The following is a 48,074-nucleotide window of genomic DNA, read 5'->3' as shown; positions in this document are numbered from 1 at the left end:
ACTCGCTAAGAAAACCCTGTTTGACGACCAGCGGGAGGAGTTGGTTTTCGGGGAGTGACTGATCCGTAGTTTTCCTTCAAAAGCATCGTCAGCCTTGATTTTTTCGTTCTTTTGGATTAAGCCAAAAGGACAAGTTGGTTTAGCGAGCATAGAAAAAACGAAGACCGTAAACGGGATGGGCAGATTGCGTCACTTCGTTCGCAATGACGAGACTTTCTTTCCTCAGCTCACTAACCCGTCAACTGCACCTTTCACAAGAATCGCCCCACTTTAAAAGTATGCTAATGTACTGACATATAGAGCTCCCCATTGGCCGCTGGCAAGCTTTCGTTCGCCAACAATTTGTTGCCAGCCATCGTCGGCAAGCTTTTGTTCGCCAACAATTTGTTGCCGGGCACCACTGGCAAGCTTTTGTTTGTGAACATTTTGTTGCCGGGCACCGCTGGCAAGCTTTTGTTTGCCAACATTTTGTTGCCGGGCACCGCTGGCAAGCTTTTGTTCGTCAACATTTTGTTGCCGGGCATCACTGGCAAGCTTTCGAACCGAAACAGAGGCATGCCATGCGTCGCGGGGAAGCTATTGTTTGGAAACATTTTGTTGCCAGTCATCGCCGGCAAGCCTCCGAACTTCAAGCTTGTGGTGCCGTGCGCCTAGGGGGCACTTTCGATGAGCAACCGGCTTTTCCCCTGATTAAGGAGCGAGTGCTTGTATTGAATTCATTTTATGTTCTACAAAAGTTTTCTGGTCTTGACTTGAAAATCAGATTGTTGTAATTTTAACTGAACAAAACAAATAAGCTTGTTTTATTCGTGCCCCAAATAGCCTTAAAAACATTCTAATTAACATTTAAAACAACACAGACCATGGAATTCATTCAAACAATCAAGCTCGCGCGGATGCGCAACAACGAACATTATCAATTTATGAGTGAGGTGGATAAAGCCATCAACAAGGCCACACCGGCTGCTTTGCAGCTCGAAGGTGTTTATCCCGACTTTGCAGGTGGGCTGGCTCGCTTAAACGGCAGTCTACTGATTGACCCCGGGAGTGTGAAAACCGAAGAAATTGCCACGGTGGATGTCGGCCGCGACCGCACCTGGAGCGCTCTGAACGAACGTGTCAAGTCGTCGTTGTTAAGCCCCATTGAAGCTGAAGTAGCAAGTGCCAAAGCGATCAAACGTATTTTCGATTTGTATGGCAATGTTCGTAGTTTGTCGTATAACGAAGAGAGTGCGGCCATTAGTAACCTGGTTGAGGATTTGGAAAAAAGCAAAAATGAAGCACATTGTAACACCTTAGGCATCACCAGTTGGGTGGCGGCATTGAAGCAGCAGAACCTCGATTTTCAGTCACTCATCGATTCGCGTAACCTTGAACTGGCGAACAAAGACAGTGGCGATGTAAAAGTGCTACGCGATGAGCTCGATCCGATCTATCAAAATATAGTCAAGCGGATTAATGCACAGGTAACACTTGAAATAGCCACACCAGCTACTGAAGCCTTTATTCGTGAACTGAATCAGCGCATTAAATACTACAACGAAACAATAACTGCCCGGGACGGACGTGCCAGTGCGGCTGAGGAGGACAGCCCGGTGGAACCCCTGGTAGAGTAACAACCACGGGCATTTTGTACAAGGCATCTGAAAAAGGTGCCTTTTTTCATGCGCAGGAGAATGGGCTTGGAAATGGCAGGGAGAGATCCTGAACCAAGTTCAGGAAGACGCGTTCTAGCGGGGGCGAACTTCAGAGATTTAAGAAAGGTCTGATGCCCTTTTGCAGACAAAAATAATTTTACTGATCTGCGATAAAGTTGGCGTTTGGGTTTCCTTCCCTTTCTCAAGGGAAGGTGGTTCCGATCATCGGACCCGGAAGAGTTAAGGACGAATTGAATCTTACACTTCGATGAAAATAAAGCAAACCACCTCGACACCGATCAATCGGTGTCACTCCTCCTCGAATAGGAGGAGAAATGGGTGAGTGGTTGAGAAATAAGGATTGAAAAGAGTGATGGGAAACAGATCCTGAACCAAGTTCAGGAAGACGCTAAATCCGATGAAGGTACGAATTCGAGTTCAAATTATCGGTAACAGGATTGACCTACGTAGTTTTCATTCAAAAGTATCGTCAGTCTTGATCTTTTCGTTCTTTTGGATTAAGCCAAAAGGACAACAGAAACCGGGACCCCAATTTTATTTCAATTAAACTCAACCTGCGCCGTTTTAGCGAAGCGGTAATGAGGGGAGTTAGGTCCCTGTTTTATTTGGTAACGATGGATTTATAGAAATTATGGATGCTGCTTGAAATATATTTTCCGGGCATAAAGAGAACTTTTAAAACAACCAAAAAGCGGTTGAAATCATCTGAGATACGAAAAGGATTGTCGATTAAAAAGGGAACCCACCCTAGATTATCCGAGTTCGATCTTATCTTGATTTTAAATGAGATGAGAAGGTAGATTAATAGAAACGCATTTACCTTCAGGATGTAGACAAAGTCATTGTAGTGTTTTGGATAACGAAGGAATAGATACTCTAAAAGTCCTAAAAGCAGCAATGAGATCACCAATCGAATGATGATGAACTTTCGGTGATACGTTTCCCTACGGTCGTTAAAGTCAATTTCTCCTACTTGTCCAGGATTAAATAGTTCTCCAATTAGTTCAAATATGCTCATCTGGGTAGTTGTTTTGAATGATCGAATCGCGGTTTGTTTTAGGTGAGGTTGGAGGCTGCAGTGGAGATATGCGGTTGGAGTGATTTCCAATAGGAATCCTGTAAGACCCTCTAAAACTCCCGCCTGCTATAAAAAAATGTTAGGCTTAGTCTTTCCTTTCAATTTGTAAATCATATTGAACACTACCAACATTTTTTTCTCTCCACATTTTTAAATTCTCTCCATCAAACGTGTAAAAGTGTTCTCCACTGATAACATAAGATGGTCCGTATGTTGCTGGAATTGGGAGAAATAACGTGTCAATGAAGTTTATCTTAGTTTCTTTAATTTCCAACTTTCCAGCCCCGTGTCCAAAAGGCAGATTGGTTAAGCATTCGTAATATCCATTTGAAATATTCAAAATTACCGTACCAGAAATATTTTCTGAGTTTATGGTTTTAAACGTGCCACTATATGACGAATCTTCATAGAGATATAAATCTGCTTGTAGCTTTTCTTTTTTACAACTGTAAAAACTGATAGCGATGAACAATGTCAAAAGAAATATAAGTTTTCTCATAGCTGATTTTTTATAATAGATTAATCTTGAGCTATAAAGGTTGCTTTTATTTAAAATTATGAACACCTTCTTCTGATAACATTTGATATTCTTCCTGTTTGCTCCTGGTGTTCTTTGTCACTCCGAATATATAAAATATGTTTATCAAAATAAATAGATTAACTGACAAATTAATGAATTCGCTTCTTCATGAAGAAAGCAAAAGGGCATAGGGCAGAGAGCGAAGATGAAAATGGAAAAAGGGAGATCGGAAACGGGATTATCAGATCTCGTTTCAAATAAAACCGTAGCTCGGTGTTGACAGATCCTAAACCAAGTTCAGGGAGACGCTCAGCCCGATGAAGTCACTAATTCAACGACTAGTGATCACAGAAAGGATTGGCCTACGAGGGTTTTGAACCAGAAAACAAGGGAAGGAATTCGCGTAGGTACTCGCTAAGAAAAACCTGTTTGACGACCAGCGGGAGGAGTTGGTTTTCGGGGAGTGACTGATCCGTGGTTTTCATTCAAAAGCATCGTCAGCCTTGATCTTTTCGTTCTTTTGGATCAAGCCAAAAGGACAAGTTGGTTTAGCGAGTATAGAAAAGCGAATTTCGTAAACGAGATGGGCAGATTGCGTCACTTCGTTCGCAATGACGGGATTTTTGAGCAGTTGGTGTCTTCAAGATTAAATAAGGATTGAAAAGAGCGATGGGAAACAGATCCTGAAACAAGTTCAGGAAGACGCTAAACCCCGATGAAGGCATGAATTCGAATCCAGCCCTGCATCGGTTCCAAAGGTTACACCATGGTTATTACTATAGCAGTCCTTCAGGATGAAGTAATATCTGAAGGGCTGCATTCTCTTTTAGTATGAATAGGCCATGCTATTTAATCATCCGTAAGTTGCGGGCTTCAAGCTGCATGCTGATGTCGGATTTGTGCCTAATATAAAGGTTTTAGCTAATAGTTATAAGCCGAAAGCCAGCAACTCCCACTAAAAACCGTTTAGCTCCATGGTTACTGTTGGTATCAATAACAGAAAGCCAATCACTATCATCAGAATAATCAGTGGAGCGATCCACTTTACCCATTTGGAATAGGGTATTTTAGCAACGCCCAGCACACCTATTAAAACAGGTGACGTTGGCGTAATCATATTGGTGAAGCCATCGCCAAACTGAAATGCCATAACCGTTGCTTGGCGCGACAGGCCAATCAGGTCGCTAAAAGGCGCCATGATAGGCATGGTTAAAGCGGCCTTGGCCGAACCACTTGGAATAAAGATATTGATCAGCGTTTGAATCATATACATGATGCCCACCGATGCTATATTGCCCAAATCGCTCATGGACTGAGCCAGCGAGTGCAGGATGGTGTGTACAATTTTACCATCTTCGAGGATGACGATGATACCGCCTGCCAGACCAACCACCAGCGCCGCCGACATAATATCTTTGGCGCCATCGATAAACAGCTTGGTGATTTTATTGGCATCATAGCTCATTGATGCTCCTGACAGTAGGCCCATGGCCAGGAACAAAGCGGCAATCTCAGTGATGTACCATTCGTAGCCCATCACCCCAATAATCAGAAATAAGATGGTGAATCCTAATAGGTTCAGGATAAAGAAATGCACCTTGTTGCGCAAAGAAAGAAAACCTGCAATGGCAAAACAGCCAGCCATCACCGGCATCACAGGCCAGGTAACACCTTCGCCACCTCCCATTTTCAGCGTTGTATATGGATGCTTAATGGCAAATAATACCAGTACAATAGTTGTTAGTGCATACACCCACCAGGCAGCTGTTGTGCCAGGCTCTTCAATATTATTCGCCTGCCCTTCGGCTCGCTTCCGCCAATACTCGTCCTCTTTATAAACAGTCGATAGCTCGGGGTTCTTTTTTACCTTACGGGCATACCAAAGGATGTAGGTGAAGCCAATAAGGTTAATCACCAGCCAGCACACCAATCGGTATTCGAAGCCGGAAAACAGCGGTAGTCCGGCCAGCCCCTGTGCAATACCAATGGTAAAGGGGTTGAGCACGGCTCCTGCAAAGCCTAAACCAGCGGCCACAAACACAATGCCTACGCCCGTGATGCTGTCGTAGCCCATGGAGATCGCCAGCGGAATAAGCACCACCATAAAGGCGATGGTTTCTTCACTCATGCCAAAAACGGCCCCAAAAACGGAAAACATCAACATGATGAGGATCAGAATCAGGTTATTGGCCCCAACGGCGCGTATCAGTTTGTATCTATCGAGCTTTTTGACAAAACCTAAGAAAGACAGAATGCCGACATCAATAGCACGAGAAGCATTCATAATCCAAAAAGCACCACCAATCATCAGGATGAAAACAATGATGCCCGCCCCCTTTTCGAAGCCATGCACCATGGCAGCAAACACCTCCCAGGTTTGTGGCTGACTTTCGATGGATTTATACACCATTTGTGATTGCTCAACACCATTAACCACGGTGGTTTCTTTAACATACTCGCCGCCGGGAATAAACCAGGTAGCTATAGCAGCAAATACAATCAGGAGAAAGACAATAACGTAGGTGTGGGGGACTTTTTTAAACATGCTTTTTTAGGTTTAAGACATAAGTATCAAGACTCAAGACATAAGATACGAGACATACGCTGCCAATATCATGATGCCTTAATGGGGCGTAAAAATAGGAAATTAGTTGGATTTAGGCATGACCTTTACTGCATAGTGTATTGTGCCGGGAAGGATAAAAACAGAGGCGCAAAGGCACAGAGTTTTTTTTTGCAAGACCGAAGACCGAGGACGGAAGAACGGTGACTGGAGTTGTGAGTTTGGGGTTGCGGGTTCAGGGCTCTGTGTTCCAGTGATAGGGATCGCATCTTTATTATTAGCTTGCAAATAGAGATGCGATCCGATTTTACGTAGAATTAGTTAGTGGCAAAATAGACAGTTAATTAAAACACAGAGGCACAAAGGCGCAGAGTTTTTTTGCAAGACCGAGGACGGAGGACGAAAGACAGATTATTGAGATTCAGGGTTGGGGGGCTGGATTCCAGTGATAGGGATCGCATCTATACTATTAGCTGGCAAATAGAGATGCGATCCTTTTTAGTTGGTTTATCCAATATTTTGCGATTGACATAGTTCCTGTAGTTTCAAAACGGTTTTCCAATTTCTTGTTGTAGCTCCAACCTTTAGGCTTTTCTCAAAAAAGGTATTAGTCAGTTTTGATTGATGGTATTTTCCGGCACAGAAAATAAATACGGCTTTATTATCGATTTCGAATTTGTCTGGTTCGTAGTTATAGCTTAGTGTTTTGTCTGTATTTTCCGCAGTCGGGCTTTCCTTTAAGAAGGTTAGATGCAATTGATTAACATCAGCATCATGGTTATAAAATGGATTATTATCGATTAACGCTTGTAGCTCATTTAAACGCCGAACAACAACCGGAACTTCAAAGCCAAACTTTTCCTTGATAGCATTCTCGAGCACATTTTCCAGTTCAGTGTTTTGTTGGCTTGATTCAAAAATCAAATTTCCACTTTGTATGTAAGTGACCACATTTTTCCATCCCAATTTTTGACACATGGCTTTCAGGTCGGCCATAAGGATTTTCCGTTTTCCTCCGACATTAATCCCTCTTAATATTGCTACTTTTTTGTTCATTGTAGTTTCGTTCTAATTATCACTACCCCATCCATTACAGCACTTTATCCTGTCATTCCATATGCGAAGTCTGCAACTCCGGTTGTGCAACTGACAGTTTCAAACTTACTTATATTTCGACGCGATGCCGATATGCGCCTGCACCTTGTTAGGTAACAGGTTCCGTTTATTTGAGTAAGTTGGTTAATTTCTCTTTGGCATTGTGATTTTCAGGGTTCATTTCCAAACTTTTGCGATAATTTACTATCGCCTTATCGCTTTGTCCATCCTTCATATAGGCCTCGGCTAAAGAATCATATGCATCATATGATTCAGGGAAAAATAGTACCTCAAGCATAAATAGATCGATCGCTTTTTTATAGAAACCTCTCTTTATCATCTCATAGCCTTTGGCATTCAGGTTAAGCTCAGATAGTTCGAAACTGGATGCACTGATCACCATTTTAGCTTGCTCAATCCCCTTATCTAAACAAGTATCGATTACTTTTTGGGTGAAAAAGTAGTTATCCAACTTAGGTGTAGTACCTGCAATGGTTTTTTCGATAAAAAAACGAGCATCAAAAAAACCTTGGTCTAAATCCTTATTGGTTAAAAGCACCACGATGTAATTTTGCTTTTCAAACACTCTCCATTCAGCTCCTACACCATAATGCCCGCCACTGTGCCCATAAATGCCCGAACCTTTTGCACCGGCAAATTGCATTCCGTATCCATACCAGCCACTTTCCGGCTCCTTTTTCATGCTATTTGTTAAGCGAGGGCTTAAAAGCTGATTGCTCTTAAAAGCACTTGCGAATTTATACAAATCATCGATGGTTGAATACCCACCTCCGGCCGGACCACCTTTCGCAGCCCCCATAAAGATTGTTTTTTGAAGCTCGTTAGGATAAACATCTGACAATGTATAGTTTTCAGCGGCATTGTCAATATTAAGGTCAATATCAAAATCGCCTGTATTTTGCATGGCTGCAACCGAGAAAATATGTGTTTGGATATAGTCTTCATAAGTCATTTCACTCACCACCTTTATAATTCGTCCAAGCACAATATAGTTGGTATTTCTATAAGCAAATTGCGCATTAGGTTTAAATTCTAAAGGTTCGTCCTCGTATAGTTTTTCAAGGCTCTCGATGCTTCTAAATAGATGTTTTGACGTATTGAGGTAGTTCTCTGAATGGAAATAATTAGGTAATCCGCTTCTGTGTTTAAGCAAGAGCTCAATGGTTATCGAATCCCTTGCTGTTTTATTAGCATAGTCCGGAAGAAATTTTCCGATGGGATCTTGCAAGGTTAACTTACCGTTTTGAATGAGCTGAAATATTGCAACGGCTGTGAATGATTTGCCAATAGAAGCATAAGAAAACTTAGTGTCTGTATTATTTTTAACGCGATGCCCCAAATGAGCAAAACCATATGCTTTTTTAAACAGGATACTATCATCTTTAGCGATTAAAACGGCACCACTAAAACCATTCAGCGCATTTAAATAGTTTGCTATTTCAGTTATTTTAGGGTCCTGATACGAAACTGTTTTCATATTTGTGCAGGCATGGAGTGCTACAAATGCTGTTAGCAGGTAAATTAGTTTCTTCATTTTTAAGGGTTTGAAATTTTTATTCTTAGAGCTCTGTTTGCGTGTATTTTCTAATCCGTTTTCTTTTTGATTGCTATAACGCCTGCTTTTATAAGCTTTAGCGCCGTTACTATTCCGCTACTATTGCGTACAAACTCAATTGTCAGATGACGATTATCGGAACGAAAAAATTGCTCATTGGATGCTGGTAATAATTCAGAATCATAACTCGAATAGTAGAGCTTTTCATTCTTCTTCAGAATCGTGATATCTTCATATTGCCCGATATAAGCCTCATATACTTTGGTATCTATCTTAACCTGCACATGCTTGTATGGAAGTTCTACCGGTTTGTCAAAAACAATTGCGGCAAGAGCGTAAGCAATTAAATAGGATGGAGATTGATTATTGGATAGTACAGTAATAAAGATATCATCATCGGTGAATTTATTAAACGAGCTCATCGCACCAAAGAAGCCTCCATCGTGGGCCATCAGTTGATGATTCTGATTATAGAACGGGTTGATTAATAAGCCAAATCCAAATTTCTCGTCATTATAAGACGTAAACATTTTCTTTTTAGAAGCCGCATTAAGCAGAATAGTACTGTCAAACAATGCTTTATTCCATAAATACAAATCTCCGACGGTAGAATAGACCCCATCGTGCCCGATGTTGTAGTTCCAGTTGATGTATGGGTTTTTAATCAATACATTGTCTTTTCTGTAATAGGTTTTTGCATATCTAGCAACAATTGAATCGTTATTACTGATTCCCGTGTTGTACATTTGGGCTACATCAAACAAGTTCAGTTTCAAATAGGTGGCATAGGCTTGATGGGAAACTTTTTCGATGATGCGGGCCAGCAGATAGTAGCCAATATTGCTATAAGCCGTTTTAGAACCCGGTTCAAACAATAATGGTTTTTGCATAATGTAGCTTGCCACCGAGTCTTTTTCTAATGCTGTTTTTGCCAGATATAGTTCGTCATAGTCCATCTGAAACCCTGCATTATGGGTCAGCATCATCTGAATTGTAATCTGGTCTCCATGCGGAAACTGCGGGTAATACTTCACTAGCTTATCGTCAAGCGACATTTGACCTTTTTCAACTAACTGTAAAATGGCAACGGCCGTAAATTGTTTTGAAACAGAGGCCAAGCTAAATTTGGTATCAATAGTATTTGGAGTTTTCCATTCATAATCGGCCAATCCATACGCTCTTTTGAGCATGACCGAATCGCTTTTTGTAATCAATACCGTTCCTGAAAAACCATTGATATTTGCCTGAGCATCCATATAACTTTCCAGCTTGGACTTATTTTGGGAATGAGCTAATGTAGTTATTAGCAAAATTATCAACGAGAAGAATTTCATTTCCGGGCGATTTGACAGTTTTGGGTTATTTTATTGAGCGTCTTATACATCTGTTCCAGCTCTTCATCCGACACATTGTTTAATGCAACAGCCCTGTTCTTTTGAATCACAGGCTTTAATTGTTCTATAATGCTTTTCCCATTTGTTGTGATTTTCAGTTTTGTCTTTCGTCTGTCTGCTTCATCAATCATCTTGGTTAAATACTTTTTTTCTATCATCAACTTTATAATTCGGGTCATTGATGCATAATCCTTAAAAATTAGATCTGCAATTTCAGATTGAGTTTTATCCTCACGGTCAATGATAATTAGAATTAGAGCCTGATCCACAGTGATCTTGGGAACTACTGCAGATATATTTTGTTGACTTAGTCTTCGATAAGCTTTTATTGTTTCTTCAATTGCGTAAAGTGCAGTACTTGTAGGTGTGTTGAATTTCATAGTTGTTTGATATATCAAGTAAATATATGTAATTATTTGATATATCAAATAAAAGTTGAGGGAAATTCTTTTGCTGTTCCAGGGTGAGAACTTCAGAGATTTGAGGAAAGTCGGATAGCCCCCTGCTGGCAAAAATAGTTTTACAGATCTGCGATAAAGTTGGCGTTTGGGCTTCCTTCCTCTTTTCAAGGGAAGGTTGTTCCGATGCTCGGAACCGGAAGGGGTAAGAATTAAGCGATCTTTCTGTTCGGTTGACAGGAAAGCGAACCACCTCGCCATCAGTGAACTGATGCCACTCCTCAGATAAAAGGCAGAGGGCATGGGGCAGAGAGCAAAGAGTGAAGTGGAACCCGGAGACCAGAAAAGGCAGGCTACTTTTGATAGCATACCGGTTGTTGGTCAAAAAAAAGCCTGCTTTCGAAGGAATGAAAAGCAGGCTTCTTAGGATTAATTTCTTAGACAGCAACTATTTCGCTGGTGTAATAACGATGTTTCGGTATTCGACTGCAGTGTGGTCACCTTGCAACATAATTGGGCCCGGTTCGCCTTCATGACTGTCGATGGCGCCTCCGGTAATTCCCGGAATGATTTGGTCGCAAATCACTGTTTTGCCGTTGGCAACAATGGTTATCCGACGTCCGATCAAGGTGATGTCGTAGGTTTGCCACTCACCAGGATTTTTAGCTACAATTTCGTTTGGAGTAAGAAATCCGTAAACACCACCGAGGTAGATGGATGATGGTTCTTTTCCCTTACTGTCCTCAATTTGGACTTCGTAGCGGCCTCTTAGGTAGATCCCAGAGTTCCCGTTTTCAGGGTATTTGAATTCAACATGCAATTTGAAATCATCAAACTTCTGGTTACTGATCAGGTTGGTTCCTGGCTTGGGATTGGTCAAAATACCATCTTTCACCACCCATTGGTTTTCCCCTTTTTGTGCATGCCAGTTGTCCAGGTTCTTGCCATCGAAAAGGGTAATGGCTTTTCCCCACTTGGGCTCCATATTGCGCTTTAGTTCGGGGGCACGAACACCAACAAACGAGCGCTTTTCGCCTGAGGCCGTGGTAATCACACCACTCAATTCATCGTTTTCCAGTGTTCCTTCAAAAAGCAGATCATTGTCGCCGCTTTCCCACTGTGGTGGAATATGGAACGATACTTTTCCATCTTTAAAAACGATTTCAGAAACCGGGCGTGCACTACCAATATCGGCTACAAAATAACCGACATAGGTTTTAAAACCCGACAGCTTTACGCCAAGCCAAGAGGGGAGTGACTGGCCATTGTGTTGAACGGTAAGGTCCCAGTGTCCGGTAATGGGATGCTCCTGAGCGCTTAATGAAAGAGACAGGCTTGCAAAAATAAGGCTCAAGGCAACTAAGCCCATGGCTTTACGAACACCAGCAATTGATTTCAGTAGATTCTTCATGATTTAATATTTTTAGGATAAGCCAAAATTACCGTTTTAACAAAAATATCAAACAGCTTAATGCAATTATTCCCCTCTTTGATGCCAAAAGATTAACTTTTTCGCTCCAACACAAATACGCCGCAAACAGCTTCGCTGTCGAACGTTGATCCAACCATTTGGTTTTCGCTTATGCGTTGTATTTCGAAGGTGTTGGGTAAATAGCTGATTGGACTGCCGTTTTGCAAGGCCGTTACTTCAAGGCTTTCCAGCAACAGTTGATCCTCGGTAATGGTGCCTTTTACCTTTTCGGTTACCTCGATGCGGTAATTATTTTCAACTTCTTCGGTAAACGAAAAAACGCCATTCACTTCGTTACCGGTTTGGGTAAATTCTACTTGGCCTGTCGATTGGCCGTATTCAAAATCTTCGTGATAGGTCCAGCTTCCGCTAATATCCATAGTTCCTTTATTTTGAAGGCAAACTTAGTGAATATTTTGGCATTGGAATAGGCCGTAATTACGCGCAAGGCTGCTCCGGCCTTAAATGTTTGGGCCTGCAGGGGCGGTAGTAAAAATAATAAAAGACTAAAAAGCAAGAAGAACTGTCTCATCTTTCAGGAATTAAAAATTAACTCCCAACACCATCGAACTGCAGGCGCTGGGAGTTTTAGAAAACTATTGACCTCGCTGGAGTAAAAGTGCTTTGTTATCGGTTACAAACATGCGCGTGCTTTGGGTATAGCTTCCCCCATAGGGCGCTTTGTATTTCAGATCGACATAAAAGGCTTTGTAACCCGTCTCGGGGAAAGGAATGTCGAGTTGAATTTCTGATTTGGCTTTTTGCCCGAGGCTACTGCTGCTCCATTGCTCATCACGAAAATCGCGGTCGCTGGAGGAGGTCGTCCAAAGAATGACTTCTTCCAATAAATCCGCATTGGCCAGTACTTTCAGCGAAGCTCCCTGTGCGGTGGTTGAAATGCTGTAGTCGTTTATCGGATAAGGCTGATTGCGGGCCGCCATCCCAAAGAAAGCGCTGAGCGTGGTCAAGGCTGTCTTTTTGTCGCCCAGCCCATGCCCGGCATTGGGGGTGTAGCAAATCATATTTTGCCCGGGAATACTGTCGATGTAGTTTTTAACTGCATCAACCGGCCAGTATTCGTCGTTGGTACCAATAAACAGCATTTTCGGAATGCTCAGGTTTTTCCGGTAGGCGTAAGGATCAATCATATTAACCAGGTCTGAACCTCTCGGTGTGTTAACCTGCTGAGCGATGCCCAGGCGGACGTAGTCCTCAATTTGGATGCTGTAGTCGCCCCAGGCAACCTTGTGGTAATCGACATTGACCGGCATATTCAGCACATCAATAACCATGGGACCAATGGCCTTGACGCGTTGGTCGCTGGCTCCGGTAAGCCAAGTGGTCCATCCGCGCTTGGAGGCACCGGAAACAACAAATTGTTTGACCCCAAAACTCAGTTGTTGCCTGGAAAACTCTTGAATGGCATCCATTGCCTTGATGGCACTTTTGGTCATTGGAAACAGAAGGGGCCAGGTAAAATCCTGGTCGTTCTGGTAATTATGCAAGGTAAAGGAAATTAAGGCGTCCTCCGTTAAATCGTCGTACAGCGGCTGGTTGGGAACCTGCCAAATAATGGCGACAATGGCTTGATTGGTGGTTGCCATTTGCCCCATCGACTGGATAAGCTTGTCGTCCCATTTGTGCAGGTTGGGATAGCCTTCTTTAACACTTCCCCCGGTAATAAAAAGCAGGGCATCGTGGTAATTGAGCTCCTTTGGAACAAGGACAATGAGCTCGTGTTGCCACGGAATGTTGCGCCAGGTTTGCGAAGTGAGAATTAGCCGGTAAGCAGTCAGCCCTTCTGCTTGAGTTTGGTCGTGAACTTCCCATTTGAAAGAAGTATCATCGTTATTCAGGTAGGCATTTAACGCCGTTTCCGGAGTAACTGCTCCATTGTTCCCGGCATACAGGGAAACGGTCATTGTCAGGCTAAAAAGTAGCGAGAAGAAGATTTGTTTTAGCTGTTTACATTTCATGGTGGTTGTTTTTATTGAAGTCTAAAATCAGAATTAATAGGGTTTGTTGGTGCCTTGCAAAAGCCAGGTTTTCGACCAGGCACTGTTGTTGCTCACATCATTTCCTTTGTATTGTGTTGGTTCCAGCTTGGAGATGGCTGCCTCTGCATTGGTTGTATTTTTCGAAATTTCATCATCAAAATGATAGTAAAAGCGCAGGGGCAAGGCGGCTCGTTTAGCTGATTCCCCGGTTTGCAGGTCAGGATAACCTGTTCTTCGGTAATCGAACCACGCTTCGGCAGCAGCAGTCCAGCTGGCAATCCATTTTTGCTGAATGATGCTTTCCAGTCCATCAAAGTTCAGCGCTTCAATGTAGGTGTCAGATTCAGCTCCAACACCCCAGGTATTGAATGATTGCTGGATGCCTGTGGTAAAGTGTCCTTCGGCAGTTCCGGGAGCCCAACCATGCAAACTGGCCTCGGCCAAAAGGAAGTGAACCTCGGCAGCAGATAGTAGACGCATCTGAAGTAGATCACCGTGGGTTTCCATATACCGGTCGTTGAGCTGTGAAGCATGCGGATTGAACACCCCTTGGTCCAGATTGGGATTCAAATTGTATTGTGAGGCCGCAAAAACAGAGGGCGGGATGCCCACAAAATCCTGGTCAAAATCAACACCTACCTGCCAGGCTGCTTCATAGGCATCAACAATGTCTTGCGAAATTTGGCGTTTGCCATCCACGATCTGATCCACTCCTTCGCCTTCAACAAGTTCAAGCGGAATGGCGACCTTATTGGCCCAAACTCCCAAGCGAGGGTCATTGAGTTCCTGCATTGCGTCAACAAGCGTGGCGCATAACTTCACCCGCATATAGTCTCCACTGGGATCGGGATCAAACACCATGTTACTGGGCCACGAGTCGGCGGGAGATTGTCCAATGTAGCCTACGGTGGCATCATTTTCAGCTTGTAAAATTAGAGGATAGCTTGATGGATCGGAAGTAATGCGTTTAATGCCTTCTTCCGCAATACTGGGTTCCTTGGCTGACAGACGCATGTAGTAGCGTAAAGCCAGCGAATTGGCTAGCTGACGCCATTTGCTGGCATCGCCTTCATACAAAATATCCTGTGTGGCATTGACATTGAAGTATGCCTCATTGTCCTTGGAAAGTAAGCTGTTGGCAGTTTCCAAATCAGCCAATAGCCCGAGGTAAATATCCCGTTGATCATCGAATATGGGTTTAAAGTATTCAGTTCCGGATTCAGCTTGGAGCGCTTCGGTGTATGGAGCATCTCCCCACAGGTCGGCAATTAAGCCAAAGGTGTACGCTTTTATCACGAGAGCTACGCCTTGGTGGAACTCGTAGTTCCCGGCTTCAGCTTTTTTCTGAAACTCGTCGGTATTGCGCAAAATGCCATAGTAGCCGGACCAGCTGTGGCTGGCGTTATCCCAATCGTAGTCGTTGTGTCCGCTCGACCAGCCATCGTGCTGGGTGTGTTGCATGACGCCTGCTATATGACCAAATCCTAGGCTGACAACCGTTTTTCCAACTCCGGTGATCATGGTTGGAAGCAAGAGGTTCAGATCGGCATTCTCCGGATCAACACCGTTGGGATTGACGTTGAGTTCTCCTAAATCTTTACAGGAAATGGCCAGCAAAAAGATGAATGCGGTGAGTGCTATGAAGCATTTATTGATGGTATATCTAATTTTCATTGTTGATTGATTTTATAAGGTGAAACTCAATTTGAAACCAATAGGAACAATCCATGGATCAGCATTGTAACGTTCAACGCCCTGCGAGAATCGCCCGTTTCCTTCGGCTTGATAGGCGCGTTCCGGATCAACTCCAAGTTTTGAGTCTTTGGTCCACAAAATGATGTTGCGGCTATACAAGCTTAGGTTGACATCCTGCATGCCCAGCTTTCGGCTAAGCTGGTCAGGCACCTGATAGTTCAGGGAGATTTCGCGAAGTTTCACATAGTCGGCATCAAACAAGTTGGCTTGCCCAATGTCCCACGGATAGCTAACCACGTATGGGAGAAAGACTGTTCCTTCATTCCCCAGGTTTTCCTGCTCCAAAACGAACTTGCCATTTTCATCGTAATGGCCCATAACTCCAGGGGCAAAGGTGGCATCGTACACGGTTACGCCACTAAAGTTCTCGGGAAATCCTCCGTATTCCGGGGTGGGACCTCCAACAGGGCGCAAACGGTCGCTTAGTAAAAGTTCATCTTTATGCTCCAAAACCCAGGCTTTAAGTTCCTCGCTGGCAGCTCCGCCCAATTCTCCCGGGTGAACTAGCTCGTCGAGCCAGGTTTGTGTGATCACATTCTCGGAGAGGTAGCGGTAGGTTTGCGATACATATTGCCCGCCGGAACGCCAATCGAAGGTCATGTTTAGTGAGAGGTTCTTGTAGCGAAGACTGGTTTGCAAGCCCATAATGAAATCGGGGTTGTAATTTCCCACTTTCGAGTAGGCCTCTTCTCCCATCCATTCAGCATCCAATCCACTTCCCAGAATTGGAAAGCCGTAGTAAGGCGAGCTTTCATCGGTTACTCGTTGCACTTTGCGCGAATAGAGGTTTCCGACCAAACCATCGTGTCCCAAGGCATCATTTTTTACGTAGCCAATGTTCTTTACGCGTGCATTATCCCAAAATTCAACAAAGTCCAAATCTTCGGCTAACTCTAGAATACGCGTTTCATTGGTTGTGAAGTTGAGGTTTAAGTCCCAGGTCCAGTCATTGTTCTGAATAGGAGTTCCTCCGATTAAGAGCTCCCAGCCTTTGCTTTGTAGTAAGCCAGCATTGATACGGATGCTGCTTGCCCCGGTGGATGCTGCCAAGGGAATACCCAAAATCTGGTTTTCGTTATCAACGGTATAGTAAGTTCCTTCAAGGCGCAGGCGGTTGGAGAAGAGCCTGATATCGGTTCCAAATTCCAGAGAGGTGGCCAGTTCCGGGAGTAGTTGAGGACTTAGTAGCCCGCTTGGCTTGGCTAAGGCGATGGCATCACCCCATTGCCCTTGATTGGAATAAGTGGCGTATAAGCTGTAAGGAGAGGTGTCGTTTCCAACTTGTGCCCATCCGCCTCTTAGTTTCAAGAGATTGACATTAGGACCCAAGTCAACCAATTCGTTAAGCATAATGCTCATTGAGGCAGAAGGGTAGAAGTAGGATCTGTTTTCACCGGGTAAGGTGCTTGACCAGTCGTTTCGTGCTGTCAGGTCAATAAAGATGCGATCTTTCCATCCCAGGTTAGCCATGGCATAAACACTGTTAATGGCTTTTTCTGCCCGGCTGTTTGAATAGTTTAGTGCTCCTGAATTGATGTTATTGACGGTGTAAAGATTGGGAACATTCAAACCAGAACCTGGCTTGGATGAGTTGGAAATGACCGATGATTTTGAATACAGGACATTGCCTCCGGCAGAAGCTGTCAATGAAAAGTCTTCCCAGTCATCTTTGTAAGTTGCCAACACATCGGTGTTGCGCTCCAGGCTATTTCCATTGCCAATTCCATAAGCTCCATTATTGGGTTCCTTCAAATAACCCGGTGCTATTTTGGACTCCCGAACCTCATCGGTTTTGTTGAGGGTGTAGCGTGCCATGAAGCTCAGTTTCGAGTTGATTTCCCAAGTGGCTATTAGGTTGCCATAAATCCGGTAGCGGTTGAAGCTATTGTTGACTTCATGAGCCAAAAAATAAGGATTTTCATGGTTGCCGGAAACCCGTTTGACATTCTCTCCCGATCCATAATCTTTCAACTTATGAATGTCAATATTGGCTGGGTGCATGTAGGCCCATTGCATGGGGTTGGCTCCACGGTTTGAAGCAGGCCGGTTGTCTGCCCAACTGTTGGTGAAGTTGATGTCGGTGCTGACCGTAAAATTATCACGAACTTTGGAGGAGGCCGCTAAACTGATGCTGTTTTTATTCAGGTCTGAGTTCGGAACCAGCCCACTGTGTGTCATATTGGTAATTCCCAACCGGTAGTTTGATGCCCCGCTACTGTTGGAAATTGCGGCACTATTGGTTGTTGTGAAGGCATAATCGTTAATGAAATCACGAACATTATTGGGGTAAGAAATGACTTCGGTAGGGATGGGGACGCCGTTGGCATCTAGGGGAGCATCCCATTGCACAGCCCAGTAGCCTTTGTCATTTTCTGGTCCGGAGGCAGTTGCATCACCAGCTGTTATCTCTGGTAAAATTCCTCCACCAACATCTTCAGGTCGAAAGGAGAAAAAACCTGTTGAGAATTGAGATTGCACATTGAGAAAGCGGGAAGGAATATCAAAAACGGTATTGGACGTAACCTGGACAGTCATGCCTTGGTCGGCTTTGGCTTTTTTGGTCGTTATGAGCACTACGCCGTTTCCGGCTCTTGTACCGTATAGTGCTGCCGCACTGGGGCCTTTCAGTATGGATACGTTTTCAATGCTTTCCGGATCAAGGTCGGCAATGGCATTTCCATAATCGACCCGGTTATCAGATCCAAAGCCACCCACATTGTTAACGGTGCTGGCCATAGGAACGCCATCAACAACAAACAGAGGTTGGTTATCGGTACTCATCGAGCTGGCTCCGCGAATAACCATACTGACAGTTGAACCGGCGCCTCCGGTAGAGCTGATGGTGACTCCGGACACTTTCCCGGCCATGGAGTTTAAAACGTTTTCCTGGGCAACGCGAGTCAAGTCATCTCCTTCAACTTGTCCGACGCTAAAGCCTAGCGATTTTTCAGCACGTTTTATTCCTAAAGCAGTAACCACAACTTCTTCCAAGGCTTCAATGTTTTCTTCTAAACTTAGGTTGATCTGGTTTTGTCCATTAACTTCAACTTCTTTTGGGGTGAAGCCGATGAACGAAAAGTTGAGTGTTGCGTTGGGCTGTGGCAATACGAGGGAATAATGCCCATCAAGATTCGTGACTGTTCCAATGGCAGTGCCTTTTACTGCAACGGTTACTCCGGGTAGTGCCTGACCATCGTTGGCTGAAGTAACGGTTCCCGACACGATGTGCTCCGTCGCAGTTTGTGCATGTAGCTCGAAGGTTAAAAGAATGGGTATGATGAGCCAGAGGAATTGCAAGGTCTTTGGAATGCTATGCGATAAAGAATATGTATTATTCATAGTTTTTCAATTGAATGTGTTCTGATTTTGGAAACAATGATGAAGAGAGTCATTAATTGACCACAACAAAAGTGAGCACCAGGGCATGCGTATTCATCGGCAGATGATCAGGAGAGGCAGCCATAAACATGACAAGTTGCATGGAGTTGTCGCTGATCTTGTTAAGAATGACTTTTCGTTGGAAGTCCATAAAACCAACAAATTCGGTCCCCGAGAAGTCCAGCGTGCTCACATCCTCAAAGGTGATTGTTCCATCAGCACCATAAACAGAGGGAACGACAAAGTTTTCGCTTTCAACATAGGTGAATGTAGCATCAGTCTCTGGGGTGTATTTCCCGGTGCATAGTCCGAAGTCGGCGCCGCCCGCATTAACGATTCCTTCGCCTCCGGTGGTCACGTATTGAAAGACCAAGCCGCTAAAAGCCGCTCCATCACTTTTTACATCGTGGGCATAGCTGCCATCAAAAAAGAAGGTATAGGTGTCGTCGTAAACTTCTCCCATGTTTAAATACAAATCGAAAGCCCCTTGTGGAAGGGTTTCCGGTGCACCGGAAGCGACGGAGAAAGATTCATCGGCATTGGCCAGTCGATCTTCGGCAGGGTGGGCTGCCGTTAGTTTCCATGTTTTTCCGTTGGAAGCTGTTGGGCCACTGGTTAGCAATACGTAAGGCGTTAAAGCAACGGCCAGGTTCACCTCCGAAATGGCTGTTTGGCCGTCGGAGTCAGTTGCGGTAAGGGTCGCGGTGTAATAGCCACCATTCTCATAAATATAAACCGGATTTTGCTCGGTACTTGTGTTCCCGTCACCAAAATCCCAAAGCCAGTTTGTGGCGCTGTGAGTTAGGCCTGTGAAAGCTACCTGCTTCCCATCAATACTGTAAAAGATGTCGGCTGAAACAGGAAAGGTAGGACGTGATTCATCTTCTTTACAAGATGAAAGAAATAGAAATCCAATCGTGCTAAAAAAGAACAGAAAGAGGAATAATTTTTTCATAGTTAAGAAAGCTAAGATTAATATTCAGGTAAGTAAGTCTTCATTCTGTTGGTTATCAGTTAATTTTAGGTCGGTTGGTCTGTTGTCAAAGAACTAGAAAGATATTCGTGATCAAAGGATCTTTCTTTATGGACGGATGGCTTGAGGTCTTTCCTTTAATCAGTCAATAGCTTATCAAAGCAGCTATTTTGTTATTTAAGATACAACTCTTAAACTAAAGTATTTCAATCTGTTTAGTAAATTTAAGGAGGACCTGAATGAAAAACATATGGAAATTTGTTCTCCTTGCATTAAATATTGTTCGATCCAAGTTGATTTTTGCTAATACGTTGATTGAGTTAATATTTAATGTGAATTGAATAAGATTAAGGAATTTTGATTCAGGTAAATCAACTTATTTTGATAGACGAGTTTTTCCTTTTGTTGCGATTGATAAGCAGATTCTTAACAAGTTGAAGGTCTGTTGGAGCTTTACTTGTAGCCTAAAGCATTGGAAGGATCTGCTTTAACCAAAACTTGGAGACCTATGAATTATTTACTTTCTGCTATGAGAAAGCATATTCGACTTCTCATCAATCTTAGTTTGGCCGGCATGATTGGAATCCTGGGAGCCTGCAAGTCTGAGGCCTTGGATGCTGGGAACAACACGGATGATAGCCGGGGAATTCAAAAGTTGGCGTATCGACACTCTGGCTTATTGGTGGATTTGGATGTTGGTTTTAAGTCGGTGCCTATGCCCATGGATTTTGATGGTGATGGAGACTTAGACTTGTTAGTATCAGCGTCTGGTAGTTACGTTGAGGTTGGGGTGTTTTATTTTGAAAACATTAGCGGAAACGTTGATTATCCTGTGTTTCGGGCTGGTGAACAGGTTTCTTCCGAGCGATTTCGTTTAGGCTACGATGGTAAATTCTTCGAAGTGTCAGAGGTGAATGGGCATGTCCATGTGTTAACGCCGGATCGGGTCAATGATCAGTTGTTGATTTATGAAGATGTCCCACAAAATGTATTCTGGAAGAAAAGGGATATGCCGTTGAAAGCACGGGGCTATATGCCTGGCACAAATTACAATACCTGGAAGATGATCGATTTCGATCATGACTCTTTGTTCGATTTGGTTTGTGGTTTGTCAAGCAAACAAGGCGATTTTTTACTTTTCTTTAAAAATACAGGGAGCAATCAAGATCCTACTTATGAGGAGCCGGAGCAACTAAAGACGTCATTGGGCAAACCCCTCGGAAATGATTTGTACCTGGAAGTTCCTTTGGCAGACTATGATAATGATGGTGATTTGGATTACCTGGCCATCAGCCCTTTTGCCAATATTGTCTATTTTCAGAATGCGGGCACTCCGCAAGTACATGAATTCCATGAAGGGCAGAAATTGCGCTATCAGGGAGAGCTCATTCAATTTGTCTCTCATTATGGGAATGCAACTAAACTGAAAGCAGTTGATTTTAATCGGGATGGTTTTGTCGATATTTTAGCAGGCGATGAAGATGGGAAAGTCTCTTTTCTGAAAAATACTGGGAAGGTGAACCATGGAATTCCTGAGTTTTTGCCTCCGGTCTTTTTGCAGCAGGAAGCTTTGTTCGTTGATTTAGGGGCTTTGGCTGCTCCTCGTGTTTTTGATTGGGATGGCGATGGATTGGATGATATTTTGAGCGGAAATGGAGTTGGAAACATCTATTTTGTGAAAAATCTTGGGGGAGATATTCCTGTTTGGGATGCTCCTAAAATCCTCGAAATTGATGGAGTTCCTATTCGGATTATTCCGACGGAAGTGTTGCCCAATACAGAGAATCCGCATTGGGGATATACAACCATTGATGTTGGGGATTGGGATCACGATGGGTTGCCCGATATCTTGGTGAATGAACACAATGGCAATTTGGTTTGGCTGAAAAATAAAGGTACCAGGGAAAAGCCGGAGCTGTCAAAACCACAGCCGCTCTATGTTGAATGGGAAGGAGAGCCTCAAAAGCCAGCTTGGACACCAGGAGTTTCTGAAGGGAATGAACTGCTGGCTCCTTGGCGGACATCTCCTTTTATCATGGATTTTAATCAAGATGGCCTTAATGATTTGGTGATGTTGGATTACGAAGGTTATTTGGTGGTTTATCCGCGTCAAAAAGTGGGAGATGAATTACGCTTGGGGCATCCTCAGCGGAATTTTGTTTTCTCGGATGGATCGCCAATCTTGTTAAATCAGCGAACAGGATCTAGTCATGGCCGGTTAAAAATAACTTTTGCTGATTGGGATGGTGATGGATTGGAAGATCTGGTCTTTTCATCAAAACCAGCAGTAGACTGGATGAAGAACCTGGGAATGAAAAATGGGAAAATGGTTTTGCAATACATGGGGCGGGTGATTTCGCGTACCTTGATGGGCCATACGGATGGTCCTGTGGTCACTGACTTTAATCGCGATGGAGTTCCCGATTTGTTGGTGGGCACCGAAACTGGTGTTTTATATTATTGGCAAAGGCCTAGTGTAACGATAACCACAACAATGACCACCACCGGAAAACAGAAACCTGCCGCTTATCCTTACTTCAAACGATGATGATGTTTTGTACTTAGCCTGCCTGGTGCAAAGGTTATTTTTATTTCGTTACCAGAAGGAAATTATTGAGTTAATATTCCATTTGTTTTGCCAAAAATTCGTGAAGTGGCAGCAGGGTATTTGATTTATTTTTAAGGTGTTTGCTTGTTTGGCGAGGTGTTGGATATTTTGTAGCAAAGATTCTAAAAAGTGATGTGTAAGGGAAGAACTTCTAGTTGATTTGAGGAATAAAACCAAAATAAGGATGCTCATGAATTCATTCGTTAAAAGTACAATGTGTTTAGTCGCTGGACTTTTATGTATTGGAAGTAACTATTTGATGGCGCAATCAAATGCTGCATCTTCAAGTCCTGATCGAATTATTCTGAATTTGACGGCAGCGGGAACAAATTCGGTTGCTGTTAGCTGGCGAACAGATACCTTGGTTGAAAAAGGTTTTTGTGAATGGCAGCTGTCACCGCAGGGACCTGTGGCCTCGGAGAATACCCGTCAAGTCGTGGCCAACACGCAACAGCTTGTTTATACTTATTCGAATGAACCAGCTATTCATGCCAAACAGCATAGTTGTACGCTGAAGGACTTAGCTCCAGGGAAAAGCTATATTTACCGGGTTGGCGATGGAACAAATTATAGTGAATGGTTGGAGTTTTCTTTTCCTGCTGAAGATCAGGAAGCCTTCTCTTTCCTGTATTTTGGGGATCCGCAAACAAGCCTGAAATCGCAATGGTCGCGGGTGGTAAGAAAAGCTTATCAGCAAGTACCCGAGTCTGCTTTTATGCTTTATGCCGGCGACTTGATAAATCGTGCAGGCAAAGATCGGGAGTGGCAGGAGTGGTTTGAGGCTGGGCGGTTCATCTTCTCAAGTACGCCCCAATTAATGACTCCGGGAAACCATGATTATGATGATCGGACTTTGGATCCACATTGGAGAGCACAGTTTGAGTTACCGAAAAATGGCCCCAAAGGGTTGGAAGAAACGTGTTTTTTCATCGATTATAAAAATCTACGTTTAATCTCAATTGATTCAGCTGCAGGCGACGAACTGGACGATGAGAACGGTTGGGAGATGCAGTCGCAAGTTGCTTGGCTGGATTCTGTTCTGGGCAATACGGAAAGCGAATGGATTATTCTGACGACCCATTTGCCGTTTTATTCTCCGAAAGCATCGCGCGACAATGCTTCTTTAAGAAAACACTTTCAGCCTTTGATTGAAAAGTATGGGGTTGATTTGGTCCTTTCCGGACATGATCATTCGTATGGCAGAGGGATGGCCTCGGATAGCTCAAATCCTCTTCATCAGCCGGTTTACGTCGTGTCGGTAAGTGGCCCGAAGATGTATGAGGCAGGAGATAAGGACTGGATGAAACGAAAAGGAAGTAAAGTACAGTTGTTTCAGAAAATTACGATTGCACCCGGAAAACTCAATTTTGAAGCTCATACCGCTAATGGCGAATTGTTCGATCATTTTCAACTTAGGAAAGTGGATGGTCAAACGGAGTTGCTCGACTAGTGATTTTAATGGAATGAAATTTTCTCTGAGACGTAGTAAAAGATGAATAAACAACTCATTATGGTTATTCCGGTGATTGTTTTTCGTGAATCGATTCAACCTGAACAGTTAGTTGCTCGGTTACAGTTGGAAGAGCGTAACGAGTCATTTGCTTGGTGGAGCTCTGGTATTGTAGCCGCAAGTTTATTTATCGTTGCCTTGGTCGCTGGTAAATATGCTTTTGGAAGTCCTGATTGTTTCACACAGGGTAAAAGCCAGCTGATTTTTACGATATTCTTTCTACTTTATATGTTGTGCAGCTTTTTAGTATCCGGATTGCTCACGGGTACATTTCCTTTTAATCAGTGGCTCTATCTGGTTAACTTGCTTATCATTTGGGTTTTACTGTCAAGAAGCAAAGAGCCATTTAACATTTCCGTAAGGTTTGATCGCTTAAGCTATGCTCGAATACATAAAATGTATTTCAGTATCTTAATCTTCTTAATTCTTTTAATGGCGTGGTTTTCGGTTTTTTTGCATGATGGATTACCGGGAGCTCACGATTGATTTTCATTTTCTTAGTTTATCTAAATGTTAATGCATCATTGATGGGAGATGATGTAGTTTTAATTTAAAGGTGAAATTATTTTAACCTGCAGTAATTGGTTTTTACACTGTTGTAAAACATGCGGGTTAATATTTAATGTATTTAGAGTAAAATTCCAGAAGCAATTGCCTGATCGTTTATAAAACTTTGTAAGAGTGGATGATGAGATTATGATCCATGATTTTAATTAAATCAAAAAAACTATCTATGAAAAAAAGAATTTTGCAGACACTTCTGGTTGCACTATTTGCTCTGTTTTGTGTTGCTGCTACAGCCCAAAATCGGGTAAGCGGTACCGTAACGGGTGATGATGGTGAGCCTTTGCCTGGAGTATCTATCGTGATTGAGGGTACAAACAACGGGGTAGTGACCAATTTCAATGGAAGCTACAACCTACAACTGCCAAACTCCAATGTAACATTGGTATTCTCTTTTGTTGGTATGGAAACGCAAAATGTTCCAGTCAATGGACGATCTGTGGTAGACGTTATTTTGCAGTCATCAACAATTGGAGTTGATGAAGTGGTGGTAACGGCACTCGGTATTTCTCGTGAAAAAAAGTCATTGGGATATTCAGTTGCTGAAGTTGATGGGGAGTCTTTACAAAAGGTGGCTCAGGAAAATGTCTTGAATTCACTCTCCGGAAAAGTTTCCGGAGTAGCCATTAATTCTACTGGTGGAGCTGGGTCATCAGTAAGTATGGTTATTCGGGGGGCTTCGTCATTAACAAGTGATAACCAGCCGCTTTTTGTGGTTGATGGAGTGCCCATGAATAATACGTTGAACAACATTACTTCTGTTGGTCGTGAAAATAATCCGGACTATGGTAATGCCATTTCTGATTTAAGCTCTGAAAACATCGAAAGTGTTTCGGTATTGAAGGGCCCAAGTGCTGCTGCCTTGTACGGTTCACGCGCTGGTAATGGGGTGGTGATTATCACGACAAAATCCGGAAAGAAATCGAAAGGACTCGGTGTGACGGTTACATCAAATACCGTTGTCGAAACGCCTTACAAGTATTTGGAAAAACATACTCGTTTTGCGAATGGGCAACGGCCATACACACAAGATAATCGCCCCAATAATGGCTTGCCTTATTACGTAGTTCCTGTGGGAGACTCTTATTGGGTTGGCCCGGAGATGGACAAGGGAATGATGGTATATCAATGGCCTTATTTCAATGCGAATGGAGAAGTAGAAGCGACTGAGTTGGTTTCTCACCCGGATAATTTTAAAGACTTTTTCAGAACCGGGATTACATCTACCAATGGGGTTTCGGTTACCGATGCAACAGATCGGTTAAATTACCGGGTGTCATTTGAAAGCATGCAGAATCAGGGAATTATCCCCAATAGTGATTTACACCGAAACTCAATTAGCCTAAACTCTTCATTGAAAGTAGTCGATAACCTTACGGTTAGTTCGAGCATTAATTTTACAAACTCAGGAGCAGATAACCGACCATCTATTGGAAACCGAGGAGCAAACCCGCTCCAAGCTCTGTATGATATCAATTCGCATATTGACATTAACGATTTGAAAAACTATTGGGAGCCTGGCTTGGAAGGAATTCAACAGAACGGTCCCTATACGCTGGATCTGAAACCAGATGGATCGTATGAAAAAGTGGATCGAATCAATAACCCCTATTTCTTAGCGAATGAAGTGAATAACGGTTTCAGCCGAGACCGGGTATTTGGAAATGCAAAAATCGACTGGCAAATCACGCCTGAGTTATCATTAATGGGACGCTATACGCATGATCAGTTTCATGAAAGACGCGAGAGTAAAATTGCCCTCAGTTATACGCGGGATGCAAATGGGGCCTATGGTATTTTCAATATGGCTCGGAGAGAACAAAATGGAGACTTTTTGCTAGCCTACAACAAGACCTTTGAAGATTTTAGCCTTTCAGCCTCGGCTGGTGGTAACTACATGTATCAATATGCCGAAAACAATATGGCCAGAACGAAAGCGAGAGGTAGCGGTTTAATTGTTCCCGGGCTGTATTCGTTGAGTAACATTGCTCCCGACAATATTGAATATGGTTCAAGTTGGAGTGAAAAGGCTATTTATAGTTTGTATGCGCTTGCATCGCTTGGATATAAAGATGCAGTCTATTTGGATCTAACAGCACGGAATGATTGGTCAAGTACCCTCCCTGCTGATAACCGATCTTATTTTTATCCTTCAGCATCTTTAAGCCTGTTGTTGAATAATGTATTCGACATGGGAAGCAAGGTGTCCTTGGCTAAACTGCGTGGAGGTTGGGCTATGGTTGGTAACGACACAGACCCATATCGCTTGATGGCTACCATGCAAAACATGGGGGCCTGGGATAATCAACCTCGCCTGGGGACTTCGGGTACTTTATTATTGCCAGATCTAAAACCGGAGATTCAAACCAGTTGGGAAATTGGTGCTGATTTGGCATTCTTCAACAGCCGATTAAGAATGGATGGTACCTATTATGAATCGGAAAATGAAAACCAAATTTTGAGTATTGCACTGCCTCCATCATCAGGCTATACCGGCAAGCAAATTAATGCGGGCTTAATCTCCAGCAAGGGGATTGAACTTTCATTAGGAGGGGTGCCAATAGCTACTGAAAATTGGAACTGGGATGTGAATTTCGTGTTCTCTAAAAACCGGACAAGAATTGAAGAATTGGCGGAAGGCTTTGACTACATCAGGCTTTGGAGCGATGCCAAAGGAGGAGCCTACACTTGGGTAGGTGATGAAATCGGACAAATTATTGACCGTGCGATGACTCGTGTTGATGATCCGAATTCTCCGTACCATGGCTGGCCAGTCATTGATGATGAAGGCTGGGATGATAGTGACCGAACGCTACAAGGTGCTGATGGTAACCGTGTAGCTCCTGTAATTGGAAACTTTAACCCGGATTTTACTTTGGGGATGCAAACTTCGGTTTCCTATAAAAAATGGACGTTGAGTGCAAGTTTGGACTGGCGTAAAGGAGGTCAGTTTGTTTCGCAAACCTTTCGTTATGGGGAGTCAGATTTACACACGCAACGCTGGATGGATCGTACTCTTAAGTTGAATGATATGAGTGGCCCTGAAATCGCTCAATACCTGAAAGATCATGCTGATGAGTACTTATCGCCCGACGGAATGTTTTTTGTGATTGTTGGAGGGCCAACTGCAGACACCGGAGGTTTGCCACATACCGAAAATGGGATCACCTTAAACGATGGTGTGTTTATGCCGGGTGTTGAAGGCTATTATGATGACAATGGTAATTTCGTGATGGTTAAAGAGCATTTGGGAGACGACGGTACGCCTCTGATCCGTTATCAGGATTACTATGGTTGGGATTATACCCGCAATGCGACATTCGATGCAGACTTCGTAAAACTTCGCGAGATTTCACTGACCTACCAGCTTCCTCCTTTGAAGTCGCTTGGGATTCAGAATGCTTCGGTTTCTGTTTACAGCCGGAACCTAATTTTATGGACGAAAGCTGGAATCAATGTTGATCCGGAAACAGCTTTCCAGGCTGAGTCAGGAGTACAAGGGAGTGGTATTCAATTTAAACAAGGAATTGAGCGATACAATGTTAGTCCTTGGACAATTCCTGTTGGTCTTAAGTTGAACGTGAGTTTTTAACGGATAAAACAGAAAAACATGAAAAGAATAAATTCATTTCACAAGATATTGTTGGTATTTGCAATCCTTGCTTTGGCATCGTGCGAAGACCATCTGACAGAGCTGAATATTGACCCGAATGGGGTTGACCCGGATCTTGTCCAACCCAACTTGGTTGTTCCAACAGTTATTTCTCAAACGGCCCATCCTTACTTGCAGGATAATTATGAAGGCTGGGTGGCTGGAACCATGCAGTATGTGCAAAAGAGTGGTTGGGGAAGCGAGCTTAACAAGTATGATTGGAACAAAGAACGAGGTTGGGATACTTGGTATGCGAACTTGCGTAATGCGAAGCACCTGTATCAACGCTCGATGGAAGAAGGGATGGAGTTTCAGCAAGGAGTTGCTTTGGTGATGCGTGCTTTTAATTATGGTTATATTGTTGATTCCTGGGGCGATGCTCCCTATGCCAATGCCTTGAATGCCCCGGACGGTGGTCAGGGGGATTTGTTTCCGACTTTCGATTCGCAGGAAACAATTTACAAAGGAATCATTGAAGAACTAAAAGAAGCCAATACGCTTTTGTCGAAGCCGGCTGGGGCCTACAAAGGAATTCAGGCGAATGCCGATATTCTTTACAGTGGGAATCCTGGATTATGGCGGAAGTTTGCCAATTCGTTGATGTTGAGGTATTATATGCGACTTTCTGAAAAACTTCCTGACTATGCCAAGCAAGGAATTGAGGAGATCATGAGTAATGCTTCCAGCTATCCGGTTTTTGCTTCATTCGAAGAGGATGCCATGATGAGCTATGTTGGTTCTTCCAACTCCGATTCATGGCCCGCAAATGTCACCTACGATGCTTCGGCCAGTAACTTTAATCGGATTCAGCTTTGTGCTGGTTTCCGCGATGTCTTGGTAGGGCTGGAAGATCCGCGTTTGGATGTTTGGTTCAACCCAGTGAAGATGCAGATAAAGGTTTCAGAGGACTACGAAGACGATGTTGTTATGGATGGAGTTAGGTATTTAAATCCTACTTATATGGCAGAAAACAACATGGTTTTGTATGCCCCGGATACCTGGGTTGATGATGCCGAAGCTGGTAAGGTATTGGTTGATACGATGGTTTATGTTGGTTTGCCTATTGCTTCGACAACCGGAGATGGCTCGGGCTGGAACTTAAATCCAAATCCTATTCAGGGAGGTCCGAATGTGCACAACTCTGCTCTGGATGATATTTATATGGAGGCCGAAGGTGACTTGCTAAAAGCCCGCTTGATGTCCTATGCTGAAGTCTGTTTCATTTTAGCTGAAGCTGCTCAAAAAGGTTGGAACGTTGGCGATCAGCAAAGTTGGTATGAAAAAGGTATAAAAGCTTCGCTGAATACATGGGAAGTGGGGGATGCTTACGATGATTATGTGGCGGTTGCAGGTGTTGCTTTTGACGGTTCAATAGAGCAAATTATGGAGCAAAAATGGATCGCCAACTGGACCGTTGCTCATGAAGCATGGTGCGACTGGCGCCGGACAGGATTGCCCCAGCTAACAGTTGGCAAGAAGGGGGTTCGTGAGGCCATGCCATTGCGGTTTCAGTATGGTGCAAGCGAAAAAGACCGGAATAATGTGAACTACAATGCTGCCATTCAAAACCTTCAGGAAACGGATTACACCGCGACCGATGGTGAAGATAGTGCATGGTCAAAATTCTGGCTGCTACAAGGAACTAACAAACCTTATTAAGGTTCTACAACCAACTATAAGTGATCAGCGGGGGCGCCATGCACCTCCGCTGATTCAATGTATAATGACAAAAGTCTCCGGAACTTAGTCAAGCTGCTCAGTTTCAGGGGCTGTTAAAACGAATCAATGATAATTCGAAGTATACTAATCTTGGGATGCTTGCTGGCGAGTTTACTGGGGATTGCACAGGCAAAATCATTTTCGGATGGATTTGTCTATCTCGATCAAAACAAGAATGGCCAATTGGATTCCGGAGAACCTGGCGTGAATGGTGTTTCTGTCTCCAATGGTTTGGAAGTCATTCAAACCGATGCTGATGGTTATTGGAAGCTGCCTGTTCGAAACGGAGAAGCAATCTTTGTGGTCAAACCAGCTGACTATCAGGTTGGGTTTAAAAGCAATCAACTACCCAAAAATTATTTCTTATTTGATGATCTTGTGCTGGCTGCAAAAAACAAAAGCAAGCTGAACTTTCCTTTGCAACGGAATGATGAACCGCAGCAGTTTGACGTGCTTTTCTGGGGCGATCCGCAGGCTCGTGGCATGAAGGAGGTGGAGTACATTGCCCATGATGTGGTGGAGGAGTGCCTGGCAACGGAGGCTCGCTTTGGAGTTAGCCTTGGAGACTTGGTTGCCGATGATCCGCTTTTGATGGATAGCATCAGTCAATACATTGGTCATATCGGGATTCCGTGGTACAACATTTTTGGTAATCATGACAACGACCGTCAGGCCAAATCAAATCAAGAGCGGGATGATACATTTGAGCGCTTCTTTGGGCCAAGTACTTATGCTTTCGAATACGGGCAGGTGGTTTTTATTGCCTTGAACAATATTTTTTATGGCGGTGATGGCCGTTATTCTCCGCACTTTACAAGCGAGCAGATTGCTTTTGTCAAAAGCTATTTGCAAGCTGTTCCCGCAGATAAACTGGTGGTTTTAATGATGCATGCTCCCATCATTGAATGCGATAATAAGGAGGCTATTCTGGAACTAGTTCAGGATCGAAAGCATAGCTTTTCCATTTCGGGGCATGCGCATGAACAAGCTCATTTATTTTTGGATGCTGGCCAGGGATGGCAGGGGGATGAAGCCCATCATCACTTGGTGAATGCGACGGTTTGTGGTAGTTGGTGGTGTGGTTTGAAGGACGAACTCGGAATACCTCATGCAACGATGAATGACGGAGCCCCCAATGGGTATTCGATTGTGAGCTTCGATGAAAATAGCTACAAAATTCGATTTAAAGCAGCAAGGCGTCCGGCGGATTACCAGATGAATATCTACTTGCCAGAGCAAATTGATGAAGCCAACGCTGGCGAGCAAGTGGTTGTGGTGAATGTATTTGCCGGATCGGAAAAATCAGTTGTCGAAATGCAAGTGAATGGACAAGGATCGTGGTTCAACTTAGAAAAAAAGGATCAAATTGACCCGCAAAGCTTACAAGTACATCTGTTAAACCCTTACCTGGAACTGGAGAAAGGGGATCGTAAATTAGAAGATGTTCTTGGCTATCCGATGGATTATCCGAGCGTTTCAACGCATATGTGGGAAGGAAAGCTTCCCGATAATTTGACCTCGGGAGTGCATAAACTTACCGTTCGAACCAAGGATATGTTTGGACAGGAGTGGGAAGCCCATCGCTTATTCCGAGTAAATTAAGCTATAAAAGAATTGGTGTAAACACATTGATGAATGCCGCAAATCTGAAATATCGCCCCCTTGTTTTTTGCCTACTCTTTGTGCTGGCAGTCTCCGTGATTGGCTGTACTTCAAAAACTTCAACCCAACCAAATAAGAATCGACGACTCATGAGCGAACAGCAACTTTCCTTCTCCGAAAAAAATCATGCTTTGGACAACAACGATAATTTCTCTCCGGATGATCGTTTCTTATGCTACGATACGCGCGGAACGGTCTTCAATAGTGACTTAGCTAATTGTCAATCCATCGAAAAAATTGAGCTGGCAACTGGCCGAGAAACGGTGCTTTGGATGCCGGAATCAGTTACTGGAGTGCAGGCTGCTCCGGGAGTTGCGGCGGTATCATGGCACCCCAGCGAAAATAAGGTGGCTTTCATTCATGGACCGATGTTGAATGAGGTTGAGGAGCGCGGTTATTACGGCATTCGTAATCGGAATGGAGCCGAGGTCAGTGCTGATGGAGCGGGCCACTTTCAATGGCTCGACAAGCGTGCTGTTGCTACCGATCGGCCAACAATCTCCGGAGCCCATCGGGGAGGAACGCATCGGCATGAGTATTCGAAGGATGGCTTGCGAATTGGATTTACCTACGACGATTTTCTGTGCCCGGAGTATGATCGGACCATTGCCTACATGGAGCCAAACTTGAAGGCTCCCGAAGGGGCTTCGCATTACTTTGCGGTGTTGCTAAAACCTGCACAAAAAGGGAAATCAAAGGCTGGTGAAATTGAACGGGCTTTTGGGGATTCCTGGCTTGATCGAAAAGGAACCATGCGGGCTTTTGTGGGGAAGGTAAGAGCCGAAAATGGTCGTGATTATCAGCAGGATTTATTTGTGGCTGATGTCCCCGAAAATGTTGTGATTACAACGGCCTATTCCGGTGATGCAACCCATTTCCCGGAACCGCCTGGAGGTGTTTCCATTCGTCGGTTGACACATGCCGGTGGGGTCTCAGGTATTGTGCGCGGATCGGCAGATGGCCGCTACATTGCATACTTGGCAAAAGATAAATCGGGAATTAATCAATTGTGGATTATCCCTGCAGAGGAGAGTGATCAAGCCAACCAGAAAGAATTGCTACCCCAGCAGGTTAGCAGCTTCCGGTCGGATGCGTCGGATTTACGCTGGCATCCTTCCGGCAATTGGATTTTTTGTCTGGTTGATGGGAATCTACTTGCCTCTTATGTCCAACAAGGGCCATACTTTGGGAAAGCCTTTTGGCTTACGGACGATTCCAAACAACGCAGCCAGTTGGTGGTGTCCAACAATGGGCAGCTGGCTGCTTATAATGTGGAAGTAGACAATGGTGAATCAGATACCTCAACCAGTTTTTTACAAATATTTACGCTACAGTTAGACCTGGAAAAGCTTGATGCAGCCCTGAGTGAAATCTAAAAACGGATAGAATTAGTAATAAATATAGTGTAACTTAAACAGAACTTAAACCAATAGAAATGAACAGTAAACGACTTCTCCAATCGGGTATCTTTATCTTGGGGCTAATGCTTTCCTTGTCTTCCATAGGACAGCGAAAGAGCAATCAAGCTCAAATTCAGGATACCCCTTTTATTCAAGAATACAGTATCAAATACAATTTTAACAACGACCGGGTTGAGCTTCGGCGGGTGGCTGCTGATCGCAATGGCTATGTGCAGGTGCTTTCGTCGCATGGTTTGTTGCGACCAAAAGCCGGCCAATTTCTTTTTCCCGGCGAACTGGTAAAAGATGTGCAGTATTTGCCAACATCAGATAAAGGACTGAAGGATTTGATGAGCCATCAAAAACAGCTGGTCTATTTGGATGATAAGGCTGTGTTGAGTAACGCTTGGGCTGGGAAATTATACAGTCGCCATCAGCTACCTGAAGCGCGTTACTTTGCAGTTGATGATGATTTTACTTTCCTGATCTCAGATGGGAAGAACTTGCAGTTGCTGGACTGGGACCAGGTGCGATGGTCGGGCGTTGCCGAAGATGAAGTGCGCGCCATTCGCTACGATGCATTGAATAAGCTGTATTGGATTTTAGGACAGCATACGGTGTCAACTTTTAATCCAGCTCAAAAAAGGTTGACGACCATTCTGGATGATGCTTCGATAACCTGTATTGAAGTGGCCGGAGATCAGTTGTTCGTTGGAACCAATGATGGTTATTACGAAGTGGATACCAAAACAGGAAAGCCGGGTGCCATTAAACGAAAACTTCCCTGGAATGAAATTACGACCATTGCCAAGCTGGAGGATGGCTTGTGGTTTGGATCAACACGCGGTGCATTTAAGCGTAAGGACGATGGCAGTTATCGATACTACTCGTCCAAACGCTGGCTGCCATCTGATGAAGTGATTGACTTGGCTGATGGGTCGGAGAATTCAATCTTGATTTTGACCAACAAAGGCTTGGGGAAAATCTGTCGCAAGGAAATGACCTTGCACGATAAAGCGATGTATTACGACAAGCAGGTTCGGGAACGTCACATTCGTCATGGCTTTAACGGAACGGTGAGCAACATGACGGATGGAGATGTTACAAGTGGTAGCCTCCAAACTTCTGACAATGATGGTTTGTGGACGACCATGTACCTGGCCGGTGAAGTGTTTCGCTATGCGGTAACCGGTTCTTCCGAAGCTTTGCAAAATGTGCGCGAATCGTTGGATGCCATGGAGCGGCTTTACTCCATTAATCCTGTTCCCGGTTTTCCGTCGCGGTCTTTCGAGCGCCGGGGCTATAAATACCACGATAAACCTTGGCGTAGGGCTGAGGATCCGGAATGGGACTGGAAATCGACAACCAGCAGCGATGAAGCTATTGGTCACATCTTTGCCTTTGGGGCCATTGCAGAGTTGATTGCTGAACCGGACTTGAAAAATAAAGCCATTACTTTGATCGATACCTTGATGTCGCATGCTTTGAAGCACGACCATTATTTGGTGGACTGGAATGGTGAGCCTACGGTGTGGGGCCGCTGGAACCCTGAATATGTGAATGCCCGCCCAGTCATGGTTGGCGACCGGAAGATTAACTCCAGCAACTACATTGGGATGTTGCAAACTGCTTATCATTTCACCCAAAAAGAAAAGTACAAGAAAGCCGCCTTTCAACTAATGGAGGAGCATGGTTATTACGAGAACCTGATGCGCCCGATGAAAGAGATTGGCCCTGCACCGGAGGATTCCGACGATTGGAGCAAGATGCTATCCAGTGGCTGGAACCATTCGGACGATGAAATGTACTACTGTGGTTATTGGGGACTTTATCGTTACGCTTTCAACGATACGCTGAAGGCGAATTACAAAAAGGCGATTGTGGACCACTGGGAACATGAGCGTCCGGAGAAAGAAGGGCTTTGGAATATCATGACGGCTTTGGTTGGAAAAGATAACTACGATTTTGAAGAGGCGATTTGGTACCTGAGAGAATACCCTCTGGACTTGATTGATTGGGGCATTCAAAATAGCCATCGCAAGGATATTGAGTTTGTGGAGCCCAACTTCAGAAAGCAGACCATCCGGGAAGTGTTGCCGGCAGGAGAGTTACGGGTGTCCCGTCACAATGCCAATCGGTTTGACCTGGACAGCAATGGCCGCGGACATGCCGAATACAGTGCGGGCGATATTTGGCTGCTTCCATACTGGATTGGCCGTTACTTGGGAGTCATCAGTGAGCCTCAAAAGTAAGTTTGATTTTCAAACGAAATAAAGACACTAACGAGATCGGCGCTGAAGCCGGTTCAATAAAAAATAAGGTTGTTTTGGTTTAGTTTGATAAGATGGCGTACTTAAACTGCTCAGCGATTTGGGTACGCCACTTACTTTCTTTTCGAACAACTGCAAATTACAAACTTTTGAAAAGAACAAACGATGGATTTACTAGCTGTTTTTCGAAATTGGTTTATTGCTTGCTTGTTGGTATTTGGAGTGACTGGAAGCGTGCTTGCACAGCCGCTCTACCAAGTGGATCAGCAACTTTGGAAGCCTCAGAAAGATGAAGTTTTCCTGCAAGAATCGGTGCAGAAAATTACAACCGACGAGCCGGTAACGGCTGTGGCTGCAACGCAGGGAACTTGCTATGCCTTGATTGGCAAGCAGCTCTTTCAGGTGGACGATGGAAAACTAGTTCCTGCCTCTCAGGCCCCCGAGCAGGTTGTTCGGTTGAAGGCTGCTGGTGGGGCCGTTTGGGCGCTGACTTCCCACGGAATTTATCGCAACCAGGGGAATGCCTGGAAGTTAATCGACAATCAAATTTTTGTTGATGTGTGTATGCATGCCGGTGCTTTGCATGCTGCAACTTCGGAAGAGATTTTTCGATTGGAAAATGATCGCTTTGTAAGTACCAAACCCGAAGGAGGTTATTACACCAGCAACATGACCATGTTAATGGAAGATGGCACGCAGCTTCATGCTGATCCGGTGCGTTTAGGACCCATTGACCATATCGAATCGTACAGTGGAACTTTATATATTTTGCGCCCGGGCCGAATCGTTTTGTTTGATGGCAAAACAGTGAATGATGACTTTGTTGACTGGGGCGTTCTTCCTTCACGAAATACGCGTGACTTTCTGAGTTATGGCAGTCGTTTGTTTATTGCGACTGACCGTGGTTTGGGTGTGTTGCAGGGAGCGGCGCTGAAAACCATTCGGGGAGAAGATGGCTTGCCGGTTGAAAATACGACCTGCCTGGAGCGAGGCTTCGATCAGGATATTTGGATTGGCACCGAGCGTGGAGCGGTGCGTATGTTGAATGACGAGTGGCATTATTTCGGAGCGGACATCTGGCTTCCGGATAATCGGGTGAATGCCCTGGCTGTTGACAATCAGCAAGTGTTTATTGCAACAAATGGAGGGCTGTCGATTCTGTCTTATGAGCCATATACTTTGCAGAAGAAAGCGGCCTATTATGAGCATCACCTGGAAGCGTGGGGGCATAAACGAATGGGCTTCATCCATACACTTGATTTGAAAAATGGGGAGTGGGTGCGTGAGATCAGCGATAACGACGGTTCGCATACGGCTTCTTACCTGGCTGCTATGTGCTACAAATATGCGGTTACGGGAGATAAACAGGCCCGGGAGGAAGCGGTGGAGTCGTTTAAAGCCATGCTTTGGTTGGAGCAAGTAACTCCTATTGATGGATTTTTTGCCCGTTCCATTTGGTCAATAACAGGCGATAAGGGTGAGATGGGAAAACATGGATCAGGTGGCTTGCCTGCCAAGTGGTACCCAACTCCCGATGGCAAGTGGTACTGGAAAGGGGATACCTCCAGCGATGAGGCCATTGCCCATTTTTATTCGGTGTCCTTGTTTCACGATCTAGTGGCCGATGGAAAAGAAAAAGAAATGGCGCGGGAGCATCTGGCAAAAATCTCCAACTACATCATCGACTGTGGATGGACCTTGCACGATATGGACGGAAAACCAACCCGCTGGGGCCGGTGGAATCCGGAATACTTGTTAAGGCCTTATGGATACGTTGACCGCGGCGTAAACGGATTGGAGGCCCTGACTTTTATGCAAACGGCCTTGGCGCTCACCGGAAATCAGAAGTTTGCTGATGGTTACCAGCAATTGATTGATTGGGGCTATCCGGCCAATACCATTCGTCAAAAGAATGTGTTTCCACCCGAGAACCTTGCGCCTTGGGACGATGAACTGGCCTTTTACAGCTACTACACTTTGTTGCGTTATGAGAAAGATCCGGTTTTGCGCTCGGTGTACCTGCGCAGCCTGGAACGTACCTGGGAGGTGAAACGTATGGAGCACATTCCCTGGTTCAACTTTGCTTATGGCGTGATTACCGGCAACGACTGCGATGTGCAGGCATCAGTGGAGCACTTGAGGGCATGGACGCTTGATCCAACCGAGCATACTTTCCGGAATTCGCATCGCGATGATTTGCATGTTGAAGCAGGCTACACGTCGTACGAAGGGGGGCTGAAAGCGATTTCTCCCCGCGAAAAGAATGTGGTTCGGGGAAGCCGCAATGCTGTTGTTTTGGACGGAGGACGCCATGGGCATCGGATTATGGAGCCCACCGGCTTTGTTCGGGACTACTGGATGGGACGTTACCATGGCTTTATTGAAGCGCCGGAAACCAACGATCCGAAGCTGTTGGACGTGGAAGTTGGAGAACCCCAGGGGGCTGCACCTTATCAGGGACCATCACGTCCGAAAGTATATTAATTGAATTATTCAAACAAAATTAGAGCTAATACCCAAGAGATTGACTTATGGAAATAATGAAAAAATTAAAGTTGAAGAGTTGTTTGGTGATGCTGGCTGGGCTGTTGATTTGGGGCGGTTGTGCCGGGCCGAATCCGGAGATACCATCTGTTGCAGAAGTGATTGATGCCAAGGTAACCGAGCTCTATCAAACGAAGAGCGAGGAAGAATTGGCGGCGATTACCTACGAGCAGGCCTTTCAGTTATTCAACGAGCAAGAGTTGCAGGTTTTAAGTAGCAAGTATTGGATGTTTGATGTGAATGTGCCGGTAGTTGTTTCGGTGCTGCGAAGTGTCAAGCAGAAGGTGGTCCCGTTTTGGTTGGAAGAGCAGGGATTTCAGAAGACAGCTATGAAGCTAAAAAATGAAATTACAGGCTATGAGGTGTGGCAAAAGAATTTTGATGCCGGACACGTCGGCTTGGGGATTAATGGCTTTGAGAACTTTGGAATGCACTACTTGGTGAGCGTGGGACCACAAAATCCTGCCGACGAATTGGAGCTGAGTAACTTTTTTCCGAAGCATCAGTATGTGGGAACGATGGCTGATGGGGCATTTACCTATCACGATTGGACTGAGTTGGTTTTAGAGGAGGTGCCGGAAGCTTTGCAAGGACAAAAACTGCTGACCACCATTCGCGGGCGGGGAACCGAGTCGCACTTTGTTGGTGCTTTTCGGGCAACCGAGCATCCGTCTTCGGCTAAACCGGATCAACTGTTGCTCAGCTGGAGTAATGATCCGGCAACGACCATGGATATTCAATGGCGAACAGCCAATTCGGTACAAACAGGTCAGGTGGAGTATCGGGAAAAGGGAGGCGACGAGGTGAAAACCGTTGATGCTACTTCTTTTCTGATGGAAGATTTGATGCTGATGAACGATCGTTATTGTCATCGCTTTACCGCACAATTACGAAACCTGAAGCCCGGAACAACCTACGAATACCGCCTTGCGACCGATGCCGCATGGAGTCCTGAAAACGCATTTACCACTCAGGCGAAGGATGATTCTTTCTCCTTCATTTGGTTTGGAGATACACACTTTTCCAAGGAGTGGGGCAAACTGCTGAACGTGGCTTTTGAGAAACATCCGGATGCTGCGTTTTACTCCATCGTTGGCGATCTGGTGAGCGATGGTCTGCACCGCGACCAATGGGACGCTTTGTGGAGCTATACCGATGGCATTATGAGTCAGCGGCCCATGATGTCCACCCTTGGCAATCACGATAACCGGAGCGGTTTGGGGGCATGGATGTATCGCGAAATGTTTAGCTACCCCGAGGAAGGTCCTTCCGGAATTATTCCGGAGCATACTTACGCCTTTCAATACAAAAATACCTTGTTTTTAATGCTGGATGCCACATCGCCGGTCGAGTTGCAGACCGAATGGATTGAGCAGCAGCTAAAAAATACAACGGCAAGCTGGAAAATTGCCATGTTTCACTTTCCGCCTTACAATTGGGAAGAACCTTATTACGACATCCAGGAAGCTTGGGTTCCTGTGTTTGATCAATACCATGTCGATCTGGTGTTCGGAGGGCATATTCACTACTACATGCGCTCTAAGCCAATGAAGCAGGGCGAAGTGGTGTCTTCCTACAAGGATGGTACGGCCTATATTATTTCCATTGGTATTCCCTCCCGAACCCGCGATATTGGAGAAGAACCGTATGCGGCAGTACAGAAATCGCGAGGGCAGTTTTACCAGTACCTAAAGATTGATGGCGATGTGCTTTCGTACCAGGCGATTGATTCGGAAGGGCAGTTGGCCGATGAATTCAAATTAAAAAAATAAGAAATGAAACGATTGGTGTATACCCTTTTGCTGCTTGTATTCTGGACTTTGAGTGGGACTGCTCAACAGAAAAGATCGCTTGATTTTACTTCAGATGGAGATTTTAAAGTGGTGCAGTTTACCGATACGCACATCAACCTGGAAGAAGGGAAAAACGTGCAGGTGTTTGATGTCATCAGTTCGGTGTTGGCGGCAGAGAGGCCGCAGCTGGCTGTACTCACCGGCGACATTGCCAGTCAGCATGCACCTCGGGAAATTTACCGAAAGCTGGCTGCCATCTTCGAGGCAGAAGATGTTCCTTGGGTGGTGGTGTTTGGGAACCATGATGCCCGGGATGCTAAGGCACGAAAGGAACTGGCCAACTTTGTGGAGCAGTTTCCGGGCTGCTTAAACCACGATGTAGGCACGCTGACGGGAAGCACCAATTTTGTGTTAACCGTGAAGGGACACAACCAAAAGACGGCAGCCTTGCTTTATTGCATGGACTCGAATGCCTACAGCACCTTGAAACCGAAGGTGGATGGTTACGGCTGGTTCGATTTTTCACAGGTCAACTGGTACTTGCAAAAGAGTCGCGACTATACGGCGGCTAATGCTGGGCAACCCTTGCCGGCCCTTGCTTTCTTTCATATTCCCTTGCCGGAATACACTCAAGCGTGGAACAACCAACTGGCGCCTCCTGTCGGGGTAAAAAACGAAGACGAATGCAGCCCGGATATCAATACAGGCATGTTTGCTGCTATGCTTCATGGGGGAGATGTGATGGGGACTTTCACCGGACATGATCATATCAACGATTACATTGGTGTTTTCCATGGCATTGCCTTGGCTTATGGGCGAGTAACCAAAGTGATGCGAAATGAGGAAGACCCGAAAGCGGGTGGTCGGGTGATTGTGCTGCAAGAAAACCAGCGCCAGTTTAAAACGTGGATTCGGGAGTGGAGTGGCAAGAAGGTTTTGGAATGCTCGTTTCCCGGTTCGTTTCAGGAAAAAGAACAGGCCGCCCGTTAAAAGCAGCTAAATCTTATCTTTAACTAAAAATTGACAAGGATGATAAAACAAGCGATCATATTTTTCTTGCTGCTGATGGCAGGAGTGGCAAGCCTGCAGGCACAGGATTCGTATGAAGCGGTAATTAGCGAGGAGCTTATTTTCCTGGAACAGTCAGAACACGTGCACAGCAGCAGCTTGGTGGCTTTGCCCAATGGCGATCTTCTTATCTGTTGGTTTCAGGGCAGTGGTGAACGCAAATCCGACGATGTGCGAATCATGGGAGCGCGGCTAGAGCAAGGGAAGAAGCAGTGGAGCATGCCTTTTCTGATGGCAGACACGCCGGACATCCCCGATTGCAACCCGGTACTGTTTTTGAATGGCCAAAACAAGTTGTTTTTGGTTTGGATTGCGGTGAATGGTAACCGCTGGGAAGGATCGATTTTGCGGACACGCACAAGCGCCAACTACGATAAGCCGGGAGCTCCGGTGTGGGAGTGGCAGGATAATATTTTGCTGAAGCCGGGCGAGGAGTTTGTTGAGGAAATCGCAGCGCAATTTGAGCAAATGCCGGAACTGCATCATGGCTGGGCCGGTTACGCGCCCTTGTACGATGAGCAGATCAAAAAAGCAAGCCACGACCCGGTTTTGCGAAGCATTGGCTGGATGAGCCGCATCAAACCCCTGATTTTGCCCAGTGGACGAATGGTGCTACCCTTGTATTCGGATGGGTTTAACCTGTCGATTTGTGCGCTCTCTGATGATGATGGCGAAACCTGGCAGCCCTCCAAACCCATTGTTGGGCGGGGACCTATTCAGCCGGCTTTGGCGCTTTGCACCAATGGCGATTTGGTGGCCTACATGCGCGATAGCGGAGATGCTCCGGCCCGCGTACACCGAAGTGTCTCGAAAGACAATGGCTATAGCTGGTCGTACACCCAAAAGCTGGATATCCCCAATACGGCCAGCGTGGAGCTGCTTAACCTGCAGGATGGGCGTTGGGCCTTTGTGGGCAATGATGTTTCGGACGGGCGCTACCAGGTGGTGCTGATGCTATCGGACGATGAAGGCCAAAGCTGGAAGTGGAAAACCTACCTGGAAAAGGATAAGCCACACAGCAAGTCGAGTGGCAGCTATTCTTATCCGTCCTTGATTCAGACACCGGACGGGCGATTGCACATTTCGTACTCATCGCGCACCGGCGACCATGGCAAATCCATCAAGCATTTGGTGGTGGATCCGGATAAAATCAGGTAGTGCTAAATTCGAATCAGTTTACCTATGGATTGAGCTTCTGCCAGGTTTCGTAGGTCATTTCAAACTTGATTTCACCTTTTCCATGTGTGCCGATGACAGTCCATCCGGATTGTCGGTAGAATTTTTCAGCTCTTGTGTTTGGCGCAGTTCCTAACCAGACACTGGCTTTGGTCTGCTTAAAATACCAATCAAGCATGAGCTTTTGAAGTTTACGCCCGATGCCCCGTTGCTCAAATTGCGGCTTTAAGAATAAGGCCCAAACATTCTGCTCTTTCAAATCAACGATTGAAAAACCAACAAGCTGATTTTCGATTTCGCAAACCCAGCCTTTCCCTCGTTGGCTGATGAATTCCAGGCAATCTTCATCCGTTATTAACCCCGGATTTGACAGCGTATTTTCAGTAACCGAGTTTCGTACAATTTGAATCTGTTCAATATCAGCTGCTTTGGCTTCTCTAAATATCATTTTTTCTTTGATCATGACTAAAGAATTTGCTAATCGATTGAAATCCAAGATTTACTCTTGCCGCCAAACGTTTTGGTTTGATTGTAGAATTTTGAAATCGAATTTGCAGTACTTTTTTCTGCAAAAATCTCCAAGTCTTTTATGGTTTGTTTGTCTAAATCAAATTCAATCATTTGTCGGTTTCTCAGGCTTGTAGCCAACTAGTGTACATCAACTAGAATTGTTATTCCTCTAAATTCAGGGGGACAACAATACCTATTCTATTGAGTTATTGGGAGGGTTTTAAATTTTTTTCAATATCGTTTTTACGTATAGATGTCTAAATTCATCAAAGACCTGTTCGCTTATTGCATTCTTTACCACTTCGAATATATAAAATATGTTTATCAAAAGGAATAGCTCGGTTAGTCTATTTGGTTGATTGACTTCTTTTAAGAATGGGACAGACTGTATTGCTTTGTTCGACTGACGAGATTCTTGATCAGTTGGACTCTTCAAGATCAAACAACGATAGAAATAGAAGAGTAGGCAGGTTATTGACCGATTCCGAACCAAGTTTGGAAAGACGCGTTTATCCCGTTCTGCTTCGGTTTCTTATCTCCGGAGAAGAGGACCTGAACAGAGTGACGCCAGCGATAAAAAGCAAACGGTGGAGATCTATCCGTAAGCAGTTTTTCAATCAAAAAAAACGCTTGTATCATGATTTGGCAAGGGCCGATTTGATTAGATTTTTGATCCCCAGTTCATCCAAAAACGTAATCGCTAGCTTTCTTATTTTTCGTTTTGATTTTACGAGTACACTGTCTCTGCAGTAGCTTCGAACGACTTCATCAAACGGCCAAGCAGGAATATGTGCTAAAAATTTAGCTCGATTAGGATGTGGTTTGGCTGAGTTTTGGGCTGAAGGGTTGTACTTAACCGCTAGCTTGATGTCGACTTCTTTGTAAGTGAAAGAGGCTTGAATATGATCAAAAAGGTCTTTCCCTGTTGGGCTGTTGATGAAAATAAGAGAAGTTCCCTGGTTGTCATCCAACTCGGGAGCAATATGCTCAATCCCCCAGAAGTCGGCCAGCGTTAGATCGCTTGCCCGGTTTAACGATTTGAAATCGCAAGTATAGCACGAAGGCCTGAGGCAGATATTTTTTAGAAAAGCTTTTAGGTATAAATCATCGGCAACCGGTTGTTGGTAATGTTGTTGATCCTTGAAAACCAGCTTTAGTGCGTGTTCTCTCCAGCCGCTAGCTTTTACCCGAAACGCAACGTCTTCGATTGCTGAGCCATGGCTGCTTGCTTGATAGTCTAAATAGCTTCTCCAAACGATGGGAGAAGGTACGCCATGACAAACCAGATCGACGCAAATTAGTGATTCATAAGGTTTCTGTAGAAAGGTTTTTAATCCTCCTACTTGGCAAGGAGTTCCGGAGAATAAGACTTTTCTGCCGTTTTTCAGATTGCATTCGATTTGTTTATAGACTGCACCTATTTTGCTTTGAACGTACTTGGAACCCTGGAGTTTCGTGAGGTTGGAGCGTTCGCTGACGCAGCTATGCACAACATCGAAATTCGCATTAAAACGTGCACCATAAACAAGTCCTCCTTGCGAAAGAATGTATTTCGAAAGTTCGTAGAAAACACCACCTGATGAGCTTGTTGAGCGGATGTCCGGGTTCTTGTTTATACAGGCCAAAGCAATCGGTTCGTTCGTTACTTCCTCTTTATTAAAGAGGTGACAAACATCGATGCACTTACCACATTCAATACAAGCCGCGCTCACCTCCGGATACCAAAAACCTTCTTTGTTGGTGCACATGTCGATGCAGTTAACCGGACAAATTGAGGCACAGGCGTGGCAGCCTGTACATTTGTTCCGATTTGTGCTATTTAGTTTGTCCGTTATCATTTTCGGTTTTTTATAACAGCTGGTTAGCATCGAGTTGTATAGACTAATTTACAAAAAAGGTACGAGCAGACACACCGTTTGTTACCGAATGTGTTTGGTGAAAGGGGAGCCGTGTTGATAGCCTGCCATTTAGGGCTTGTAGAAAGCAATTTTGATGGGGTAGCAACCCAATTGAAGGGGGTAGACCCCTAAAATAGCCTGTAAAACAGCTTTTTTGCTCTTTTTTAGTCAAAAACCTCCTTTTCTGACAAGTTTAGTTGGTAAATGACCCTACCAGACAGGTAAATGACCTTACCAGAGAGGTAAATGAGGCTACCAGAGAGGTAAATGACCTTACCAGAGAAGTAAATGAGGCTACCAGAGAGGTAAACGTGTTTACCAGAGAGGTAGATGCCCCAACCGAAGAAGTTGACAAGTCAACCAACAAAGTTGATGAGTTAACCAAGGGGTTTTGATACTCAAACAATGGGAAGTGTTCAATAAACTGGGTCAGTTGTATTTTTGAGGTTGCTGATTGTTGTACTTCTGGGTAGCAGTTTGGTGGTGGAGGTTAAAGGCAAAGGCCTATGGTTTATGAGCTTTTGTTGTTTTTTGTGTTATATCCTCTGCAGTTCGTTCCTGTTTTGGGACAGCCATCGTTTTTGGCAAGTTTTGATCTGTGAGTTGGTCGTTTTGCTTGACCAGCCAATGTGCTTGACGTTGCGTTGATTAATTTAATTTGGTTTTCCATTCATTTACATCATCTTCTGGCACCGCCAACATTAATACTTTACGAGGTCTGGTCATACCAACATAAACAATTCTCAATTCTTCTTGATAAGCTGGCTTCAAAGTGCTAAAATCACGAGATAGCATATTTACGTAATTCATTCCAGCTTTTTTACCCAATAATAGAAGAACAGCTTCAAATGTTTTGCCTTTGGCGGAATGGACCGTACCAAAGTAAAAAGGGTGCACATCTCCATGATTCATATTATTTCCAAATAGTTCATCAATTTGAATATTTCCATTATCTATTTCTATTTGGAATTTAATTTTAAACTTAGAAAATAGTGTATTAGTCTCATTAATCCACTCATTGAGTGTTTTCTTTTTAGTCGTGGGCATCAATTCGATAAGCTCAAATAAATTATCTCTATGTTCTTTTATTCCGTTGTTGTCTATTAGCAACTGTATGAATGAGTTTGTGCAATAGAAGGTATTATTTTTAGGCTTGTTTATAGCTTCAATAATTCCTTTCTCTAATAATCTATAACCTTCTTTAAATTCACCATTCTCATATAAATGCTTGCCCTTTACAATATCTTTAACATGATAATTATTTGGTAACCATGGATTACTTGAAAACTCGAATTTGTCTCTTTGAACACCTAGAAACTGAGATTTAGATTGACCACGATATAATATGGCTACATTATCTTTGTTTATTTCAATTCCATTTTCTTCACAAGTGGCACAAAACAAACACATTATTTTGTCGAAACTGCTTTTACTTTCCTCGGGAGTTACAATCCAGTTCTGGGTGCCTCTTTTTTTCTTTTCTGGTTTATAACCAACAATTGAAGGTACATAGTCGTAGGTGGCAATTGACTTTGTCACCGCTTTAATTCTATCAAATGAAGATAAGAAATTTATGAATCTACAAATATTTTCAGAACTACGTCTATTTTCATTTAGTTCAATCTTTCCCCATTGATTATATTTTTCGTCAAAGAGCTCAGGGCGAGCGTTGTTCCATTCAAATATAGATTGGTCTCTATCACCTATTAACATAAAATTTCCTGCTCCTGAATTATTTAGAGCATCAATTATACCCATTTGAATATCATTAGTATCTTGTGCCTCATCTATGATAAAGTATTCAAACTGATTGGCTATGTTTTGAGCTACAAGAGGGTATTTCTGTAATATTTTCAATGCTATGTAATTTGCATCTGACTGATTTGCATATCCAACTTTAAATAGGTCATTTTTTGAATTAATGATGTTTTGGATATTACCATTTATTTCTCCTGATTTATTTAGATAAATCCATTTAAAATGAAATGCCTGATGTGGTGCAATCATAATTAGATTATCATTTAAATCAAAGGTCGTTTTATCAAAATACTGATGAGGGTCTCTCTCATAGCGATTGATACTCCAAGTAGAATAAGGTTCTCCAACTAGTTCAGGTCTTTGTTTACAGCCCATAACTAGATGACCATAAGGCATGAATATATATTGATTTATGAAACTGTCGAGTGTCCCTAAAAAATGAGGATAGCCAATTTTTTGTTTGACATCAAAATCTACTATTAATTTATCTGCAATCTCTTCACAAGCCACATTTGTAAAAGATAAAGCCGCAATTCCTTTATGTCTAAATTTTTTTTGAGCTAAAAGCTTTGACATTCTCGCTGCAACAGAGTATGTTTTTCCACTACCTGGACATGCTTTTACTACGACACAACCAGCGTCGTAATTTAAAATCTCCTTTTGGCTATCTGATAAATGACTATACATATTAAACTCCAAGAATTACCCAATTAAGTGCTCTCTCAATATAGTTAGGAACTTTAAACTTTTCTCGAATTTGGCTGCTGTTATCTAAGAAATAAACTAAATTTTCGGCAAGTGCAGATTTATCTTTGTTTGAATTTAACTTGCTTAATAAATCATGTGCTTTTGTTTCAATTGAAGCTGTTGAAGAGCAAAACACTGTTTGAGGGTGCATTTTTCTATAAATCAGCCGAATTAACCAACAATTGAAGCTGTCAGCAACCATTAATTCATACTCAAATGTATTGCTAGCAAGCTCAACTTTTAGATTTCCTGCTGATAGTTCTGTGGCAATTTCTGCTCTGTCAGAAATTTTATTGAATCTTTCGTGTAATACTTGCTTCACAAAAACTTCTTTATCTTGATAATCCCCTAAGTTCAATTCATCCTCTTCGTTAAAATTTACTATTCTATTTGTCGAATCAATAATTTCCTCGCCTTTAAGAATATGGTGTATCTTTTTCGCCTCTACTTTTGTAATCTCTTGTTCAACATCAATAAAATGCTTAGGTGATATTTGTCCTTTGTCATCATCAGTCAAAATAGAGCAACGTGAGTGCAATCTTTTGCTAGGTTCGTCCGAATTAAATAGTTTGGCAAAAGGCTCAAATGCGACACCATTTATATTGACGACCTCAATACCATTTTTGTCAATATCAAATGAATCATTTACTACCTTGGCAAAAACAGGTAGTAATAAAGCTTCGGATATGCCTTCAACAAGTATGGCTCCATTGGCAAAAAACAATTGAGATTTAGTTACATCCAAAAACTTTCGCAAATATGATTTATTCTTTGTGTTTAGTCCAGAGTTTTTTACGCGAAACGAAACAATATTATTTGGCGTCTTTTGTAAAATAATTAGATTATCGAGTTTTGATTTTGCTGTTATCGTTGGAGAATGAGATGTGATGAATATTTGTGCACCAAAGTCTTGTAGATGGTTTAAATAGTTGAAAAATGTATTTTGTTTGTGCGGATGGAGATGTGCTTCTGGCTCTTCAATTAATAATGCATAATAATGCTCAATCTTTTCTTTTCTGCGATTTTCGATATCACCTAAAACAGCAGAGGCAAGTATCAAGTTATTTTCTCCTAATCCATTTTGAGAAATATCAAAATATTTTTGTTTAAATAATTCTTCTCCAATTAGTTCATCAGAATAGACTGATTTTCTCGTTAGTACACCCTTTACAATATTTTCATACTTATATTCTAGAAATCTCAGATTAATTTTTGAAGTTTTTGAATTAATATCTGACTTTTCTAAATGCTCATTAATTGAATTTTCTCCAGTCTTTATAAGACCTGTCCAATCCTCATCATTAATTACATTTTCTAGCTTCTGAGCTAGTTCAGTTTT

The 48,074-nt window shown here is 43.8% G+C and carries 31 protein-coding genes (1 of these 31 only partly in view); 14 read left to right on the top strand and 17 right to left on the bottom strand.

Annotated features, from left to right (window positions below; translation table 11 throughout):
- The first annotated feature begins 309 nt into the window (after positions 1-309).
- Together BM156_RS20600 and BM156_RS10955 are read left to right on the top strand one after the other, a co-directional pair.
- The gene (locus BM156_RS20600; RefSeq protein WP_139218263.1) at positions 310-654 is read left to right on the top strand and encodes a hypothetical protein; all 345 of its coding nucleotides are present in this window, start codon (positions 310-312) and stop codon (positions 652-654) included.
- 242 nt (positions 655-896) lie between these two features.
- The gene (locus BM156_RS10955) at positions 897-1,616 is read left to right on the top strand and encodes a DUF6261 family protein (protein ID WP_139218262.1); all 720 of its coding nucleotides are present in this window, start codon (positions 897-899) and stop codon (positions 1,614-1,616) included.
- 643 nt (positions 1,617-2,259) lie between these two features.
- Here BM156_RS10955 and BM156_RS10950 read toward each other — a convergent pair.
- The 13 genes from BM156_RS10950 to BM156_RS10890 form a co-directional block, all read right to left on the bottom strand.
- A complete protein-coding gene (locus tag BM156_RS10950; protein WP_093919907.1) occupies positions 2,260-2,676 on the bottom strand; it encodes a hypothetical protein in 417 nt (138 codons plus the stop codon).
- Positions 2,677-2,821: 145 nt separating this feature from the next.
- Positions 2,822-3,235: a hypothetical protein gene (locus tag BM156_RS10945; protein WP_093919906.1), complete on the bottom strand. Its 414-nt coding sequence runs from the start codon at positions 3,233-3,235 to the stop codon at positions 2,822-2,824.
- 976 nt (positions 3,236-4,211) lie between these two features.
- On the bottom strand, positions 4,212-5,801 hold the full coding sequence (locus BM156_RS10940) for a YfcC family protein (protein WP_093919905.1): 1,590 nt from the start codon (positions 5,799-5,801) through the stop codon (positions 4,212-4,214).
- Positions 5,802-6,326: 525 nt separating this feature from the next.
- On the bottom strand, positions 6,327-6,875 hold the full coding sequence (locus BM156_RS10935; RefSeq protein WP_093919904.1) for a DUF1697 domain-containing protein: 549 nt from the start codon (positions 6,873-6,875) through the stop codon (positions 6,327-6,329).
- Between the two features lie 166 nt (positions 6,876-7,041).
- A complete protein-coding gene (locus BM156_RS10930) occupies positions 7,042-8,469 on the bottom strand; it encodes a serine hydrolase (protein ID WP_093919903.1) in 1,428 nt (475 codons plus the stop codon).
- A gap of 50 nt (positions 8,470-8,519) precedes the next feature.
- Positions 8,520-9,746 carry a serine hydrolase gene (locus tag BM156_RS10925; protein ID WP_212733488.1) on the bottom strand — a complete coding sequence of 409 codons (1,227 nt, stop codon included), beginning with the start codon at positions 9,744-9,746 and terminating at the stop codon, positions 8,520-8,522.
- A 74-nt stretch (positions 9,747-9,820) separates the two neighbouring features.
- Complete coding sequence (locus BM156_RS20695; RefSeq protein ID WP_170846938.1) at positions 9,821-10,264, bottom strand: MarR family winged helix-turn-helix transcriptional regulator; 444 nt, start codon at positions 10,262-10,264, stop codon at positions 9,821-9,823.
- Between the two features lie 466 nt (positions 10,265-10,730).
- A complete protein-coding gene (locus BM156_RS10915; protein WP_093919900.1) occupies positions 10,731-11,693 on the bottom strand; it encodes a 3-keto-disaccharide hydrolase in 963 nt (320 codons plus the stop codon).
- A gap of 92 nt (positions 11,694-11,785) precedes the next feature.
- Positions 11,786-12,133, bottom strand: a complete 348-nt coding sequence (locus tag BM156_RS10910; RefSeq protein ID WP_093919899.1) for a hypothetical protein — start codon at positions 12,131-12,133, stop codon at positions 11,786-11,788.
- Positions 12,134-12,349: 216 nt separating this feature from the next.
- A complete protein-coding gene (locus BM156_RS10905; RefSeq protein ID WP_244525734.1) occupies positions 12,350-13,729 on the bottom strand; it encodes a PhoPQ-activated pathogenicity-related family protein in 1,380 nt (459 codons plus the stop codon).
- A gap of 33 nt (positions 13,730-13,762) precedes the next feature.
- A complete protein-coding gene (locus tag BM156_RS10900) occupies positions 13,763-15,424 on the bottom strand; it encodes a SusD/RagB family nutrient-binding outer membrane lipoprotein (RefSeq protein WP_093919898.1) in 1,662 nt (553 codons plus the stop codon).
- Between the two features lie 12 nt (positions 15,425-15,436).
- Positions 15,437-18,844, bottom strand: coding sequence for a SusC/RagA family TonB-linked outer membrane protein (locus BM156_RS10895; RefSeq protein ID WP_093919897.1), 3,408 nt, complete (start codon positions 18,842-18,844; stop codon positions 15,437-15,439).
- Positions 18,845-18,896: 52 nt separating this feature from the next.
- Positions 18,897-19,838, bottom strand: a complete 942-nt coding sequence (locus tag BM156_RS10890) for a PKD domain-containing protein (protein WP_093919896.1) — start codon at positions 19,836-19,838, stop codon at positions 18,897-18,899.
- A gap of 526 nt (positions 19,839-20,364) precedes the next feature.
- Here BM156_RS10890 and BM156_RS10885 point away from each other — a divergent pair.
- From BM156_RS10885 to BM156_RS10830, 12 genes are all read left to right on the top strand, one after another.
- The gene (locus BM156_RS10885; protein ID WP_093919895.1) at positions 20,365-22,404 is read left to right on the top strand and encodes an FG-GAP repeat domain-containing protein; all 2,040 of its coding nucleotides are present in this window, start codon (positions 20,365-20,367) and stop codon (positions 22,402-22,404) included.
- A gap of 250 nt (positions 22,405-22,654) precedes the next feature.
- Positions 22,655-23,914 carry a purple acid phosphatase family protein gene (locus tag BM156_RS10880; protein WP_170846937.1) on the top strand — a complete coding sequence of 420 codons (1,260 nt, stop codon included), beginning with the start codon at positions 22,655-22,657 and terminating at the stop codon, positions 23,912-23,914.
- A gap of 42 nt (positions 23,915-23,956) precedes the next feature.
- Positions 23,957-24,460: a hypothetical protein gene (locus BM156_RS10875; protein WP_093919893.1), complete on the top strand. Its 504-nt coding sequence runs from the start codon at positions 23,957-23,959 to the stop codon at positions 24,458-24,460.
- A gap of 247 nt (positions 24,461-24,707) precedes the next feature.
- On the top strand, positions 24,708-28,130 hold the full coding sequence (locus tag BM156_RS10870; protein WP_212733487.1) for a SusC/RagA family TonB-linked outer membrane protein: 3,423 nt from the start codon (positions 24,708-24,710) through the stop codon (positions 28,128-28,130).
- Positions 28,131-28,148: 18 nt separating this feature from the next.
- Entirely contained in the window at positions 28,149-29,849 is a 1,701-nt protein-coding gene (locus BM156_RS10865) for a SusD/RagB family nutrient-binding outer membrane lipoprotein (protein WP_093919891.1), read from the top strand.
- 126 nt (positions 29,850-29,975) lie between these two features.
- On the top strand, positions 29,976-31,511 hold the full coding sequence (locus tag BM156_RS10860) for a calcineurin-like phosphoesterase C-terminal domain-containing protein (protein ID WP_093919890.1): 1,536 nt from the start codon (positions 29,976-29,978) through the stop codon (positions 31,509-31,511).
- Between the two features lie 149 nt (positions 31,512-31,660).
- Positions 31,661-32,947: a DUF3748 domain-containing protein gene (locus BM156_RS10855; protein WP_170846936.1), complete on the top strand. Its 1,287-nt coding sequence runs from the start codon at positions 31,661-31,663 to the stop codon at positions 32,945-32,947.
- Positions 32,948-33,006: 59 nt separating this feature from the next.
- Complete coding sequence (locus BM156_RS10850) at positions 33,007-35,223, top strand: hypothetical protein (protein WP_212733486.1); 2,217 nt, start codon at positions 33,007-33,009, stop codon at positions 35,221-35,223.
- A 183-nt stretch (positions 35,224-35,406) separates the two neighbouring features.
- Positions 35,407-37,725 carry a ligand-binding sensor domain-containing protein gene (locus tag BM156_RS10845; RefSeq protein WP_093919888.1) on the top strand — a complete coding sequence of 773 codons (2,319 nt, stop codon included), beginning with the start codon at positions 35,407-35,409 and terminating at the stop codon, positions 37,723-37,725.
- A gap of 56 nt (positions 37,726-37,781) precedes the next feature.
- The gene (locus tag BM156_RS10840; protein WP_093919925.1) at positions 37,782-39,557 is read left to right on the top strand and encodes a purple acid phosphatase family protein; all 1,776 of its coding nucleotides are present in this window, start codon (positions 37,782-37,784) and stop codon (positions 39,555-39,557) included.
- A gap of 3 nt (positions 39,558-39,560) precedes the next feature.
- Complete coding sequence (locus BM156_RS10835; RefSeq protein WP_093919887.1) at positions 39,561-40,568, top strand: metallophosphoesterase family protein; 1,008 nt, start codon at positions 39,561-39,563, stop codon at positions 40,566-40,568.
- A 39-nt stretch (positions 40,569-40,607) separates the two neighbouring features.
- Complete coding sequence (locus BM156_RS10830; RefSeq protein WP_093919886.1) at positions 40,608-41,804, top strand: sialidase family protein; 1,197 nt, start codon at positions 40,608-40,610, stop codon at positions 41,802-41,804.
- A gap of 22 nt (positions 41,805-41,826) precedes the next feature.
- On the opposite strand, the gene BM156_RS10825 is transcribed toward BM156_RS10830, so the two are convergent.
- The 4 genes from BM156_RS10825 to BM156_RS10805 form a co-directional block, all read right to left on the bottom strand.
- Positions 41,827-42,285, bottom strand: coding sequence for a GNAT family N-acetyltransferase (locus tag BM156_RS10825; protein WP_212733485.1), 459 nt, complete (start codon positions 42,283-42,285; stop codon positions 41,827-41,829).
- Positions 42,286-42,967: 682 nt separating this feature from the next.
- On the bottom strand, positions 42,968-44,170 hold the full coding sequence (locus BM156_RS10820; protein ID WP_170846935.1) for a Coenzyme F420 hydrogenase/dehydrogenase, beta subunit C-terminal domain: 1,203 nt from the start codon (positions 44,168-44,170) through the stop codon (positions 42,968-42,970).
- A 708-nt stretch (positions 44,171-44,878) separates the two neighbouring features.
- Positions 44,879-46,687 (bottom strand): ATP-dependent helicase, encoded by a 1,809-nt coding sequence (locus tag BM156_RS10810; protein ID WP_139218261.1) that lies wholly within the window; start codon positions 46,685-46,687, stop codon positions 44,879-44,881.
- A protein-coding gene (locus tag BM156_RS10805; RefSeq protein WP_093919882.1) for an ATP-dependent nuclease crosses the window boundary here: on the bottom strand, positions 46,677-48,074 show its 3' portion. The gene runs 606 nt beyond the window's last position; only the last 1,398 of its 2,004 coding nucleotides appear in the window; its start codon lies beyond the right edge, outside the window; its stop codon occupies positions 46,677-46,679. Before BM156_RS10805 ends, BM156_RS10810 begins: the two co-directional genes overlap by 11 nt.

The organism is Sunxiuqinia elliptica (assembly GCF_900113005.1).
Lineage (GTDB): Bacteria > Bacteroidota > Bacteroidia > Bacteroidales > Prolixibacteraceae > Sunxiuqinia > Sunxiuqinia elliptica.
The sequence above is the reverse complement of the archived record's forward strand: the minus strand, read 5'-3'. Positions and strand labels throughout refer to the sequence as shown.

Excerpts from the sequence above, each read along its gene's own strand:
- BM156_RS10955 (WP_139218262.1), top strand. The coding sequence starts at position 897 with ATGCGCAACAACGAACATTATCAATTTATGAGTGAGGTGGATAAAGCC.
- BM156_RS10950 (WP_093919907.1), bottom strand. The coding sequence starts at position 2,676 with ATGAGCATATTTGAACTAATTGGAGAACTATTTAATCCTGGACAAGTA.
- BM156_RS10945 (WP_093919906.1), bottom strand. The coding sequence starts at position 3,235 with ATGAGAAAACTTATATTTCTTTTGACATTGTTCATCGCTATCAGTTTT.
- BM156_RS10940 (WP_093919905.1), bottom strand. The coding sequence starts at position 5,801 with ATGTTTAAAAAAGTCCCCCACACCTACGTTATTGTCTTTCTCCTGATT.
- BM156_RS10935 (WP_093919904.1), bottom strand. The coding sequence starts at position 6,875 with ATGAACAAAAAAGTAGCAATATTAAGAGGGATTAATGTCGGAGGAAAA.
- BM156_RS10930 (WP_093919903.1), bottom strand. The coding sequence starts at position 8,469 with ATGAAGAAACTAATTTACCTGCTAACAGCATTTGTAGCACTCCATGCC.
- BM156_RS10925 (WP_212733488.1), bottom strand. The coding sequence starts at position 9,746 with ATGGATGCTCAGGCAAATATCAATGGTTTTTCAGGAACGGTATTGATT.
- BM156_RS20695 (WP_170846938.1), bottom strand. The coding sequence starts at position 10,264 with ATGAAATTCAACACACCTACAAGTACTGCACTTTACGCAATTGAAGAA.
- BM156_RS10915 (WP_093919900.1), bottom strand. The coding sequence starts at position 11,693 with ATGAAGAATCTACTGAAATCAATTGCTGGTGTTCGTAAAGCCATGGGC.
- BM156_RS10910 (WP_093919899.1), bottom strand. The coding sequence starts at position 12,133 with ATGGATATTAGCGGAAGCTGGACCTATCACGAAGATTTTGAATACGGC.
- BM156_RS10905 (WP_244525734.1), bottom strand. The coding sequence starts at position 13,729 with ATGAAATGTAAACAGCTAAAACAAATCTTCTTCTCGCTACTTTTTAGC.
- BM156_RS10900 (WP_093919898.1), bottom strand. The coding sequence starts at position 15,424 with ATGAAAATTAGATATACCATCAATAAATGCTTCATAGCACTCACCGCA.
- BM156_RS10895 (WP_093919897.1), bottom strand. The coding sequence starts at position 18,844 with ATGAATAATACATATTCTTTATCGCATAGCATTCCAAAGACCTTGCAA.
- BM156_RS10890 (WP_093919896.1), bottom strand. The coding sequence starts at position 19,838 with ATGAAAAAATTATTCCTCTTTCTGTTCTTTTTTAGCACGATTGGATTT.
- BM156_RS10885 (WP_093919895.1), top strand. The coding sequence starts at position 20,365 with ATGAATTATTTACTTTCTGCTATGAGAAAGCATATTCGACTTCTCATC.
- BM156_RS10880 (WP_170846937.1), top strand. The coding sequence starts at position 22,655 with ATGAATTCATTCGTTAAAAGTACAATGTGTTTAGTCGCTGGACTTTTA.
- BM156_RS10875 (WP_093919893.1), top strand. The coding sequence starts at position 23,957 with ATGAATAAACAACTCATTATGGTTATTCCGGTGATTGTTTTTCGTGAA.
- BM156_RS10870 (WP_212733487.1), top strand. The coding sequence starts at position 24,708 with ATGAAAAAAAGAATTTTGCAGACACTTCTGGTTGCACTATTTGCTCTG.
- BM156_RS10865 (WP_093919891.1), top strand. The coding sequence starts at position 28,149 with ATGAAAAGAATAAATTCATTTCACAAGATATTGTTGGTATTTGCAATC.
- BM156_RS10860 (WP_093919890.1), top strand. The coding sequence starts at position 29,976 with ATGATAATTCGAAGTATACTAATCTTGGGATGCTTGCTGGCGAGTTTA.
- BM156_RS10855 (WP_170846936.1), top strand. The coding sequence starts at position 31,661 with ATGAGCGAACAGCAACTTTCCTTCTCCGAAAAAAATCATGCTTTGGAC.
- BM156_RS10850 (WP_212733486.1), top strand. The coding sequence starts at position 33,007 with ATGAACAGTAAACGACTTCTCCAATCGGGTATCTTTATCTTGGGGCTA.
- BM156_RS10845 (WP_093919888.1), top strand. The coding sequence starts at position 35,407 with ATGGATTTACTAGCTGTTTTTCGAAATTGGTTTATTGCTTGCTTGTTG.
- BM156_RS10840 (WP_093919925.1), top strand. The coding sequence starts at position 37,782 with ATGAAAAAATTAAAGTTGAAGAGTTGTTTGGTGATGCTGGCTGGGCTG.
- BM156_RS10835 (WP_093919887.1), top strand. The coding sequence starts at position 39,561 with ATGAAACGATTGGTGTATACCCTTTTGCTGCTTGTATTCTGGACTTTG.
- BM156_RS10830 (WP_093919886.1), top strand. The coding sequence starts at position 40,608 with ATGATAAAACAAGCGATCATATTTTTCTTGCTGCTGATGGCAGGAGTG.
- BM156_RS10825 (WP_212733485.1), bottom strand. The coding sequence starts at position 42,285 with ATGATCAAAGAAAAAATGATATTTAGAGAAGCCAAAGCAGCTGATATT.
- BM156_RS10820 (WP_170846935.1), bottom strand. The coding sequence starts at position 44,170 with ATGATAACGGACAAACTAAATAGCACAAATCGGAACAAATGTACAGGC.